52 protein-coding genes (1 of these 52 running past the window's edge) are annotated in these 57,671 nt (G+C 64.1%); 34 read left to right on the top strand and 18 right to left on the bottom strand.

The features are described 5' to 3' along the window. From SO140_RS01515 to SO140_RS01420, 20 genes are all read left to right on the top strand, one after another. Positions 1-336 carry the 3' portion of an ABC transporter substrate-binding protein gene (locus SO140_RS01515; RefSeq protein WP_449378341.1) on the top strand. Its footprint begins 915 nt before the window's first position, so only the last 336 of its 1,251 coding nucleotides appear in the window; the start codon falls outside the window, past its left edge; its stop codon occupies positions 334-336. Positions 337-463: 127 nt separating this feature from the next. Continuing rightward, entirely contained in the window at positions 464-1,291 is an 828-nt protein-coding gene (locus SO140_RS01510; protein ID WP_449378340.1) for a helix-turn-helix domain-containing protein, read from the top strand. A gap of 195 nt (positions 1,292-1,486) precedes the next feature. Beyond that, on the top strand, positions 1,487-2,497 hold the full coding sequence (locus SO140_RS01505; RefSeq protein ID WP_449378339.1) for a branched-chain amino acid ABC transporter permease: 1,011 nt from the start codon (positions 1,487-1,489) through the stop codon (positions 2,495-2,497). 1 nt (position 2,498) lies between these two features. After that, positions 2,499-3,602: a branched-chain amino acid ABC transporter permease gene (locus SO140_RS01500; RefSeq protein WP_449378338.1), complete on the top strand. Its 1,104-nt coding sequence runs from the start codon at positions 2,499-2,501 to the stop codon at positions 3,600-3,602. Further along, positions 3,595-4,377, top strand: a complete 783-nt coding sequence (locus SO140_RS01495; protein WP_449378337.1) for an ABC transporter ATP-binding protein — start codon at positions 3,595-3,597, stop codon at positions 4,375-4,377. The genes SO140_RS01500 and SO140_RS01495 overlap by 8 nt, the downstream gene beginning before the upstream one ends. Continuing rightward, complete coding sequence (locus SO140_RS01490; RefSeq protein WP_498542200.1) at positions 4,370-6,586, top strand: ABC transporter permease; 2,217 nt, start codon at positions 4,370-4,372, stop codon at positions 6,584-6,586. The genes SO140_RS01495 and SO140_RS01490 overlap by 8 nt, the downstream gene beginning before the upstream one ends. A gap of 3 nt (positions 6,587-6,589) precedes the next feature. Beyond that, positions 6,590-7,423 carry a phosphoenolpyruvate hydrolase family protein gene (locus tag SO140_RS01485; RefSeq protein ID WP_449378335.1) on the top strand — a complete coding sequence of 278 codons (834 nt, stop codon included), beginning with the start codon at positions 6,590-6,592 and terminating at the stop codon, positions 7,421-7,423. A gap of 26 nt (positions 7,424-7,449) precedes the next feature. Next, positions 7,450-10,359, top strand: a complete 2,910-nt coding sequence (locus tag SO140_RS01480; RefSeq protein ID WP_449378334.1) for a flotillin family protein — start codon at positions 7,450-7,452, stop codon at positions 10,357-10,359. A 9-nt stretch (positions 10,360-10,368) separates the two neighbouring features. Further along, a complete protein-coding gene (locus SO140_RS01475) occupies positions 10,369-10,806 on the top strand; it encodes an SRPBCC family protein (protein ID WP_449378333.1) in 438 nt (145 codons plus the stop codon). Between the two features lie 5 nt (positions 10,807-10,811). Continuing rightward, a complete protein-coding gene (locus SO140_RS01470) occupies positions 10,812-11,255 on the top strand; it encodes an SRPBCC family protein (protein ID WP_498542199.1) in 444 nt (147 codons plus the stop codon). Between the two features lie 2 nt (positions 11,256-11,257). Further along, entirely contained in the window at positions 11,258-12,076 is an 819-nt protein-coding gene (locus tag SO140_RS01465) for an FAD binding domain-containing protein (RefSeq protein ID WP_498542198.1), read from the top strand. A 6-nt stretch (positions 12,077-12,082) separates the two neighbouring features. Beyond that, on the top strand, positions 12,083-12,559 hold the full coding sequence (locus SO140_RS01460; RefSeq protein WP_449378330.1) for a (2Fe-2S)-binding protein: 477 nt from the start codon (positions 12,083-12,085) through the stop codon (positions 12,557-12,559). Between the two features lie 11 nt (positions 12,560-12,570). Next, complete coding sequence (locus SO140_RS01455; RefSeq protein ID WP_449378329.1) at positions 12,571-14,160, top strand: xanthine dehydrogenase family protein molybdopterin-binding subunit; 1,590 nt, start codon at positions 12,571-12,573, stop codon at positions 14,158-14,160. Then, complete coding sequence (locus tag SO140_RS01450) at positions 14,161-15,183, top strand: xanthine dehydrogenase family protein molybdopterin-binding subunit (RefSeq protein ID WP_449378328.1); 1,023 nt, start codon at positions 14,161-14,163, stop codon at positions 15,181-15,183. Between the two features lie 8 nt (positions 15,184-15,191). Continuing rightward, entirely contained in the window at positions 15,192-16,073 is an 882-nt protein-coding gene (locus SO140_RS01445) for an AAA family ATPase (RefSeq protein ID WP_449378327.1), read from the top strand. Beyond that, on the top strand, positions 16,070-17,191 hold the full coding sequence (locus SO140_RS01440) for a vWA domain-containing protein (protein ID WP_498542197.1): 1,122 nt from the start codon (positions 16,070-16,072) through the stop codon (positions 17,189-17,191). Before SO140_RS01445 ends, SO140_RS01440 begins: the two co-directional genes overlap by 4 nt. Next, the gene (locus SO140_RS01435) at positions 17,188-18,072 is read left to right on the top strand and encodes an amidohydrolase family protein (protein ID WP_474797106.1); all 885 of its coding nucleotides are present in this window, start codon (positions 17,188-17,190) and stop codon (positions 18,070-18,072) included. The genes SO140_RS01440 and SO140_RS01435 overlap by 4 nt, the downstream gene beginning before the upstream one ends. Before the next feature lie 40 nt (positions 18,073-18,112). Beyond that, positions 18,113-18,961: an MBL fold metallo-hydrolase gene (locus SO140_RS01430; protein ID WP_449378324.1), complete on the top strand. Its 849-nt coding sequence runs from the start codon at positions 18,113-18,115 to the stop codon at positions 18,959-18,961. Positions 18,962-19,034: 73 nt separating this feature from the next. Beyond that, positions 19,035-20,603, top strand: a complete 1,569-nt coding sequence (locus tag SO140_RS01425) for an isochorismatase family protein (protein ID WP_449378323.1) — start codon at positions 19,035-19,037, stop codon at positions 20,601-20,603. 3 nt (positions 20,604-20,606) lie between these two features. Then, positions 20,607-21,233: an FMN-dependent NADH-azoreductase gene (locus tag SO140_RS01420; protein WP_449378322.1), complete on the top strand. Its 627-nt coding sequence runs from the start codon at positions 20,607-20,609 to the stop codon at positions 21,231-21,233. A gap of 94 nt (positions 21,234-21,327) precedes the next feature. On the opposite strand, the gene SO140_RS01415 is transcribed toward SO140_RS01420, so the two are convergent. The 4 genes from SO140_RS01415 to SO140_RS01400 form a co-directional block, all read right to left on the bottom strand. Further along, positions 21,328-22,305, bottom strand: coding sequence for a HEAT repeat domain-containing protein (locus SO140_RS01415; protein WP_449378321.1), 978 nt, complete (start codon positions 22,303-22,305; stop codon positions 21,328-21,330). 2 nt (positions 22,306-22,307) lie between these two features. Beyond that, a complete protein-coding gene (locus SO140_RS01410; RefSeq protein ID WP_008141081.1) occupies positions 22,308-22,541 on the bottom strand; it encodes a 4Fe-4S dicluster domain-containing protein in 234 nt (77 codons plus the stop codon). 34 nt (positions 22,542-22,575) lie between these two features. Further along, on the bottom strand, positions 22,576-24,318 hold the full coding sequence (locus SO140_RS01405) for a fumarate reductase/succinate dehydrogenase flavoprotein subunit (protein ID WP_449378320.1): 1,743 nt from the start codon (positions 24,316-24,318) through the stop codon (positions 22,576-22,578). A 104-nt stretch (positions 24,319-24,422) separates the two neighbouring features. Next, positions 24,423-25,196, bottom strand: a complete 774-nt coding sequence (locus tag SO140_RS01400; RefSeq protein ID WP_449378319.1) for a ferredoxin--NADP reductase — start codon at positions 25,194-25,196, stop codon at positions 24,423-24,425. A gap of 219 nt (positions 25,197-25,415) precedes the next feature. On the opposite strand from SO140_RS01400, the gene SO140_RS01395 reads away from it, so the two are divergent. From SO140_RS01395 to SO140_RS01375, 5 genes are all read left to right on the top strand, one after another. Further along, positions 25,416-25,721, top strand: a complete 306-nt coding sequence (locus SO140_RS01395) for a gamma-butyrobetaine hydroxylase-like domain-containing protein (RefSeq protein WP_449378318.1) — start codon at positions 25,416-25,418, stop codon at positions 25,719-25,721. Positions 25,722-26,017: 296 nt separating this feature from the next. After that, on the top strand, positions 26,018-26,791 hold the full coding sequence (locus SO140_RS01390; RefSeq protein WP_449378317.1) for a Crp/Fnr family transcriptional regulator: 774 nt from the start codon (positions 26,018-26,020) through the stop codon (positions 26,789-26,791). Between the two features lie 165 nt (positions 26,792-26,956). After that, the gene (locus tag SO140_RS01385) at positions 26,957-28,378 is read left to right on the top strand and encodes an ABC transporter substrate-binding protein (protein WP_449378316.1); all 1,422 of its coding nucleotides are present in this window, start codon (positions 26,957-26,959) and stop codon (positions 28,376-28,378) included. A 38-nt stretch (positions 28,379-28,416) separates the two neighbouring features. Further along, positions 28,417-29,283, top strand: coding sequence for an ABC transporter permease (locus SO140_RS01380; RefSeq protein ID WP_449378396.1), 867 nt, complete (start codon positions 28,417-28,419; stop codon positions 29,281-29,283). Next, the gene (locus tag SO140_RS01375; RefSeq protein WP_449378315.1) at positions 29,280-30,152 is read left to right on the top strand and encodes an ABC transporter ATP-binding protein; all 873 of its coding nucleotides are present in this window, start codon (positions 29,280-29,282) and stop codon (positions 30,150-30,152) included. Before SO140_RS01380 ends, SO140_RS01375 begins: the two co-directional genes overlap by 4 nt. A 139-nt stretch (positions 30,153-30,291) precedes the next feature. Here SO140_RS01375 and SO140_RS01370 read toward each other — a convergent pair whose 3' ends face one another. Next, positions 30,292-31,350, bottom strand: a complete 1,059-nt coding sequence (locus SO140_RS01370) for a YeiH family protein (RefSeq protein ID WP_498542196.1) — start codon at positions 31,348-31,350, stop codon at positions 30,292-30,294. A 186-nt stretch (positions 31,351-31,536) separates the two neighbouring features. Further along, on the bottom strand, positions 31,537-31,755 hold the full coding sequence (locus tag SO140_RS01365) for a hypothetical protein (protein WP_449378313.1): 219 nt from the start codon (positions 31,753-31,755) through the stop codon (positions 31,537-31,539). A 223-nt stretch (positions 31,756-31,978) separates the two neighbouring features. On the opposite strand from SO140_RS01365, the gene SO140_RS01360 reads away from it, so the two are divergent. Next, on the top strand, positions 31,979-33,889 hold the full coding sequence (locus SO140_RS01360; RefSeq protein WP_498542195.1) for a flavin-containing monooxygenase: 1,911 nt from the start codon (positions 31,979-31,981) through the stop codon (positions 33,887-33,889). Here SO140_RS01360 and SO140_RS01355 read toward each other — a convergent pair. After that, a complete protein-coding gene (locus SO140_RS01355) occupies positions 33,868-34,170 on the bottom strand; it encodes a hypothetical protein (RefSeq protein ID WP_449378311.1) in 303 nt (100 codons plus the stop codon). The two genes, SO140_RS01360 and SO140_RS01355, sit on opposite strands and share 22 nt — an antisense overlap. Before the next feature lie 249 nt (positions 34,171-34,419). After that, on the bottom strand, positions 34,420-35,535 hold the full coding sequence (gene ald, locus SO140_RS01350) for an alanine dehydrogenase (protein WP_449378310.1): 1,116 nt from the start codon (positions 35,533-35,535) through the stop codon (positions 34,420-34,422). Positions 35,536-35,678: 143 nt separating this feature from the next. Between ald and SO140_RS01345 the strand changes: the two genes are divergently transcribed. The 3 genes from SO140_RS01345 to SO140_RS01335 all read left to right on the top strand — a co-directional run bounded on the left by SO140_RS01345 (position 35,679) and on the right by SO140_RS01335 (position 39,161). Then, a complete protein-coding gene (locus tag SO140_RS01345) occupies positions 35,679-36,158 on the top strand; it encodes an Lrp/AsnC family transcriptional regulator (protein ID WP_254096171.1) in 480 nt (159 codons plus the stop codon). A gap of 65 nt (positions 36,159-36,223) precedes the next feature. Next, positions 36,224-38,581 (top strand): Orn/Lys/Arg family decarboxylase, encoded by a 2,358-nt coding sequence (locus SO140_RS01340; protein WP_449378309.1) that lies wholly within the window; start codon positions 36,224-36,226, stop codon positions 38,579-38,581. A 1-nt stretch (position 38,582) separates the two neighbouring features. Next, positions 38,583-39,161 carry a GNAT family N-acetyltransferase gene (locus tag SO140_RS01335; RefSeq protein WP_498542194.1) on the top strand — a complete coding sequence of 193 codons (579 nt, stop codon included), beginning with the start codon at positions 38,583-38,585 and terminating at the stop codon, positions 39,159-39,161. An 18-nt stretch (positions 39,162-39,179) separates the two neighbouring features. On the opposite strand, the gene SO140_RS01330 is transcribed toward SO140_RS01335, so the two are convergent. Together SO140_RS01330 and SO140_RS01325 are read right to left on the bottom strand one after the other, a co-directional pair. Beyond that, complete coding sequence (locus tag SO140_RS01330; RefSeq protein ID WP_458146380.1) at positions 39,180-39,392, bottom strand: hypothetical protein; 213 nt, start codon at positions 39,390-39,392, stop codon at positions 39,180-39,182. A gap of 126 nt (positions 39,393-39,518) precedes the next feature. Continuing rightward, entirely contained in the window at positions 39,519-40,568 is a 1,050-nt protein-coding gene (locus tag SO140_RS01325) for a hydroxyacid dehydrogenase (protein WP_449378307.1), read from the bottom strand. 257 nt (positions 40,569-40,825) lie between these two features. On the opposite strand from SO140_RS01325, the gene SO140_RS01320 reads away from it, so the two are divergent. Together SO140_RS01320 and SO140_RS01315 are read left to right on the top strand one after the other, a co-directional pair. Then, positions 40,826-41,386, top strand: a complete 561-nt coding sequence (locus SO140_RS01320; protein WP_449378306.1) for a thiamine pyrophosphate-binding protein — start codon at positions 40,826-40,828, stop codon at positions 41,384-41,386. Positions 41,387-41,394: 8 nt separating this feature from the next. Then, positions 41,395-41,997, top strand: coding sequence for a thiamine pyrophosphate-dependent enzyme (locus SO140_RS01315; protein ID WP_449378305.1), 603 nt, complete (start codon positions 41,395-41,397; stop codon positions 41,995-41,997). 57 nt (positions 41,998-42,054) lie between these two features. Here the strand turns inward: SO140_RS01315 and SO140_RS01310 are convergent, their stop codons facing one another. From SO140_RS01310 to SO140_RS01280, 7 genes are all read right to left on the bottom strand, one after another. Continuing rightward, on the bottom strand, positions 42,055-42,441 hold the full coding sequence (locus SO140_RS01310; RefSeq protein WP_449378304.1) for a DUF1236 domain-containing protein: 387 nt from the start codon (positions 42,439-42,441) through the stop codon (positions 42,055-42,057). A 118-nt stretch (positions 42,442-42,559) separates the two neighbouring features. After that, positions 42,560-43,447, bottom strand: a complete 888-nt coding sequence (locus SO140_RS01305) for a 2-hydroxy-3-oxopropionate reductase (RefSeq protein ID WP_449378303.1) — start codon at positions 43,445-43,447, stop codon at positions 42,560-42,562. A 218-nt stretch (positions 43,448-43,665) separates the two neighbouring features. Further along, the gene (gene hyi / locus SO140_RS01300; RefSeq protein ID WP_449378302.1) at positions 43,666-44,451 is read right to left on the bottom strand and encodes a hydroxypyruvate isomerase; all 786 of its coding nucleotides are present in this window, start codon (positions 44,449-44,451) and stop codon (positions 43,666-43,668) included. A gap of 13 nt (positions 44,452-44,464) precedes the next feature. Beyond that, positions 44,465-46,255, bottom strand: coding sequence for a glyoxylate carboligase (gene gcl, locus SO140_RS01295; RefSeq protein WP_449378301.1), 1,791 nt, complete (start codon positions 46,253-46,255; stop codon positions 44,465-44,467). A gap of 152 nt (positions 46,256-46,407) precedes the next feature. After that, a complete protein-coding gene (locus SO140_RS01290) occupies positions 46,408-48,210 on the bottom strand; it encodes an adenine deaminase (protein ID WP_449378300.1) in 1,803 nt (600 codons plus the stop codon). Positions 48,211-48,329: 119 nt separating this feature from the next. Next, a complete protein-coding gene (locus tag SO140_RS01285; RefSeq protein WP_449378299.1) occupies positions 48,330-49,181 on the bottom strand; it encodes an IclR family transcriptional regulator in 852 nt (283 codons plus the stop codon). A gap of 167 nt (positions 49,182-49,348) precedes the next feature. Next, positions 49,349-51,478 carry an acetate--CoA ligase family protein gene (locus SO140_RS01280; protein WP_449378298.1) on the bottom strand — a complete coding sequence of 710 codons (2,130 nt, stop codon included), beginning with the start codon at positions 51,476-51,478 and terminating at the stop codon, positions 49,349-49,351. A 340-nt stretch (positions 51,479-51,818) separates the two neighbouring features. Here SO140_RS01280 and SO140_RS01275 point away from each other — a divergent pair, with 340 nt between their 5' ends. The 3 genes from SO140_RS01275 (at position 51,819) to frc (ending at position 55,754) form a co-directional block, all read left to right on the top strand. After that, positions 51,819-52,514: a GntR family transcriptional regulator gene (locus SO140_RS01275; protein ID WP_051389613.1), complete on the top strand. Its 696-nt coding sequence runs from the start codon at positions 51,819-51,821 to the stop codon at positions 52,512-52,514. 74 nt (positions 52,515-52,588) lie between these two features. After that, positions 52,589-54,322, top strand: a complete 1,734-nt coding sequence (gene oxc, locus SO140_RS01270; RefSeq protein ID WP_449378297.1) for an oxalyl-CoA decarboxylase — start codon at positions 52,589-52,591, stop codon at positions 54,320-54,322. Positions 54,323-54,476: 154 nt separating this feature from the next. Then, the gene (gene frc, locus SO140_RS01265) at positions 54,477-55,754 is read left to right on the top strand and encodes a formyl-CoA transferase (protein WP_449378296.1); all 1,278 of its coding nucleotides are present in this window, start codon (positions 54,477-54,479) and stop codon (positions 55,752-55,754) included. Between the two features lie 354 nt (positions 55,755-56,108). Here the strand turns inward: frc and SO140_RS01260 are convergent, their stop codons facing one another. Beyond that, positions 56,109-57,473, bottom strand: coding sequence for a metallophosphoesterase family protein (locus tag SO140_RS01260; protein ID WP_498542193.1), 1,365 nt, complete (start codon positions 57,471-57,473; stop codon positions 56,109-56,111). Positions 57,474-57,671: the final 198 nt, after the last annotated feature.

The raw sequence follows: 57,671 nt of genomic DNA, 5'->3' as shown, positions 1-57,671 counted from the left end.
TCGCTGCTCGCGACCAACTATTACGGCTCGACCATGGCGCTGATCCTCGCACTGCGCCAGGTCAACGGTGATCTCAGCGATAATCAGTCGAAGTACAAGGCTGCGCTGGCCAAGCTCGAGATCGACGCGCCGAACGGCAAGATCAAGCTCGACTCCAACCGCCAGGCGATCGGCACCAACTTCGTGACTGAGGTCGTCGATGACGGCAAGGGCGCGCTGTTCTCGAAGGTCGTGAAGGTGATTCCGAACGTGAACCAGACCCTCGGCTACGATCCGGCGGTGTTTGCCAAGATCGGGCTGCCGAGCCGTACAGTACCGGAATGTAAGAAGTACTGACGCAATCACGTTCGCAACTGCGGCGACCGGGGAGCGATTTGCGAGGCGCGGATCTCACCGCCCTTGCAATCTCTCCCCGGTTGTTGAACGCTAACGGCAAAACAACAGAACATCGGGAGGGGATGGCATGAGCCGGGCGCTCGCCGTCTTCCATGGCCGGTTTGGTCGGGCGACGGTCTACCAGTTGAACCGCCCTTTCAACATCCACGCGCATCGCGAGGGTCATCTGATCTTCCATGTCGGCGGCATGCCTGCGTGCATCGACGTTTGCGATGGGCGTTTCCAACTCAATGAAACCTCCGTTGTCGCCGTCAATCCCTGGGAACCGCACAATTTCCTGCCCTCCGATCTCGACGCCGGCGCGATCTTCTTCGTGCTCTACGTCAACGCCGAGTGGTTCGCGCCCGATGCGCCCGGCGCCGACCGGCTGCGTTTTGGCCGCACCCAATTCAAGCGCACGCCGGCGCTCGACAAGCACATCAGACGGACCGCCGCGCTGGTGTGCGGCGCCCCCTCGCTCTCGAGCCTCGACTCAGAGCTCAGGCGGCTGATCGATATCTGCTACGACGAAAGCTGGCAGCAGGCCGAGATCGCCCGCGATGCCCGGGCGGCCGGCGCCGTCACCGACTTCCGCGTGCGCAAATGCATCAAGCTGATGTCGGAAAGTCCGGGCGCCGAGATGGAGCTCGACACCATCGCGCGTGAATCCGGCCTGTCGCGCCCGCATTTCTACCGGCTGTTCCGGACCCAGACCGGCGTCACCCCGCATCTCTACCTCAACACGCTGATCATGGAGCAGGCGCTGGAGGCACTGGTCGCGAGCGAAGCGCCGATCGCCGATATCGGCTTTGATCTCGGCTTCTCCTCGCAGAGCGGATTCACCCGCTTCTTCGCTGCCAATGTCGGCATGGCCCCGACCGATTATCGCCGCGCCGCCAAGGTTTTGCGCGCGTAGCGCCGCGCGCGAAAAGATACTCTCGATCAAACGCCCTCCTTGTGTCCTCGCTAGGATGCGCGGAACGCGATCCCGCCAGAGGATCGCGAGCCCAGGGAGATGCACGTCCATGGCGTGGTACGCAGCCTGCTCAGGGCTGTCTGACCTGCATCGGAATGATCGTCGGCGCGGCGCGCCCGCGGTGGAGCGGCTGCCATGACCCGCTTTGTCGAACGCCATCCTGCATGGGCACTGATCGTCATCATCGCGATAGCGCTCGCGCTCTGGCTGATCTTCGCAGTCTGGCCGCCGGGGCTGGAAGAGGCGATCGGCCGCAAGCGGGTGTTCCTCAATGCCGTCTTCAACGGCATCACGCTCGGCGGCCTCTACTTTCTGGTTGCAAGCGGCTTCACGCTGATCTTCGGCCTGATGCGCAACGTCAACCTCGCGCACGGCTCGCTCTATCTGTTCGGTGGCTATGTCGGCTACGCCATCAGCGCCTCGACCGGCTCGTGGATCCTGAGTTTCATCGTCGCCTTCATCCTGACAGCGCTGGTCGGCATCCTGCTCCAGGTCATCGTCTTCCGCCGCATGGAGGGCCAGGATCTGCGCCAGACCATGGTGACGATCGGGCTCTCGATCGTGTTTGCCGACCTGATGCTGTGGGCCGCCGGCGGCGACTTCTACCAAATCCAGACCCCGAACTGGCTGATCGGCCCTGTCGAGCTGCCGCTGATCACAGCGCTCAAATCCTCGGGCGAGCCGGTCTATCTGCGCTATCCCCTGGTCCGGCTCGTCATCTTTGCCGCTTCCGTGGTGATCGGCATCGCGATGTGGCTGGCGCTCAACCGCACCAGGATCGGCATGATCATCCGCGCCGGGGTCGATGACCGAGACATCCTCGCCGCGACCGGCGTGCGCATCCAGGTCGTGTTCGTGCTCGTGTTTGCGCTGGGCGCCGGGCTTGCCGGCATCGCCGGCGTCGTCGGTGGCACGTTTCAATCGCTCTCGCCCGGCGAGGACATCCGCTTCCTGCTCGCCTCCCTCGTCGTCGTGATCGTTGGCGGCATGGGTTCGATCCCCGGCGCGGCGCTCGGCGCGTTGATCATCGGCCTCGCCGAGCAGCTCGGCTCGGTCTACATCCCGACCTATGCGATCGTCGTGACCTTCCTGATCATGGTGCTGGTGCTGGCGCTCCGGCCGCAAGGCCTGCTTGCGAGGCGCTGACATGTCCGTCACCCACGACGCACGCGTTTCCGTTCGCACCGCCTCCGGCGCGCACCGGCCCGCATTGCGTGGCTGGCCGGAGATCGACAATCCCGCCGCCTGGATCGTCGCGGTCATCCTTTTGATCATGCCGCTGATCGCCAACGGCTTCTTCCTGATCGAGATCTTTGCGACGACGCTGATCCTCGGCACCATCGCGCTGAGCCTGATGTTCCTCGCCGGCTATGGCGGCATGGTCAGCCTGATGCAGCTCACCGTCGCGGGCTTTGCCGCCTACATGGTCGCCGTGTTCGGCACCAGCGACAACGCCAATATCAGCCTGGGCTGGCCGTGGTGGCTTGCGGTGCCGATGGCGCTCGCGCTCGCCACCGCCTTCGGCACGCTCGGCGGCGCGCTCGCGGTGCGGACCGAGGGCATCTACACCATCATGATCACGCTGGCGATCGGTGCCGCCTTCTACTACTTCACCAACCAGAACTGGGCGATCTTCAACGGCCACACCGGCATCAACAACGTCGGCACGCCGCGCTTCTGGGGCATCAACTGGCGCGCCGATATTCCCTTCTACTACATCGTGCTCGGCGTTGCCGCGCTGTGCTATTTCGCGGTCGAATACATCTCGCGGGCGCCGTTCGGCCTTGCCTTGCAGGGCGTGCGCGACAATCCGCGCCGCATGGCGACGCTCGGCTTCAACGTCAATGCCCATCGCGTCGCGGCCTACGCCTTCGCATCCTTCGTCGCCGCGCTGGCCGGTGTGTTGCAGGTCTGGAACTACCGACAGATCTCGCCCGGCTCGGTCAGCGTCGGCGCCTGCATCGACATTCTCATCATTGCGATCGTCGGCGGCATAACGCGGCCCATCGGCCCTTACATCGGCGCGCTGATCTTCGTGCTGCTACGTACCTTCGCGCTCGACTTCCTGGTCAAGATCGGGCTCGACGGCAACCGTTTCCGGCTGCTGATCGGGCTCGGATTCCTCGCCATCGTGTTCTGGTCGTCGGATGGCGTCATCGGCCTGTGGCAGCGCTGGCGCCAGCGCACCACCCCGACGCGCCCGGGTGGGCGGAGTAGCCAAGGATCCAGTCGAGGATCCGGTCATGGATAGCGTCGCCCATCGCCTCTCGACCGTCGGCGCCGGAGCAGCGCTCGAGCTGCGCGGCGTGACGCGGCTGTTCGGTGCGCTCGCTGCGCTGACCGACGTCACCATCACCGTGCGGCCCGGCGAGCGGCGCGCCGTGCTCGGCTCCAACGGCGCCGGCAAGACCACGCTGTTCAACTGCATCACCGGCGATTTCCCGCCCTCCTCCGGCACCATCCGTTTCTTCGGCGAAGACATCACGCGCTTCCCACCGTATGAGCGCATCCGCCGCGGCCTACGGCGGACCTACCAGATCTCCGCGCTGTTCCCCGGCCTCACGGTGCAGGACAACGTCTACCTCGCCTGCCGCGGCGTCTCGCGCGGGCGCTTCTCGTTCCTGCGCCCGGGCCAAAATGACGCGCTGATGCATGCCGCTGACAATCTCGTGCAGGCGGTGCATCTGACGAACGTCAGGGATCAACGCGTCGCCGAGCTCGCACACGGCCAGCAACGTCAGCTCGAGATAGCGCTCGCGCTCGCCGGCGCCCCGCGCTTCGTGCTGTTCGACGAGCCGGCCGCGGGCCTGTCGCCGACCGAGCGGCTGGAGCTGATCGAGATCCTGACCTCGTTGCCCGCCCATATCGGCTACATCATCATCGAGCACGACATGGACGTGGCGCTGCGCGTCGTCGAGAGCGTCACGATGATGCACAACGGGCGCATCTTCAAGGAGGGCCTGCCGCAGGAGATCCAGTCCGACCCCGAGGTCCAGGAGCTCTATCTGGGAGGCGGCCATGAATGAGGTCCGCCGTTCCGCGCCGGCGCTCGAGGTGAAGGGCCTCGACGTCTATTACGGCCATTCGCACGCCCTGCAGGGCGTCGACCTCGCGCTCGATGCCGGCGTGTTTTCCGTTGTGGGGCGCAACGGCATGGGCAAGACCACGCTGTGCAAGGCGATCATGGGGCTGGTGCGGGTGAGCGGCGGCTCGATCCGTATTCGGGGCGAAGACATCACGCGGCGGCCGCCGGCGCATATCGCGCGCCTCGGCGTCGGCTATGTGCCGCAGGGACGCCGCCTCTGGCGGTCGCTCAGCGTCGACGAGCATTTGCGGCTTGCCGGCGGCATCCGCAGTGGTGCCTGGACCGTCGAACGCATCTACGACACGTTTCCGCGACTCGCCGAGCGCAAGGGCCACGGCGGCGGCCAGCTTTCCGGCGGTGAACAGCAGATGCTCGCGATCTCGCGCGCCCTCCTCACCAATCCGCAGCTCCTGATCATGGACGAGCCGACCGAGGGTCTTGCGCCCGTCATCGTCGCCCAGGTCGAGGAGATGCTGCTGCGGCTCGGCGAGGACGGCGACATGTCGGTGCTTGTGATTGAGCAGAACATCGGCGTTGCCACCGCGATCTCGCGCAACGTGGCGATCATGGTGAACGGCCGGATCAATCGGATCATCGATTCCGTTCGCCTTGCCGCCGACCGCGACTTGCAGCAGCGCCTGCTTGGTGTTGGGCTTCATGCCGGGCTCGAGGCGGACATCGATGTTCCCGCGGCCGGTTCTGAGGCAAAAGCTGCACCGCAGCCTACGCGTCCGAGCGGTCCGATCCGTATCTACATCTCCAATCCGACGCCGCCGACGCGCTGGTCGCAGCCAGTGCCGATCGCCCGCATCGAGGCCGCGGCGCGCACGCTCTCGACGCAAGTCGCGCGCCTCGACGAAACGGCGCGGCGCAAGCGTGAACCGGTCGCGGCGCAAACCTCCGGCCCGCCCGTCGTACTCGTCGTCGGCACGCTCGACACCAAAGCTACTGAACTGCGCTTCATCCGCGATATCATCGCGGAAAGCGGCCTGCGCACGCGCCTCGTCGACGTCTCCACCAGCGGCAGGCACACGAGCTGCGACGTCTCCGCCCAAGAGATCGCCTTGAATCACGGCCGCGGCGGATCGGCCGTGTTCGGATCCGACCGCGGCCTTGCCGTCACCGCGATGGCCGACGCTTTCGCAAGCTGGCTCCGCCGCCAGGGCAACGTCGCCGGCGTCATCTCGGCCGGTGGCTCGGGCGCGGCCTCGCTCGTTGCACCCGGCATGCGCGCCCTTCCCGTCGGCGTCCCGAAGCTGATCATCTCCTCGGTCGCTTCCGGCGACGTCGGCCCCTATGTCGGGCCGGCGGACATCACGATGATGTACTCAGTCACCGACGTGCAGGGCCTCAACTCGATCTCCCGCGCGGTGCTCGCCAACGGCGCCAATGCGCTCGGCGGCATGGTCAAGGCGCGTCTCGAGCAGGGCGAGGCGAACGAGCGCGCCGCAAGCGCAAGCCTGCCCGCTATCGGCATCACCATGTTCGGCGTGACCACTCCGGCGGTGCAGAAGATCGCAGCCGATCTGCGCGATGATTTCGAATGCCTCGTCTTCCACGCCACCGGCGTCGGCGGACGCTCGATGGAGAAGCTGGTCGAGTCCGGCCAGCTTGCGGGCGTTATCGATCTCACGACGACGGAGGTCTGCGACCTCCTGATGGGCGGCGTGTTTCCGGCCACCGAGGACCGGTTCGGCGCGATCATCCGCAGCCGCGTACCCTATGTCGGCTCTGCGGGCGCGCTCGACATGGTCAATTTCGGCGCGCCCGACACCATCCCCGAGCGCTATCGCGGCCGCAAATTCCACGTCCACAATCCGCAAATCACGTTGATGCGGACCACGGTCGAGGAGAACGAGCGCATGGGGCGATGGATCGGCGAGCGGCTCAACCAGATGGACGGGCCGGTGCGGTTCTTCATTCCCGAGGGAGGCGTCTCCGCGCTCGATGCGCAGGGACGGCCGTTCTGGGACCCCGAGGCCGATGCCGCGCTGTTCCGTGCGCTCGAACGCACGGTGCGACAGACGAGCAATCGTCAGCTCATCCGCGTCAAGAACAACATCAACGATCCCGAGTTCGCCTCCACGATTGTCAGTGCGTTCAAAACCCTGTTCGGACGCACCGGGGCGCGCCGGAGAATGGTGAGGTGACCGATGGCCAGGTTTGAACGGGCGGCACTGCTGAAGCGATTTCGCGAGATGGCAAAGCGCGGCGAGCCGATCGTCGGCGGCGGCGCCGGCACGGGCCTCTCCGCCAAGTGCGAAGAGGCCGGCGGTGTCGATCTCATCGTCATCTATAATTCCGGCCGCTATCGCATGGCCGGGCGCGGCTCGCTCGCCGGCCTCATGGCTTACGGCGATGCCAACGCCATCGTCTTGGAAATGGCCAGCGAAGTGCTGCCCGTCGTCAGCAACACACCGGTGCTCGCCGGCGTCAACGGCACTGATCCGTTCCGCGACATGGACGCCTTCCTGGACCAGCTCAAGGCACTCGGCTTTGCCGGCGTGCAAAACTTTCCGACGGTCGGGCTGATCGACGGGATTTTTCGCGCCAATCTGGAGGAGACCGGCATGTCCTACGCGCTGGAGATCGACATGATCGCGAAAGCGCGCGAGAAGGACATGCTGACGACGCCTTACGTCTTCAGCGAGAAGGAAGCCGCCGCGATGGCGATCGCGGGCGCCGATATCATCGTCTGTCACCTCGGTCTCACGACCGGCGGCACGATCGGGGCGCAGACCGCGCCAAAGCTTGCCGATTGCCCGGCGCATATCGACACCTGGGCCTCAGCCGCGCTCAGTATCAACCCGGACATTCTGGTGCTCGCCCATGGCGGTCCGATCGCGGATCCCGCGGATGCCGATTTCATCATGAAGAACACCCGTCGCTGCCACGGCTTCTACGGCGCGTCCTCGATGGAGCGCCTGCCCGTGGAGCGGGCGCTGACGGACCAGGTTCGCAGATTCAAGGCGATCGGCGCGCGCTGACGCCGACACGTTCGAGGGAGGGAAAGATGTCGGGGATTTTGGTCGGTGAATTGATCCTCTGGCTGATCGTCGCGATCGTCGTCATCGTGGTTGGCGTCTACATCGTGAACTGGCTGTACCACCGCTCGTCCAAGGAGGTGTCGTTCGTGAGGACCGGCTTCCTCGGCGAACGCGTGGTCATCAATGGCGGCGCTTTCGTGCTGCCTTTCATCCACGACTACACGCCGGTCAACATGAACGTGCTGCCAATGGGCATCATACGTTCCAGGCAGGACGCCGTGATCACTCGTGACCGCATGCGCGTCGACATCGAGGCCGACTTCTACGTCCGCGTGCAGCCGACCCGCGAAGCGGTCTCGATCGCGGCCGCCACGCTCGGCCGCCGCACCATGGAGCCGGAGCAGCTCCACGCCCTGCTGGCCGGCAAGTTCATCTCCGCCATCCGCTCGGTTGCTTCCGAGATGACCATGGAGGAGATGCATGAGCGGCGCGGCGACTACGTCGCGCGCGTCAAGACCAACGCCGCCGAAGCCCTCGCCCAGAACGGTCTCGAACTCGAATCGGTCGCGATCACCGATCTCGACCAGACTGACCTCGAATTCTTCAACCCCTCGAACCGCTTCGACGCCGAGGGCTTGACGCGGCTGATGGAGGACATCGAGGCCAAGCGCAAGCTGCGCAACGACATCGAGCAGGACTCGATGATCAAGATTCGCTCGCGCAATCTGGAAGCCGAGCGGCAGGCCCTCGAGATCGAGCGCGAAAGCGAGACCGCGCGCCTCGAGCAGGAACGCGACATCGAGATGCGCCGCGCGCTTCAGCGCACCGAGGTCGCCCGGGAGCGCGCACTACGCGAGACCGAGGCGGAGCAGGCGCAGATTTCCGCGCGCGAAGCCATTGAGAAGGCCCGCATCGCCAACGATCAGGCGATTGCCGAGGCCCGCATCGCCTCCGAGCGCGAGACCCGCCAGAAGGAGATCGAGCGGACCCGGACCATCGAAGAGAAGGAGCTGCTCGCCCGCGAGGAGGTCGAAAAGACCCGGATCGCCAACCAGCGCTCGATCGATACGACGCGCATCGCCTCCGAACGCGAGGTGCGCCAGCGCGAGATCGAACGGATGCGTACCGTCGAGGAAGCCGAGATCGCCGCGCGTGAAGCTATCGAGAAAGCCCGCATCCAGCAGGATCGCGTGGTGACCGACGCCCGCATTGCCAACGAGGAAGAGACGAGGCGCCGTGAGATCGAGCGTACCCGCGCCGTCGATGAGGCCGAGATCGCTGCACGCGAGGCTACTGAAAAGGCCCGCATCGCCCAGACCATGATTGTCAATGTCGAGCGTATCTCGTCCGACGAACGCACCCGCGCGCTGGAGATCCAGCAGGTGCGCACCATCCAGGAGGCCGAGATCGAGGCGCAGCGGGCAGTCGAGGCCGCGCGGATCGCACGCGAGCGCACACTTGCTGCGGAGCGGATCGCCGCCGAGCAGAATACGCGGCAGCTGGAGATCGACCGCAACCAGACCCTGGATATCGCCGGTGTCACTGCACGCGAAGCCACCGAAGCCGCCCGCATTGCCCAGGAAGAGAGGGTCCGCTCACTCGAGATTGCCCGCAACCGCGCTGTCGAGGAAGCCGACATTGCCTCCCGCGAGGCGATCGAGGCCGCGCGCATCGCGCAGGAGAAAGCGGTTGCCGCCGAGCGCATCCAGGCCGAGCGTGAGACCCGCGCGCTCGAAATCGAGCGAACCGGCGTATTGGAGGCGGCCGAGCTGAAGCGGCGCGACGCCATCGAGCGCCAGCGCATTGGCGTCGACCTCGCGCTCGAAGCCGAGCGGATCAACTCCTCCAAGAAGCGCGAAGTGCTCAACATCGAGCAGAAGAAGGCGATCGAGATCGCGGATGAGGATCGCGTCATCGCGCTATCGACCAAGAAGTCCGAGCGCATCGACGCCGACCGCCAGGTCAGGCAGGCCGAGATCGTCGCGCGCAAGGAGGTCGAAACCACGGACGTCTCGCGCGAGCAGGCGCTGGAAGCCGCCCGTATCGAGCGCCGCCGCGCGATCGAGCAGCTCGAGGTCGCGCGCGTCCAATCCTTGCAGGAAGCCGAGATTGCCTCACGCGAAGAAGTCGAGCGTGCCCGCATTGCCTCCGACCGGGGTCTGGACGAAGCCCGCATCGGCCGCGAGCGCGAGCTGCGGAAGCTGGAAGTGAACCGCGAGAAGGAGGTCGAGACGGTCCTGATGGAAAAGGCCATCGCCATCCATCAGAAGTCGCTGGAGGAGTCGGCTGCGCGCGCCGCGGCCGAGGAAGCCCGCATGCGGGCAACGGAAGCGGCCGAACGCGTCGTCACGGCGCGGGAGAGCGAGATCGCCAAGCGGCGCAAGACGGTCGAGGTGCTGCTCGCCGAGAAGCAGGCCGAGGAGACGCGCATTGCCGCCGAGGCCGAGCGTGTTCGCGCCGCGGTCGAGGCTGAAGCGCAGCGGATGCTGAACGAGGCCGAGAACGTGCTGACCGATCAAGCGCGCTACTCGCTGTTCCGCAGAAAGCTGCTCGATCGCATCGAAGGCATCGTGCGCGAGAGCGTCAAGCCGATGGAAAAGATCGAGGGCATCCGTATCCTCCAGGTCGACGGCCTCAACGGTAGCGGCCATGGCGGTGGCAATGGCGGCCGCAGTGCCACCGACGAGGTGATCGATTCGGCGTTGCGCTACCGCGTCCAGGCGCCCTTGATCGACTCCATCCTCTCCGACATCGGCGTCGAAGGCGGCAGCCTCGCCAAAATGCCGGGTCTGATCCGCGAGGCCCGCGACATGCAGGGCATCAAGGATTCCACACGCAAGAGCGGCGGAGGTGGAGGCGACAAGCCGGCCGCCGCGCCCGCGCCCTCCACCGAAGGTGGGCCGCCGGCCGAGCGTGGCCCACGGAAGAAGAGTTGAGGTCGCATCATGGCCCGCGTCTACGTCTCAACCGTCGTCAATGCGCGTAACGACCGCGTCTGGGCGCGGGTGCGCGACTTCAATGGCATGCCGAACTGGCACCCGGCAATCGCCGAGAGCCGCATCGAGGGCGGCGACCCCTCCGACAAAATTGGCTGCGTCAGGGATTTTCGCCTGCGCAACGGCGACCGCATCCGCGAGAAGCTGCTCGGCCTCTCCGACTACGACATGTTCTGCACCTATTCGATCCTGGAATCTCCCATGGGCGTCGAGAACTATGTCGCGACGCTGCGCCTCACTCCGGTCACCGACGGCGACCAGACCTTTATGGAGTGGACCGCCGAATTCGACTGCGCGCCGGAGCGGGAGACCGAGCTCGTCAACAATATCGGCGGCGGCGTATTCCAGGGCGGCTTCGACGCGCTCAAGCGGGTGTTCGGAGGGTGACGGCCGTGCCGCATATCGTCAAAAGCACGATCCTGGACGCGCCGAGCGACGCTGCATGGGCCGTGCTGCGCGATTTCAACGGCCATGACCGCTGGCATCCGGCGGTCGCGACCTCTTCGATCGAGCGCGCGCACCCCTCCGACAAGATCGGCTGCATCAGACGGTTCAAGCTGAAGGACGGCTCGGAGCTGCGCGAGCAGTTGCTGGCGCTCTCCGATCTCGAACAGACCTTCAGTTACTGCCTTCTCGATACACCCATTCCCATGTTCAACTACGTGGCCCATGTCCGCCTGCTGCCGGTCACCGACGGCGACCGCACCTTCTGGCACTGGGAATCGCGCTTCACGACGAAACCCGAGGACGCGGCCCGCATCACCCATAAGGTCGCGGAAGACATTTACCAGGCCGGCTTCGAGGCCATCCGCCGGCATCTGAAGGAGACCACGTAGCCATGTCTGTGACGGTGAAGACTTTTACGAATTCCAGCGAAGCGGCCGCAGCCCTGTCGTCGGACCGTAGCGCGCGCTACCTTGGCGGCGGCACGCTCGTGATGCGCGCACTGAATGAGGGCGATATCTCGATCTCGACCGTCGTGCGCGCCAACGATCAGGCGCTGTCCCGGATCGACGCATCTGGTCCGCGCGTCACGCTCGGCGCCGGCGTGACCTTTGCGAAGATTCTGGCCGAGCGCGATCTCGGTTTCCTGCACGCCCCTGCCCGTTCGATCGGCGGGCCTGCAGTGCGCAACATGGGAACGGTCGGCGGCAATCTGTTCGCACCCAATCCATATGGCGACTTCACGGTCGCCCTGCTTGCGCTCGATGCCACCGTCGCCATGCAAGGCGGTTTTGGCGCGCGCGATATCCCGATCGAGGAATTCCTGCAATCGCGCGAGCGTCAGGCCGGCACGCTGGTGTTGTCGGTTTCCTGTACACGACCGGCAAGTGCGGAGGCCTTCCGCTATCGCAAGATCGCCCGCATCAAGCCCAAGGGCGGCTCCGTCATCACCCTCGCGGCGCATCTGCCCATCAGCGGCGGCCGCATCGCCGGCGCGCGCATCGCGCTGGGATCGATGGCGCCGACGCAGATCCGCGCGCGCGCCGCCGAGCGCGCGCTGGAGGGCCGTTCGCTCGACGCCGCTACCATCGCCGCCGCAGCATCCGCCGCGGGCGAAGGGACATCACCATCCGACAATGCACTCGGCAGCGCCTGGTATCGCCGCGAGATCGTCGGTGTGCATTTGCGTCGCCTTCTCTCGGGTCAGGAATAGACCGTCATGTCGAAGACTCCCCTGCAATTTCGTCACAACGGCCGCGACGTCGCCATCTTCGTCGATGGCGGCACCAATCTGCTGGTGGCACTGCGCGAGCTGATTGGCGACATGACGCCGAAATTCGGCTGCGGCCAGGGCGGCTGCGGCACGTGCAGCGTGCTTGTGGATGGCGAGCTTTATCTCTCCTGCCTGACGCTGGCGGAGACCGTGGCCGGCCGTTCCGTTGAAACGCTCGACAGCTTGAAGCAAGGCCCGAGCCTACATCCTCTCCAGCGCGCCTTCGCCGACAATTTCGCGGCCCAATGCGGCTACTGCACGCCGGGCATGCTGATGGCTGCGAAGGCCCTGCTCGACCGTAATCCACAGCCGAGCCGCGCCGAGATCGTGGAAGCGATCTCCGGCAACATCTGCCGCTGCACCGGCTACGAACCGATCATCAACGCCATTTTCGCCGCCTCGGGCGGCCGGGCCAGCGCCTGAGGACATCTGCCATGCTGGAATTGCGCAAGGATATCTTCGCCGACGAGCGCGACGACAATCTCAAGGAGATCGGCAAGGGCACGCAGCGCCAGGACATGCTCGGCCACGTCACGGGCACCTCGACCTACTTTGGCGATCACAAGCTGCAAGGCATGCTGCATCTGAAAGTCGTCCGCTCGACCCACCCCCATGCGCGGCTGCGCCGCATCGACACGACTGAAGCCGAGCGCTCGACTGGCGTGCGCCGGATCATCCGCGGCGCCGACGTACCGCGCAATCTCAACACCCTGTTGAGCCTCATCAATTTTGGCAAGGACGACGAGCCGTCATTGGCCGTCGACAAGGTTCGCTATAAGGGCGAGCCGATTGTCGCCATCGTTGCCGACAGTGAGCGCGAGGCCTTTGAGGCCATCGCCAAGGTGCGGATCGACTACGAGCCGCTGCCGACCGTGTTCGATGTCGAGGACGCGCTGAAGCCCGGCGCGCCCGTGGTCAATGAGACCTATCCCAAGAACACCTTCACTTATCACGATGTCTACGATCATCAGAAGCTCCGCTTCGGCGATGCGGACGCGGCGCTCGCGACGGCCGATCACGTGCTGGAGCAGCGCTATCAGATGTCGCCGATCGAGCATGCGCCGACCGAGACCAACGGCGCGATCGCGGCGCCCGACACCAATGGCCGCTACGTCGTCTACACCTCGACCCAGGCGCTGTTCTTCTCGGTCGATACCTGCGCCAAGATCCTGGACGTGCCCTCCAACACCTTCCACTTCATCGGCGGCACCGTCGGCGGCGGCTTTGGCGGCAAGGTGGATACGCTGACCGAACCACTCGCCATCCTCGGGGCGATGCTGACAGGGCGCCCCGTGCGCTACGTGTTCGGGCGCGAGGAGGAGATGCAATATGGCCCGCCGCGGGGCGCCGAGCGCATCTACATCAAGGATGGCGTGATGCGCGATGGCCGCATCGTCGCCCGCAAGATCCGCGCCTATTTCGACAGCGGCGCCTATACGCGACTGTCGAGCTACGCAGCCGTCAAGTGCGCCGCGCATTTGCCCGGGCCCTACACCATCCCGAACGTCTATGGCGACGTCTATTGCGTCTTCACCAACCGCACGCCGGCGACCGCGATGCGCGGCTTCGGCGTCACCGCGATGGATTTTGCCATCGAATGCCAGATGGACAAGCTGGCGCATCTCGTCGGCATGGACCCGATGGAGTTCCGTATCCTCAACGCCTATCGCGACGGCGACATGAAGGCGCATCGGCGCGAGGCGAAGAACACGGCGCTGATCGAGTGCGTGCAGGTGGCAGCCGAAAAGGCCAAATGGCCGATCCGCGAAGAGTTCAGGCGAGCGTCCTCGCGCAAGGACGGCGGCGGCAGTCGTGCCGTCATTCCGCCGACGCCAACAGAATCTCGCGCGCGACCCGCCGCGACGGCGCAGCAGCGAACGACCTATGACCGACTGCCTCCCACCGTCACCCGCGAGCCGCCGCGTGAGCCGCCGCCACCTGCACCGCCGCCATCACCGCGGCCGACAGCCCCCTCGCACGGCGCAACCCGCTTCTCCTCCGTCTTCGGCACCAGGAGGCGCTAGATGACCCGGCATCGCGGACGCGGCATGGCGTCGATCAACTATCCCATCGGCATGAATCTCGGCGGTGATCCCAGCCAGGCGCTGGTGCATTCCAATCCCAGCGGCAAGTTCACGGTAGCGCTGTCCTCGATCGATCTCGGCCAGGGCATGAAATCCGTGACCCGCCAGATCTGCGCGGAGACGCTCGGCGTGCCCGTCGAGGACGTCTATGTCGACACGGCGGACTCCGACACCGGCCCGCATTGCATGGGCTCGTTCGCTTCGCGCGGCACGCATCGCGTCGGCAATGCCGTGATGGCTGCGGCTCGCGAAGCCCGCGGTGTGATGATGGAGGCCGCCGCCGAGGAGCTCGAGGTCAACGCCGCCGACCTCGAGACCGACGGGCGCGGCAATATCCACGTCAAGGGCGCGCCGCACCGTTCGATCTCGACCAAGGACGTCGCGATCGCAGCGCAGTTCAAGCAGGGCAAGACCATCTCGGGTCGCGGCATCTTCCTGGTGCCGCTGTCCGACGTCGACCCGGAGACCGGCGAGATGTCGCCGGCGACCTGCTATGCGCATGCCTGCCTCGTCGCCGAGGTCGAAGTTGATGATGAAACTGGCGAGGTCGCCATGGTGCGCATGGATTCGGCCTATGAGCTCGGCCGCGCGCTCAACCCGCGCCTCGTCGAGCAGCAGCTCGTCGGCGGCGCCTGGATGGGTGTCAGCCACGCGCTCTACGAGACGCCGGAACCTTATTATCCTGATCCCGTGCACGGCCCGCGCGACTTCGTTGAGTACCCGATGCCCGGGCCTGGTGACATCTGCCCGCACGACATCGCCGTGCTGGAGCGCCCTGCTCCCGATGGCCCGTTCGGCGCCAAAGGTCCCGGCGAGATGTGCGCCAATCCGGTGCTGCCCGCCGTTGCCAACGCGATCTTCAACGCTGTCGGCGTGCGCATCGACGATCTGCCGATCACGCCTGAAAAAGTGCTGCGCGCGATCAAGGCCCAGGGCGGCGCGCGGCCGCAGGCGCGGCGCTGAGGTTTGCAATGGCCGTTCGCAGCAACATCGTCGGCATCGATGGCCCGGAGGCGCTGGAGAAGGCATTGCGCGCGGCCTATTACCTCGCCGACGAGGGGCTCGCGACCGCGGCCTATCTGGGCCTCGCGCTCGGCAAGCCGCTGCTGCTCGAAGGCGCGCCGGGTGTCGGCAAGACCGAGGCGGCGAAGGCGATCGCCGCCGTGCTCGGCCGTCGGCTGATCCGCCTGCAATGCTACGAGGGCATCGACGCGTCCGCCGCGCTCTACGAGTGGAACTATCCGCGCCAGATGCTGGCGATCCGCCAGGCCGGCGACGAGAGCATCGACATCTATGGCGAGACGTTTTTGATCGAGCGTCCGATGCTCGCCGCGCTGCGCGCGCCGGATTCCACCGTGCTGCTGATCGACGAAATCGATCGTGCCGACCAGGAGTTCGAGGCGTTCCTGCTCGAATTCCTGTCCGACTTCCAAATCTCCATTCCCGAGCGCGGCACGGTGCGCGCGGCCGAGCGGCCCGTCGTGGTGCTGACCTCGAACCGCACACGCGACCTGCATGAAGCCTTGCGCCGACGCTGCGTCTACCACTGGATCGACTATCCCACCGCCGAGCGCGAGGCGCGCATCGTGATGATGCGGGCCTCCAGCGTCGCCGAGGCAACGGCCCGCGCGGTGGTTGCCGCTGTCGGCAAGCTCCGGCGCGAGCCGCTGAGCAAGGCGCCAGGGATCGCCGAGGCCGTCGACTGGGCCGAGGCCGCAACCCTCCTTCAAAAGGGCGGCGCGCGCTGGCCGGATGCATTCAAGCGCGCGATCGGCGTTGCGCTCAAGGACGAGGAAGACCTGCACTTCATCTCGCCACGACTTGACGCCTTGCTTGCGGAGGCTTCCGCATGAGCACCGAACTGCAGTTGCCGCGCGCGGTGCGCGTCTTCATCTCCTTCGTGGCGCTTCTGCGCGCCAACGGTTTCGCCGTCGCGCCGGAACAGACCACGTCCTTCCTCGCCGCGATCGAGCTGCTCGGCCCGCGCAGCCTCGGCGACATCCGGCAGGCTGCCCTCGCAACGCTGGCCCCGCCGCCTGAACGCCGCGCCACCTTCGACCGGCTGTTCGATTTGCACTTCCGCGGCAGCGAAGTGATCGAGCGGACCGACGTGGGTGAGGACGACGAGACCGTCCGGCTGCAAGAGGAAGGCCGCGGCGACGAGGACCCGCTGCTGTCTGATGAAGCCAGCGAATCCGGGCTGACAGCCACGCGCGCCGAGGCTCTGGTCGAACGACGGTTCGCCGTCACATCAAGCAGCGATGCACTGCGCCGCCTGGCGCGCGAGGCTCCGCGGCGCCTGCCCAAGCGGCGCGGCCATCGCCGCATGCGCGCGCGCCACGGTCCCTTCGCCGATTTGCGCCGAACCTTGCGCGACACCGTCCGCAGCGATGGCGAGATTTTGCGGCTCGGACACCTCAAGCGACGGCAGCGACCGCGAAAATTCTTGCTGCTGATCGACGTCTCCGGCTCGATGAAGGCCCGTACCGAGGAGAACATGAAGCTCGCGCACGCGCTGGTGCAGGCCGCGCCCACTATCGAGGTTTTTACCTTCGGCACGCGCCTCACCCGCGTTACCCGTGCGCTACGCGTCAAGCGCCGTGAGCAGGCGCTCAATGCCGCCGCGCATCTCGTGAGCGATTGGGACGGCGGCACCCGCATCGGCGACGCGCTGCAAGCCTTCCTTGGCGTGCCGCGCTTCGGCGGCTATGCGCGTGGTGCGGTGGTGGTCGTCGTTTCTGACGGCCTGGAGCGTGGCAAACCCGATAGCTTGCGCGACGCGGTCGCAAGATTGTCGCGGCGTGCCTGGCGGGTGAGCTGGCTGACGCCCCTCGCGACAAGCCCCGGCTTTCGCCCGCGGACCGAAGCACTGGTCGCCATCGAGCCCTTCGTCGATGATCTCGTGGACGGCGGATCGAGCGCGTCGATCGTCGCGCACGTGCTGGCGCTGGGACGAAGGAGAGTCGCGTGACCGATATCGTCGACGGCCATCATCACATCTGGCGCCAGGCCGATCTGCCCTGGCTGATCGGCCCCATGCAGCCCCGCATCTTCGGGCCGTACGAACCGATCCGGCGCGACTATCCGATTCACGAATATCTCGAGGATCTCAAAGGCACCGGCGTCACCCACTCGGTCTACGTTCAGACCAACTGGGCCAATGATCGTTTTGAGGACGAGACTGCCTGGGTGCAGCAGACCGCCGATGAGCACGGCTGGCCGCATGCCATCGTCGCCTATGCCAACTTCGCCGCCGACGACGTCCGCCCGCAGCTTGACCGCCTGAAGCGCTATCCGCTGGTGCGCGGCGTGCGCATGCAGCTGCACTGGCATGATAACCCGCTTTACCGCTTTGCGGTCCGGCCTGATCTCTGTCTCGACCCCACGATCCGCCGCAACATCGGATACCTCGCTGACTATGACTGGAGCTTCGATCTTCAGGTGTTCACGCCGCAAATGCCGGATGCAGCCAACCTCGTCGAGGTTTGCCCGAAGGTGACTTTCATCCTTCAGCACGCCGGCATGCTGGAGGATCTTTCGCCGGCGGGCCGCGCAGCCTGGCGCGCTGGAATGGCTCGCCTCGCCGCGTGTCCGAACGTGGTGACGAAGCTATCGGGGCTCGGCACCTTCATCCATCGCAATGATCCCGCGCACATCGCGGCGGTGCTGTCCGACACGGTTGCGGCTTTCGGCGCCGAGCGTTGCCTGTTCGGATCGAATTTCCCGATCGAGAAATTGTGGACCAGCTATAGCGAGTTGATCGACGCCTTCCGCACTGCCGCGGCACCGCTGAGCACCGCGCAACGCGAGGCAATCTTTGGAATGACCGCCATGCGCGTCTATCGGCTGTAGCGCAGGGGCAACACACGAACAGAGACAGGGAGGGGAAAGAATGCCGCTGGAGATCAAGATCCTGGACTATGGCGATATCGAGCTGGAATCGAGCTTTCTGGTTCTGGGCCGCGACTGCGGCCGCACCCGCCGCGTCCTCACCCTCGGCTTCCTGATCCTCGGCGGCCCCTACCCGGTCGTCGTCGACACCGGCTACCGCTCCAACCAGATCATGGAAACGCTGGGAATGCGTGGCTTGCAGTACCACGAGCACATGATCGAGAATCAGCTTGCCCGACATGGCGTGCGCATGGGCGACGTCCGCTTCGTCTGCCACACCCATCTGCACATCGATCACGCCGGCAAGGACGATTTGTTCCCTATGAACACGACGGTCGTCGTCAACCGCCGTGAGCTCGAATATTCGGTCTCCGGCCTGATGCACCCGCAATATCCCGCGCCCGACATCAAGCATCTGATCGACCGTCTGCACACCAAGAGCGCGCTGCGCTTCCTCGACCTCGAGATTACCGGTCCCATCGAGCTGATGCCCGGCGTCTATTGCGACGCTGCGAACGCGCACACGGAAGGCTCGATGAACATCATCGTCCACACAGCCGACGGCATCGCGACCATCTGCGGCGACGTGATCTACGATTTCAACGACCAGATCGTCACGCCTTTCCACGAAATCCACGACTGGGAGCCCCGCACGACCGGCAATCACGGCACGACCAAGCGCGCCGAGAAGGCGGCCATCAAGAAGCTGCTCAGCAATTCGCGCTACCTGCTGCCAGTGCACGACCGCCCCGCCAAGATCGAGGGCGGCAATGTCGTGGGACGGCTGCATGACCAAGTGCCCGGACCGATCGTGCAGTCGGTGCCGCAGCGTAACTGGTTCCCCGCCTGATGGTCTTAGTAGCGCATGATCTTTTCGGAAAACCGCTTCGCACTTTTCCGGATCATGCTTTGAGGATTGACCGATGACCCACGTCACCTTGCGAAGTGAATTCGAGAACCTGATCGACCCCTACGCGCCGGTGGCACAAGTCGGCACCGGCTTCGATTTCACGGAAGGACCGATCTGGCATCCGGCCGATCACTTCCTGCTGTTTTCGGACATGCCGGGCGACGTGCGCCGGCGCTGGGATGCGCGGCGCGGTGTCGTCGAGGTCAAGCGCCCCGCCAACAAATGCAACGGCATGACCTATGATGCCGAGCTGAACCTGATCGTTTGCGAGCACGCGACCTCGTCGCTGATCCGCGAACGAGCCGACGGACGGCGCGAGGTCCTGGCCTCCCATTTTCAGGGCCAGGAGCTCAACAGCCCCAACGACGTCTGCGTGCACTCCTCCGGAGCGATCTATTTCAGCGACCCCTGGTATGGACGTATGCCCGTCTATGGCGTCGAGCGGCCGCGGCAGCTCGGCTTCCAGGGCGTCTATCGTGTCATGCCGGGCGGCGAGCCGCAGCTCGTGGTCGAGCGCAATCTGTTCGATCAGCCGAATGGACTCTGCTTCTCACCTGACGAGAAGCTGCTCTACGTCAATGACACCGTGCAGGCCCTGATCCGCGTGTTCGATGTCAACGCAGACGGCCCCCTGTCGAACGCGCGCGTGTTCGCAGGCGGCATCAAGTCGGAGCTCGAGCCGGGCCTGCCCGATGGCATGAAGTGCGACCAGCACGGCAATGTCTGGGTCACCGCGCCCGGCGGCGTCTGGGTCTATTCGCCGCGCGGCGAGTTGCTCGGCAAGGTGCGGGTGCCCGAGCTCGTGGCCAATCTCGCCTGGGGCGGCCCGGATTTCCGCACGCTCTATCTCACCGCAACTCATTCGGTCTACGCGATCCCGACCCGAACGGGGCCGCGGCACGAGCCTTATATGAGCGGCAAGCCTGGCGGCGCGGGTGCCAGCTCTTCGGCAGCAGCACCGATCCTCACCAGCGGCGAGCTGCGGCTCGATCCGCAGCGCTGCGCCATGATCATCCAGGATCTTCAGAACGACGTCGTCATGGATGGTGGCGCCTTTGCCGAGTCCGGCGCCCCCGTGCACGCGCGTCAGCAGAACGTGATCGAAAACGTGCGCCGGCTGGCGGAAGCAGCACGCGGGCGCGGCGTTGCCATCATCCATATCTGGTTCGTGGTCGAGCCGGGTGCGCCCGGCGTCACGCTGAACGCGCCATTGTTCGAGGGGCTGGTCGACAGCAAAGCGATGGTGCGCGGGAGCTGGGGCGCGGCGCCCGTCTCCGGCCTCGAGCCGCGGCCCGGTGATTTCGTGGTCGAGAAGATGCGCATGAGTGCTTGGGAGGGCACCAAGCTCGAGACCATCCTCAAGGCGACAGGGCGTGACATGATCATCAACACCGGCGCCTGGACCAACATGTCCGTCGAGCACACCGCGCGAACCGGTGCCGACAAGGGCTATTTCATGATCGTGCCGGAGGACTGCTGCTCGACCATGAACGCCGACTGGCACAATGCTTCAGTCAACTTCGCCATGCAGAACGTGGCAGTCGTCACCAAGGCCGAGACCGTTATCAGAGCGCTGGGATGAGCAGTGGCAAAGCTCCTGCATCTGTCCTGCTCGCCGCGCGCCGACTCCGAGTCGAGCGCGGGGGCGCGCGTCTTCCTTGACGGGTTTCGTCAGGCGCACCCGGACTGGGACGTCGACGTAATGGATCTCTGGCGCGAGCGCATGCCGGAGTTCGTCGGCCCCATCGTCGAGGCGAAGTATGCGCGCATGAAGGCACAGGCCTTTAACGATGCACAGCGGGACAGCTTTGCCGAAGCCGAGCGGATGGCGTTACGCTTCTCGCTCGCCGACCGCGTACTGATCTCGACGCCGATGTGGAATTTCGGCATCCCCTACAAGCTGAAGCAATGGTTCGACGTCATCATCCAGCCGGGGCTGACGTTCCGCTTCGATCCGTTGCAGGGCTATTTTCCTCTGCTCAAGGACCGCCCGACTCTGGTCATCCTGGCGAGTGGCAGCGATTATGCGACCGGGATGAACCGCGGCCGCCTCGACATGGCAACGCCCTATTTGCGCGAGGCCTTGCGCTTCATCGGCGTGAACGACGTGCGCTTCGTGCCGATCGGCCCGACGGCCGGCCCCGCCGAGCCGATCCGCGCCGCCCGCGATGGCGCCCATCGCCGCCTCGCCGACCTGGCGAAGCGGTTTTGACGTCATTTCTAGCTGCAGCGCCGCGAGAATTGACTAAACCGGACACTGAGGTTCACCTCTCCCGTAGGGAGAGGTGAATCGAAGACGCCCATGCTTACGAGCCGGCTCTCGCCTTCTTCGCCGCGATCTGCTGGAGCGCCCAGCGCGCGTTCTTGCGTACGTCGGGATCGGGATCGTTGGCGATCACGGCGAGGTACGCCTCCCCTTCGGGATCGGCGATCTCGCCGAGTGCGGCCGCTGCTTCCTTGCGCAGATTCGCCTGCTCGTGGTTGACGCAATTGCCGATCGGACGCACGGCGCGCTCGATCTTCATCTTGCCGAGGCTGCGGATCGCTCTCAGCCGCACCTGCCAGAAATCGTCGGCAAGCGCGGCGATGAGCTGATCGGCGGCGAGTGAACCGTTGACGTTGAGACCCAGGGTGTCGGCAGCCATCTCGCGGACCATCCAGTCGGCGTCCTTCAGCGCGCGAATGATCGTCTCGGCCGCCGGTTTCATCTGCGAAAACGCCAGCGCACTTACCGCGGCGCGTCGTACATGGGCATCGGGATCGTGGATCAGCGCGGTCAGTGCCGGAATCGATTCTTCGAGCTTCAGGAAGCCGATGACGCCGATCGCCTGCACGCGCACGGCAGCATCAGCATCCTGGAGCGCTTCCAGCGCGGGCTTCAGCGTGTCCTTGCGACGCAACTCCTTCAGCGCACGCAGCGCGCCCATGCGGACGAAGGCGTGGGAATGCCTCACCAGCGGCAGGATGATGTCGGCGCAGGCCGGGTCCTTGAACTCGGCCATGCTGTCGGCCGCGGCCGACGCGACGATTCTTTCAGGGTCGACCAGTAGCTTGACGAGTGCACTCGCCGCCTCCGGCCCGTCGAATTCGCCGAGCGCCATCGCGACCTGCTGGCGTACGCCGGCATCGGGATCGGACACCATGTTGGCGAGATGGCCGACCGCGGCGGGATCCCCGGAATGACCGAGCGCGATGATGGCGACGCGGCGTTCCGCGGGGTCCGCGGCCTGAAGCCGCTCGTCGGCGTCGTCGAGGTCGTCGTAGGATTCGAACGGGCTCGACATGCTCACCTCAGGAGATAGGGAATATTGACGGTAACGGCGCCGGTCGGGCAATCCGCCTCGCAGGGCATGCAGTACCAGCACTCGTCATAGGCCATGTAGGCCTTGCCGGTCATGTCGCTGATACGCAGCACGTCGAGCGGGCAGACGTCGACGCACACCGTGCAGCCCTTGTCCGCAATGCATTTGGCGTCGTCGACCACCACCGGGACCGAGGTCTGATAGGAAGCGAGAGGCATCGTCAAATCTCCTGTTGCGTTGCTGTTCGGCGGCTCAGGCGCTCGCCCGGATGCGCTGCTTGTCGTAGAGGTCCTTCTCCTCGTCGGCGATCGGCACGACATAGGGCTCGACGGCACGCTTCTCGCTGGTCATCTTGCCGTTCTGCTTAGACAGTAGCGTGTGGCAGAACCAGTTCTCGTTGTCCTTCTCCGGGAAGTCCGTGCGCCAGTGGTACAGGCCCCAGCGGCTCTCCTCGCGGTAGAGCGAGGCGTGGGCCGCCATATCCGCGCAATCCATGATCGACTGCACCTCCAGCGCGCGGAGCAATTCATGCGCGTTGCGGGCGATCATGCGCTCCTGCATGTCCTCGCGTACCTCGGCGAGGCGGCGCATGCCGAGCTCGTATTTGCGGGTGACCTTGGGCGGCTGGAGATAGTCGTTCACGAGACGCCGCGTCTTGTACTCGATCTGGTTCGGCGGAATGCCGTCCTCGCGCGTGGTCGGCGCCATCACCCGCTCGCGCTCCTTCGCCACCTCGCTCGCATCGAACTCCGCAAAGTCGTGGCTGTCGGCGAACTCCATCGCGTCGATGCCGGCGACCGAACCGTTGGTGAATGCGCCCAGCATGTAGTTGTGCGGCACGCTCGCCATGTCGCCGGCGGCATAAAGCCCCGGCACGGTGGTGCGAGCATTGTCGTCGACGAACACGCCAGAGGCACTGTGGCCGGAGCAGAAGCCGATCTCGGAGATGTGCATCTCGATGGACTCGCTACGATAGTCGACGCCGCGTCCCTGCTGGAACAGGCCGCGCGTCGGCCGCTCCACCTTGTGCAGCGTGGATTCGATCTCCGAGATGGTGTCGGGATGGAGATGCTTGAGTTGGAGGAATACCGGACCTTTGCCGGACAGCAGCTCGTTGTAGAACTCCAGCATCATCTGGCCGGACCAGTAATCGCATTCGATGAAACGGGAGCCCTCATTGTTGGCTGTGTAGGCGCCGAACGGGCCGGCGACATAGGCGCAGGCCGGTCCGTTATAGTCCTTGATCAGCGGATTGATCTGGAAGCATTCGAGGTTCGCGAGCGCCGCGCCAGCGTGATAGGCCATGGCGTAGCCGTCGCCGGAATTAGCGGCGTTCTCGTAGGTGCCGAACAAGTAGCCTGATGTCGGAAGGCCGAGCCGACCGGCGGCGCCCATGCACAGGATCACCGCCTTGGCCTTGATCACGAGCATTTCGGCGGTGCGCGTGTTGACGCTTATCGCACCGGCAACGCGGCCGTCGGCGGACTTCAGCAATCGCGTCGCCATGTAGCGATTGGAAATCAGGATACGGGCACGGCGGAGCTGGCGGTACAGCGCCTTCTTCACGGTCTCGCCATTTGGCATCGGCAGCACGTAGGTGCCGATGTGGTGCACCTTCTTGACGGCGTAGTCGCCGTTCTCATTCTTCAGGAACCGGATGCCGAAACTGTCGAGCTCCTCGATGATTTTGTAACAGCTCTGCGCGTATTTATAGACCGCCTTCTGATCGACGATGCCGTCGTTCGCAATGGTGATCTCCTTGGTGTACTGCTCCGGCGTCGCATGGCCGGGGATGACGGCGTTGTTCAGCCCGTCCATGCCCATCGAGATTGCGCCGGAGCGCTTCACGTTGGCCTTTTCGAGCAGGACGACATTGGCCTTCGGATTCTTGAGCTTCGCCTTCAGCGCCGCCATCGGGCCGGCCGTGCCGCCGCCGATGACCAGCACATCGCAGGAAACCTCCGAAAGTCCGTCGACGATCTGATCTAGTGCCATCGCTTGCTCCTGGTTCGCCGGCAGGTCCGGCGCCTTTACATCAGATTGTTCAGATGGGGGTCCCGGCGATAGCAATTAGTTGTCGTCGGGGAGAGATTTGCCCCTCACCGCTCCACGAACGCCTTCTCGATCACGAAGTGGCCGGGCTGGTTGTGACTGCCTTCGGCAAAGCCGCGATCCCTGAACATCACGTGGAGCTCTTCCAGCATCGCCGGGCTGCCGCACAGCATGATGCGATCCGTGTCGCGATCGAGACCAGACTGGCCGATATCCTCAAAGAGTTGGTTCGACGCAATCAGGTCGGTGAGGCGACCGCGATTGCGGAACGGCTCGCGCGTGACAGTCGGGTAATAGATCAGCTTGTCCCTGATCAGGGGACCGAAGAATTCGCGGGCCTGCAGGCTGTCGACCAGGTGCTCGCCATAGGCGAGTTCGGAAACCTGGCGGCAGCCATGGGCGAGCACGATGGTCTCGTAATTCTCGTAGACTTCGGGGTCCTTGATCAGGCTTGCGAAGGGCGCAAGCCCGGTGCCGGTGGACAGCAGGAGCAGCCGCCTTCCCGGAATGAGATTGCCGGTGATCAGGGTACCCGTGGGCTTGCGACCGACCAGGATGATGTCGCCTTCCCTGATCCTCTGGAGCCGCGACGTGAGCGGACCGTCGGGCACCTTGATCGAGAAGAACTCGAGCGTCTCCTCGTGATTGGCGCTTGCCATACTGTAGGCGCGCATCAGCGGCCGACCGTCGACCTCGAGCCCAATCATGGCGAACTGGCCGTTCTGGAAGCGGAAGCCGGGATCGCGTGTCGCGGTGAAGCTGAACAGGGATTCGGTCCAGTGCCTGACCGAGAGGACCGTCTCCTTCTGAAAAGCGCTCATCGTTCGTCTCTCCTTGCTTGCCCGATGCTGCGGAAAGTTTCGGAGAGGAGCTATTCCCGCAACGGCGAACTGCCATTCCCGGTCGATTAGTTTCACATTTCGCGGACAATGACCGAGGAGGAGGCAGCCACGCTGTCCTCGGGACTGTCACGTCCGCTCGGCAATTAGTTGCTATCGCGACGCATTCTTTGCTGGCTAGAAGCAGACTGGAGACTTGCCATGACCATGACTGCACTGGCCGCGCCAACAGTGACCGACTACGCAATAAGCGCCGATCGTGCGACGCTCGTCGTGCGCACCACGCGCGACGGCGAGGTCACGCTCGCCGCCGAACTGCTGCGCCTCTCCTGCAAATGCGCCCATTGCACACGCGCCCGCTTCGACGGCCGCTTCCCCCAGGCCTTTCCGGGGATCGCCATCACCGAGATCGGCGACCTCGGTTACGGGCTGAACATCTCGTTCTCGGACGGCCACAACCGCGGGATTTACCCCAAGCCGTATTTGCTGAATTTGGCCGAGCGTTAATCACGCTCCGTCGAGGATGGGTGAACGCTGACCACATATTCCGCTGTCATTCCCCGCGAAAGCAGGGAATCCAGTACGCCGCGGCCCATCCGTACCCTTTGCTGCCTCAAGAATACTGGATCGCCCACCCAAGCTCCGTTCGCACGCGAAGCGCACGCCCCGGAACCGTCTCCCCAGGCTGCCGCGCTACTTTGCATGGGGTTGTTTTCGAGATTTTGTGGGAACGCCCCTTCCTCTCCCGTCTGGCACGGACATTGCTCCTCTTTAGAACGGTTTGAACAATCCGGAGGCAGGTGATGTTGCAGGCGGCCAATGCGGTTCGCGGGACCGTTCCCGCAACGGTCCGGCCTGCCGGAAGCTCCTCGCTGCTGCTCACCGAGAACCAGCAGTGGATCGGCGGACCGCCGCCGCTGATGGACAAGCTGAACCCGCGCGAGCGGGAACTGGTGCTGAAGCAGGGACGCCGCAAGGTGCTCAACCGCGGCCAGACGCTGTTCAGCCAGGGCGGCAAGCATGATGGCATCTGGCTGATCGAGAGCGGTCGCATCCGCGTCTTCTACACCTCGCCGCTCGGCCGCGAGATCACCCTCGCCTACTGGCATGTCGGCAATTTCGTCGGCGGGCCCGAAGTATTCGAAGGCACCGTGCATCAATGGTCGGGCGTTGCGTCCAGCAATTGCAGCGTCGTGCACCTTCCTGGAAAAGAGCTGCGAACGCTGGCCGCTGAAATCCCCAACCTCGCCATCGGCCTGATCGAAGGCCTGACCTTCAAGGGCAAATGCTATTCGGCGCTGGCGCAGATGCTGGGAACGCGCTCGATCACCCAGCGCCTTGCGCATCTCTTGCTTCACCTCGTCGAGCTCTATGGCGTGGAAGACGCCGACGGCCGGGTGATCGCGGCCGCGTTCACCCATGCCGACATCGCCCACATGGTCGGCGCGACCCGGCAATGGGTCACGATCAGCCTGAAGCGCATGCAGGAGAAGGGAATCGTTCAGACGAAGCGTTCGCAGATCGTGGTCTGTCGCCCCGACATCCTGGAGGACATGCGCGGGCAGACGTCCGATTAAGACCGATGCACATGCAATTGGCTTTCAACTGCAAAACTGCCCAAGGAGTATGCAACCGCTCTTTCCCGGCAACTAATCGACTGCGGCGCTAAATCCGGATTTGCCCTGCCCGCCCCCTCGCCCAATCATGGCAACCACAGCACATCCAACCGAATGAGGATGAGAATGGTCCGCCATCTTCCCAGGCTCTCGATCGCGATGTCGGTGACTTCGCTGGCGCTCCTGCTGGTGCAGCCCGCGAGGGCGGAGACAGTCACCCTCGGTATTGGCACGCAGGACACCACGACCAATACGGTCACCGCTGGCGTCGTCATCCGGCAGCTTCATCTCCTCGAAAAATATCTGCCGACCGACGGCAAATACGCCAACATCAAGTTCGAGCTGGAATGGCAGAATTTCACGTCCGGCCCGCCCGTCACCAACGCGATGATGGCGAACAAGCTTCAGATCGGCATGATGGGCGACTATCCACTGATCGTGAACGGCTTCACCTTCGAGAGCAATCCTGAAAGCAAGAGCCGGCTGATCGGCGTTGCCGCCTACAGCCTCTCCGGCTCCGGCAACGGCATCGTCGTTCACAAGGATTCGCCCTATTACGATCTCGCCGATCTCAAGGGCAAGCTCGTCAGCGTGCCCTTCGGATCCGCCGCGCACGGCATGGTGCTGAAGGCGATGCAGGACCGCGGCTATGCGCCCGACTTCTTCCAGCTCGTGAGTCAAAGCCCGGAGGTCGGCTCGACCAATCTCCAGGAAAAGAAGATCGACGCCCATGCCGACTTTGTTCCCTTCGCCGAGTTGCTGCCGTTCCGCGGCTTCGCGCGCAAGATCTTTGATGGCGTCGAGACCAATTTGCCGACCTTCCACGGCATCGTCGTCCGCACCGACTTCGCCGAGAAATATCCGGAGGTCGTCGTCGCCTACATGAAGGCGATCATCGCCGCCAACCAGTGGCTGCGCGACAATCCCAAGCTTGCGGCCGAGAAGATCCAGGAGTGGACCGGCATCAGCAGGGAAGTCGTCTACATCTTCTTGGGGCCGAGCGGCAACATGACCACCGATCCCACGATCAAGCCGGCGCTGATCGAGGCTGCGACCACAGATGTCAAGGTGCTGCAAAACCTTGGCCGCATGAAGGAGTTCGATCCGAAGAAGTGGGTCGACGATAGCTACATCCGCAAGGCCTATGCCGAGATGAAGCTCGATTATGACGCGCAACTCGCAAGCACCACGAACTACGAGATCTCCGGCGAGGACAGCTTCTGCAGGAAGCCGATCTTAGATCCGCGCAAGGCCGGCGAGGTCTGGGTGGATGAGGCCGGCATCCTGCCGTTCGCGAGCGCGGCCTGCACGCTCGGCGCCTATGCCGATTTCAAGGCCAAGGGCAAGAAAATCAACGTCGCCTATGTCTTCGACACCACCCGCGGCATCAAGCTGTTCGCCGACCAGGCTTTCTACGCGGTCGGTGACGGCGATGTGGCTCCGTTTCTCCTGAAGAAGGACGCGGAAGCCTATGCGGCCAAGATCAACGGCAAGGTGCTCGGCTTCGATGATGCCGTGAAATCGGCGGTCGCCGGAGGCAAGACGTGAGCAGCTGTCCCGCCATCCTGCGCCATCAGGAGGACGCCATGCCGGCAGCCGCAGCCGTCACCGAGCCCGCATCCGTCACGACGCCGCCCTCCGCGCCATCCTCATTCGGCGCCCTGGCAGGGCGCTGGTACCGGCTCAACCAGGACAGGTTGCGTGCGACCGCAATCGGCGTGATCTCGCTCGCCGCCTTCCTGCTCGTCTGGCATCTGCTCACGACCTACCGCGTCGTCTTCTTCGTGCGCTTCACCAACGTGCCCTCGCCGCTTGCGGTCTACGCGAGCTTCACCAAGGCAATCCACGATCCCAAATTCCTGTTGCACATCCTCTTGAGCTGCCGGCGCATCTTCTTCGGCTTCTCGCTGGCGGCCATCGTCGGCGTACCGCTCGGGCTGATCATGGGCCGTTTCAAGCTGGTCCATGAGGTGGTGTTCCCGGTTGCGGAAGTACTGCGGCCGATCCCGGCGATCGCTTGGGTGCCGATGGCGATCATGCTGTGGCCGACCAACGAGCAGAGCATCGTCTTCATCACCTTCCTCGGTTCGTTCTTCCCGATCCTGGTCAACACGCTGCACGGCATGTCGCTGGTTGATCCCGTGCTGGTGCGCGCGGCGCAATGCCTGGGCGCGCGCGAGCGCTCGATCTTCCGCGACGTGTACTTTCCGGCCTCGCTCCCGCATATCTTCACTGGTCTAACAATCGGCATGGGAGTCGCATGGGTGTCGCTAATTGCGGCCGAGATGATCTCGGGGCAATACGGCATCGGCTATTTCACCTGGGAAGCCTATTCGCTGGTGCAATATGCCGACATCGCGCTCGGCATGATCGCGATCGGCGTGCTCGGCCTCGGCTCGAGCCTTTTGATCCGCGGCGCCGGACAACTGGTGATGCCATGGAGGGCGAAATGAGCGAGATCGCGACCGCCGCCCCGCAGGGTCATATCGAGGTCAAGAATTTTTCGCTGAGCTACGAGACCATCGATGGATCGGTGGAGGCCGTCACCAATACGCATATCCATGTCGAGCCGGGCGAGTTCGTCTCGATCGTCGGGCCCTCCGGATGCGGCAAGTCGACCTTCCTGAACGCGGTGGCAGGATTTCTCAAGCCCACCACCGGCACCATCACGGTCGACGGCCAGCGCGTGAGCGGGCCGAGCGCCGAGCGTGGCATGGTGTTTCAGCAATATTCGCTGTTTCCCTGGAAGACGGTGCGCGAGAACGTCGAGTTCGGTCTGAAGATGCGCGGCATGCCGCGTTCGCAGCGTGAGCGCGCGGCGCGCACGTTGCTTGGGCTCGCGGGCCTCGAGGCTTTCGAGAAGCACTATCCGGAAAAGCTCTCCGGCGGCATGAAGCAGCGCGTCGGCATCGTGCGCGCGCTCGCGACGGGGCCGAAGGTGCTGTTGCTGGACGAGCCATTCGGCGCGCTCGATGCACAGACGCGCGTCATCATGCAGCAGATCCTCACCAACATGTGGCAGAGGCTGAAGATCTCGGTGCTGTTCGTCACTCACGACATCGACGAGGCGATCTTTCTCTCCGACCGCGTCTACTGCATGACTGCGCGGCCCGGCTCGATCAAGGCGGAGATTCCGATCCCGCTGGAGCGGCCGCGCCAGCAATCGATGATGATGTCCTCGGAGTTCCTGGCACTGCGCCGCGGCCTGATGTCCCTGATCCGCGAGGAGAGCCTGAAAGCGATGGGCGGCGAGATCAACGATCTGGGCATGCAAGGGCTTAACATCGAGCTGCACGGCCATTCGCTGGCGGACGTGATTTGATTCACCTCGCTCGAGCGGGGAAGGCAGTCTCGTAGGGCGGGCAAAGCGAAGCGTGCCCACCATCTTGGTCACATGCCGTACCGATTGGTGGGCACGACGCTTTCTCGCCTTTGCCCATTCTACGACAGTTTCGTGTCCCTCACTTGAACCAGTGTACCAGCGCGATGCTGATCCCGAGCAGCAGCATCAGCGACAGCGTCACCGCCGCCGTCACGCGTCCCCCGACGTTGGCCAGCACACGCACGTCGACGCCAAGGCCGAGCGCGGCCATGGAGACGACGGTGAGGAACGTGGTGATCTTCGTCACCGGACCGACTACGGTTGAGGGAACGATTTCGAGCGAACGGAGCGTGGCGAGCGCGAGGAAGCCGAGGATGAACCAGGGTACGAGCCGGAAGAAGCCGACGCTGGTCTTCTTGGCTCCGCCCTGCTGGCGCGAGGCAACGAGCGAGAGGCCGACGACGACGGGTCCCAACATCAACACGCGCATCAGCTTCACGAGCGTTCCGATCTGCGTGCTGACCAGCCCCGCCGGCACGGTGGCCGCGAGCACCTGCGGCACGGCGTAAACGGTCAGACCTGCGAGGATGCCATATTGCGTCGCCGTCAGTTGCAGGAGCGGGATGAGCAGTGGCAGGCCCAGCACCATCATCACGCCGAGGATCGCGGTGAAGGAGATCGAGGATGCGATCTCGTCATTGTTGGCCCCGATGATCGGTGCCACGGCGGCAATCGCCGAGTTGCCGCAGATGGAATTGCCGCAGGCGATCAGGATCGACAGCCGCGTGGACAGGCCGAGCATGCGGCTGAGGCCGAAGGACACGCAAAGCGCGACCACGACCACGGCGGCGATCGAAGCGAGCAGCGTCACGCCGGACGCGGCGATCGCGGCAAAGCTGATGGAGGCCCCGAGCAGCATCACCGCGACTTCGAGGAGCTGCTTGGCGCTGAACGCGACACCCGCCTGCCAGCGCTCGGAAGGTTTCCAGAAGCTGCGTACGGCCATGCCGAGCAGGATCGCCATCACCAGCGCCTCCACATAGGGATGTGCGAAGGCGTGCCGTTCCGTGGCTTCAAGAGCAGCCGAGATGCCGGCAATGCCAATGCAAAGGAGAATGCCTGGAATCAGCGCCACAATGCGGCCGGCAGTGGTTACCGGTCTTGCGCCGGCTGGAGAGGATGCTTTGTTCTGGGCCACTCAAATCTCCCGAAGGAGAAGATTTTATGCGCGAGAGGGCGCAAGAGGGCAATATATTTTCGATTCCGGCGAGCGGAAGCAAGTAATGTCCTTAAAGACGATTCTCCTGCGCGCGCAGTTAAGCTGCGGCCCAAAGGACGGCGTTCGAGCACCTTGCAGGCAGAAGGGAGCGGTTGCTCGGATGGACTAGAAAATCAGGCCCTTGGCGAGGGAGGCGACGCGGCTAAAGCCGTCAAAAACGCCCGGCTCGAAGAAGGCCGCGCGGGCGAGCACGATAGCCCCGACCAGCGACCAGAACACGCCGGTGCCGGCCCACAGCAGATATTTGGAGGCGCGCGACTGCGGCCGGTCGTCCCTTCCCGGGCCCAGTCGCTCGCCAAAAGGCTCGTAATTTGCGCGTTCCATCGCGAGGCCAATCCACTGAATTCTCACGAAATATCGTCGTTTCCGCCTCTTTCGGCAATGGAACTGATTGGCTTTTTTAGGCCTCGTGCGGGAAATTCCTTCCGTCAAGGCAGACTACGGCGATAGCTTTCTTCTTTGCGGCGTCTGGGCCCAAGCCCCCTGCCCGGTTCGACGGTAAAGTGCGACGATCGCATTGGTCGCTATGCCGGACTTGGGACTATTCATGAACATCGAACTGCCGGGGCAGCACCTCGACCTCGCTTCGGCAATCGCCGAGGGCGACATTCGCTGCCTCCTGATGGTGCTCGTTCACGCGACCGGCGACGAGCGCTGGCTCGCCCCTCCCTATTTGCCGAAGCGCGACATCCGTCTCATCCCGGATCCCGAGGCCGGCGTGCCGAGGGACGTGCAGGACGAAATCCGCGCGGCCGTGGTCCAACTCTTTGCCGATGGCCATCCAACGCCAGTGATCACCGATCCCGGCGAGGAGCTGCTTCTGAAGATGATGCGTGCCTGCCTCGGCGAGAATGTCGCGCCGGAATATGCGCCGCTGATGCGCGAGGAGATGGGCTTTGTGCCGCGCGAGGCGCGCTGGAGCAGACGTCCGTCCGACGCGCAATTGGCGCAGCAGCACGTGTTGATCGTCGGCGCCGGCGTCTGCGCCATTGCGCTTGGCGTGGCGCTCGGCCATCTCGGCATCCCCTACACCATCGTTGAGAAGAACGCCGAGCTCGGCGGCACCTGGTGGATCAACCGCTATCCCGGCTGCGGCGTCGATACGCCCAACCATTCCTATTCGTACTCCTTCGGCGCGCGTAATGAATGGACGCGCTATTTCTGCCAGCGCGAGGAGTTGCTCGATTACCTCAAGAAGGTCGCGGACGAATTTGGCCTGCGCAAGCATCTGCGGCTGAACACGCAACTGACCTCGTCGCGATGGGACGAGAGCAAGCGCCGCTGGATCTCGACGCTGAGAACGAGCAGCGGCGAAGAAACGTTCGAGTCCACGGCACTCGTCAGCGCAATAGGCCAGCTCAACGATCCCTCCCGCGCCTCCTTCAAAGGCGAGGAGGATTTCAAGGGCCGGATCCTCCATTCCGCGTTGTGGTCGAACGACATCAATATCGACCGCAAGCATGTCGCGGTGATCGGCACCGGCGCGACCGCGATGCAGCTCGTGCCGTCGATCGCGCCCCGCGTCGCCTCCGTCACCGTCTATCAGCGCTCCGCGCAATGGGCACGCCCGGTGAAGGGCTATTCCGATCCAATCACATCGGGCGCGCGCTGGCTGCTCGCGCACCTGCCGTTCTATGTGCAGTGGTACCGCTTCAACATGTTCTGGCGCTATGGCGACGGGCTGTTGCCGTTCCTGCGCAAGGATCCCGTCTGGCCGCATCCGGAGCGCGCGGTCAACAAGGGCAATGACCGGCATCGTCAGGAATTGACCGACTTCATCCTCTCCGAGCTGAAGGACCGCCCTGACCTGATCGCCAAATGCGTGCCGACCTACCCGCCTTACGGCAAGCGCATCCTGCTCGACAACGACTGGTTCAAGACGCTCACGCGCGGCAATGTCGAGCTGGTCACCGACGCAATCGATCATGTCGATCGCGATGGCATCGTGACATCCGACGGCGAGAGCCGCCCGGCCGACATCATGGTGGTCGCGACCGGCTTCAAGGTCACGGAGATGGCGGCCCGCCTGGACATCACCGGCCGCGACGGCAGGAATCTCCGCGACGCCTGGGCAGGCGACAATCCAACCGCGTTTCTCGGCCTCGCCGTCCCCGGCTTCCCGAACTTCTTCTGCATGCTGGGCCCGAACTCAGGCCCCGCGCATGGCGGCAGCGTGATCTTCCAGTCGGAATGCCAGAGCCGCTACATCTCGGCCTGTCTCGTCGAGATGATGGAGAACGGTGTCGCCGCCATCGACGTCCGCCAGGATGTGCACGACGATTACATCCGGAAGGTCGATGCCGAGCACGAGGCGATGATCTGGACCCACCCGGGCATGACCACCTACTACCGCAACACAAGTGGCCGGGTGTTCTCTGCGATGCCGTGGCGGTTCGTGGACTACTGGCGGATGACGCACGACCCCGATCTCGGCGACTACCGCCTGACGAAAGCATGAACCTGACGGCGCTCGGCGTCGGCTCGCGGCCGCGCGACGGGGGCTTGCGAGATGGGAGGCGGCGCCGAACCGGCGCCGTCGACCGCGCTGATGCGTGGTGCCTGAGTCTTCGGCGCGCGAACCAGAAACGCAGGCGGCTGCGCCGGCCGTTGGCTCGGTCGAACGTAAGGTTCCCATTTCAGATACCTGACGCGGCGCTTTCGCGAAATGCGATCGCGGGTGACATACCCCGCCGCAAACGAGATCGCGGCAACCAGGACGAGGATGAGAATGCCAAGCATTCGGGCTGTTCCGTACGAGGATTCGGATCCCGCCTACCAATGCCAGCAAGCTAACCCCGAGGTGACCATTTCGAGGAAATTTAGAGACGACGTGAACTAATCCGTGATCGCATGTTTTTTTTCTCGCGCGCGAGGAACATTTGCGCGGGACACGAAGCGAGCGCATTGTGAGATCTACTAACATCGAGTGACTGTTTAGAAGGCGCATTGTCCAATGCGCGATCATCGAGCCCGATATGACGGCACCGTTCACGCCGCCAGGCTGCTCTCGACCGGCGAGAATGGCAGACCGAGACTCTCCGCCACCGCCTCGTTGGTGATGCGGCCGCGGTAGACGTTGAGGCCGTTGCGCAAATGCGGATTCTCGAGCACGGCGGCAAAGCCCTTGGCCGCGAGCATCAGCCCGAACGGCAGCGTGGCATTGTTCAGCGCCTGGCTCGACGTTACTGGCACTGCGCCCGGCATGTTCGCGACACAGTAATGCACGACGCCGTCGACCTCGTAGGTCGGCTCGGCATGGGTCGTCGGACGCGAGGTCTCGAAGCAGCCGCCCTGGTCGATCGCAACGTCGACCAGCACGGCCCCCGGCCGCATCGACTTGAGCATCGCACGCGTAACCAGTTTCGGGGCGCTCGCACCCGGCACCAGCACCGCGCCGATCACGACATCGGTGGAAAACACCTCGTCCTCGACGGACTCGATCGTGGAGAAGCGCGTGCGCACGCGCCCGAGGAACATGTCGTCCAACTCACGCAGGCGCGGGATGGAACGATCGATGACGGTGACCTCCGCCCCGAGGCCCGCGGCCATGCGTGCCGCCTGAGTTCCCACGACCCCGCCGCCCAGCACGACGACCCGCGCCGGCTGCACGCCGGGCACACCGCCGAGCAGCACGCCGCGTCCGCCCGCCGAACGCTTGAGCGCGGCGCCGGCCGCCTCGATCGCGAGACGCCCGGCGACTTCGCTCATCGGCGCGAGCAGAGGGAGGTGGCCACCCGCGTCAGTGACGGTTTCATAGGCAATGGCCGTGCAGCCGGAGGCGAGCAGACCCTTGGTCTGTGCGGGATCCGGCGCGAGGTGAAGATAAGTGAAGAGGATCTGGTTCTCGCGAAGTTGTGTCCACTCGCTCTGCTGCGGCTCCTTCACCTTCACGATCATCTCGGACTTGGCGAAGATCTCCCGCGCGCTGTCCGCAATCGCGGCGCCCGCCTTGCGATAGACGTCGTCGGACGCACCTATGCCCTCGCCCGCACCGGCCTCAACCCAGACCTCATGGCCGGCCGCGACATATTCGCGAACTGCGCCCGGGGTGAGCCCGACGCGATATTCCTGCACCTTGATCTCCCTGGGAACACCAACGCGCATAGCGAGCTCCTTACCTAACGTCTTGATTCTCCACCTCATGTTAGCGGCCGTGCCGGTTTGGTTTCGTGCAAATATCAGCTAGTTTCGGCATCTGGACGCCGGTTTCCGGCGTCGATCGCCCCTTCCACGCTGGAAACGAAACCTTGGCCCTCGACCGAAAAGATCTCGCCATCCTGGCGGAACTCACTACCAATGCGCGAGCCAGTCACACCGAGCTCGCCAACAAGGTTGGCCTCTCGAGCACTGCGCTGGCGCGACGGCAGAAGGCGCTGGAGGATGACGGCTATATCCACGGCTACCAGGCCGCGCTCGATCTCGGGCAATTCGGCCTCACCACGACGGTGTTGGTACGGATCGCGCTGGAGAGCCAGAGCGAGGAGGCGCTGAAGGCCTTCGAGGCCGAGGTGGTGAAATGCCCCTCCGTCGTGCGCTGCTTCCTGATGTCGGGCACCGACGACTACATCCTGATCGTGCTCGCGCGCGACATCCAGGATTTCGAGCGCATTCACCGCACCGAGCTGTCGCGCCTGCCTCGCGTCGCCCGGGTGCAATCGAGCTTCGCACTGCGCGAAGTCGTCAACCGGGCCGTGCCGACGGTTGTGTTCGGCGAGATGAAGCGCTGAGCGCTGTCATCGAACTGTCATCGAATGTGCCGAGAGCTGTTGGCTTCGCATCTTCGGGACCCACCATGGACTATTTCAAGCGCTTCAACTTCCTGTTTGCCGCCCCAGTGTTCGATGCCGACGACCTCGAGGGCATCCGTTTCAACCAGATCATTGAGGAGATCCAGCGCTCCGGCTTCGAGGTCGTGAGGGCCCGCAAGCTGGAGGACGCCGAGATCGCGGTACAGACAGACGCTGCCATCGGCTGCATGGTGGTCGACTGGGGCAAGAAGGGGCTGGAGGGTAAGACCGCTGCCCTGATCAACCTGATGCGGCGGCGCGGCCTCGACTTCCCGATCATCCTCCTGATCCGTCGGAAGCGGTTCGAGGATCTGCCGGTCGAGGTACTCGACTTCATCGACGGCTACGTTTTCCTTTCCGAGGAGACGCCGCCCTTCATCGCAAAAAACCTGATCAGCCGGCTCAAGCAATATGCCGAGACGCTGAAGACGCCGTTCTTCGGAGCGCTGGTCGACTACGCCGAGGAAGGCAATCAGCTCTGGACCTGCCCCGGCCACAATGGCGGCATGTTCTACAGCCGCAGTCCGATCGGCCGCGTCTTCGTCGAGCATCTCGGCGAGTCCGTATTCCGCGACGACCTCGACAATTCCGTGCTCGATCTCGGCGATCTCCTTACCCACGAAGGACCGGCGCTGAGAGCGCAGAAGGAAGCAGCCCAGATCTTCGGCGCGGAAAAGACCTATTTCGTGCTTAACGGCACCTCGACCTCCAACAAGGTTGCGCTCGGCGCGCTCGTCACCGACGGCGATCTCGTGCTGTTCGACCGCAACAATCACAAGGCCGCGCATCACGGCGCACTGATGATCAATGGCGGCATACCGGTCTACGTGCCGACCATTCGCAATGCATGGGGCCTGATCGGACCGATGCGCTGGGAGGCGCTCGACGAGAAGGCGCTGCGCGAGGCGATCCGCAACCATCCGCTGGTCACGGATCGCGACGCCTGGCGCAAGGAGCGTCCGTTCCGCGTCGCGGTCGTCGAGCAGTGCACCTATGACGGCACCATCCACAGCGCCGAGATGATTTTGAAGCGCATCGGCCACCTCTGCGACTACATCCTGTTCGACGAGGCCTGGGCCGGCTTCATGAAATTCCACCCACTTTATGCCGGACGCTTCGCCATGGGCTTGTCGGAGCTGACACCGGACGCACCCGGAATCATCGCGACGCAGTCCACCCACAAGCAGCTCGCGAGCTTCTCGCAGGCGTCGCAGATCCACATCAGGGACCGCCATATCCGGGGCCAGAAGCGGCGCGTCGAGCACCGCCGCTTCAACGAGAGCTTTATGCAGCACGCATCGACCTCGCCATTCTATCCGCTGTTCGCTTCCCTCGACGTCGGCGCGCAGATGATGAAGGGCCGCTCGGGCGAAGTGCTGTGGGACGACACGATCCGCCTCGGCATCGAGCTGCGCAAGAAGATCCGCGCCATGCGCCGCGAGTTCGAGGAGAAGGAACAGAACGCCGAGCGGCGCTGGTTCTTCGAGCCGTTCGTTCCCGACCGCGTCGCCATTGCCGACGTGAGCCGGCCTGGTGCGGCGCACAACGTCGCATGGGAGACGCTGTCGACCGACGAGCTTGCAACCAATCCCGCGCTTTGGCAGCTCGGCGCCGACAGCGCCTGGCATGGTTTCCCCGGCATGACCGAGGGCTTTGCCATGACCGATCCGAACAAGCTGACGCTGCTGACGCCGGGCTTCGACCGTGCCACCGGCACCTATGCCGAGCATGGAATCCCCGCCCCCGTCGTCGCCCAGTACTTGCGTGAGAACCGCATCGTTGCCGAGAAGAACGACCTCAACTCGCTGCTCTTCCTGCTGACGCCGGGCGTCGAGGCGAGCAAGGCCGGCACGCTGATCTCGGGGCTGGTCGCGTTCAAGAAGCTGCACGACGACAATGCGCTGCTGGCGGACGCCATCCCCGAATTCTACCAGCGCCGGCAGGCGCGCTATGCCGGCGTGCGACTGCGCGATCTCTGCGCGGACATGCACCGGTTCTTCCGCAAGGCCGAGGTCAGCGCGCTCCAGGCGCGTCAATTCCTGCCTGAGCACCTTCCGGAGATCGCGCTGTCGCCGCGTGAAGCCGCACGCTGCCTGATCCGCAACGACGTCGACTATCTGCCGATCGAGGCCATCGCTGGCCGGGTCGCCACTACGCCTTTCGTGGTCTATCCGCCCGGCATCGCCACCATCGTGCCTGGCGAGCGGCTCACGGAACGCGCGAAACCCATGATCGATTATCTCAAGATGTTCGAGACCTGCTTCAACACGTTTCCGGGCTTCGACGTCGAGATCCAGGGCGTCTACAAGGAGGTCGACGCCGCCGGCCGGATCGGGCTCTATACTTACGTGGTGGCCGAGTAGCATGAACGAAACCAGCGCAATGTGCGCGGACGATGAGCCGGTCCTGGTCCGGCCCTCGCGCGACAGCGACGTCGAGGCGATGCTGGCGATCTATCGCCATCATGTCCGCCGCGGCGTGGCGAAGGACGTCGAGGGCACCGGCGCGCCCGAGACCGACGATCTACGCGACCGGCGCAAGAACCTGAGGCAGACGCGTCTCCCCCACCTCGTCGCGACCTGGCGCGGCGAAGTGATCGGCTATGCCTATGCCGTGCTGTTTCGCAAGCGGCCGGCCTATCGCTACACCGCCAAGCACTCGATCTATGTGCATCACGACCATCTCGGCCGCGGTGTCGGACGGCTATTGCTCCAGGACTTGATTGACGCCTGCGCCGCGGCGGGCTTCCGCCAGATGATCGGCTATATCGACGCCGACAATGCGCCTTCGCTGGCGCTGCACGAAAAATTCGGCTTTGCCCAGGTCGGGTTGTTGTGCGGGGTCGCCTACCGCTACGGCCGCTGGTCCGATACCGTCATGGTGCAGCGATCGCTTGGCGCAGGCGCGACCGCGGCGCCGCCTGCGTCGATTCTCAGCCGCTGAATGCGCCGGACCTCCGCCTCAAGACGGAAAATCGGCAGCCTTCACATGGATGCGATCCGCATGCAGGGACCAGTGATGCAACGCCTGGTCCTTGCAGAATCTCAGCTTGGCCTGCTCGGTCGCCTCGCTTTCACAGGAAGCGTCGATTTCCAGGGTTCCCTGGCAGACCTCACTCTGCCGGCCGTACTCACCGAGCACGTCCTTCATGAACCTGACGACATAGCGTGACATGGGACCTCCTGCTACCCCGGCAGCACTCTAATCCCATTTTGCATTTTCATGGGAAGGAGATTTTGAGGGGGATCAAACTGAGTGCCGGTCCGCCACATGCCGTCTCGATCCGTCAGTCGCCCCGCCCTATCCAGGTGTAATCCCAAATGTCTCGCGGAAGCGCTCGGCGTAATGCGACCAGACCTCGGGGTTGATGATGCGCGGCGGCCGCTTGCCGTCGAGCGCATCCAGGACCTGCTCGGCGGCGATGCGTCCCATGTTCTGGCGGGCCTCCAGGGTCACGCCTGCTGTGTGTGGGCTCGCCAACACGTTGTCGAACTGAAGGAGCGGATGCTCGGGCGGCGGCGGCTCCTTGGACCAGACGTCCAGACCTGCACCGGCGATGCGCTTGTCGCGCAGGGCCTGGAGCAGCGCGTCCTCATCGTGGACGAAACCGCGCGCGGTGGTGACGAAATAGGCGTGCGGCTGCATCAGCGAAAATTCGCGCACGCCGATCATGCCGCGGCTTTCCTTGGTGAGTGGACAGGAGATCGAGACGAAGTCGGACCGGCGCAGCAGCTCGTCGAGATCGACCTTCTCGCCGCCCCGCGCGGCCATCACGTCTGCCGAAAGATAGGGATCGTAAGCCAGGATCTTCATGCCCAGAAGCGTGTTGCAGAGCGCGGCGATGCGGCGGCCGACGTTGCCGAGCCCGACGATGCCGACGGTCTTGCCCCCAACCTCGTTGCCGATGAGATCGTTGCGGTTGACGTCGCGCTCGCGCCGCAGACGGCGGTCCGACTGGATGATGCGCTTCGACAGCGTGAGCATCATCGCGAGCGCGTGCTCGGCGACCGAATGGGCGTTGCCTCCGGATTGGTTGACGACGAGCACGCCGGCCGCCGTGCAGGCCTCGACGTCGACGGGATCGAAGCCGGCGCCGTTGGAGGAAACGATCAGGAGGTTCGGCGCGCGCTTCAACAGCCTGGCCTCGGCATGGAAATGCGGCGCGAGCTCGTCGCGCGCAGCGCCGATCTGATAAACGTGCGCGGCCTCCAGGATCGGCGCGTAGAATTCTTCGGGACTTTCATTCTCGATGCGATCGATCCGGACGTCGCTCCGCGCCTTCAGGACGTCGACGTAGATCGGATGTGCGAGATACTTGACGTAGAAGACGCGCTTGGTGTTGACGGGCATCGAAATGTTTCCGGCTCCTCACAAGGAGGCATCGCAGGAGTGGCGCGAACTGCGCCCCTTCCATGCTCCTCCCGTTGCTCTTGTTGTCGTTGCTTATGACACGGCAACGCCGGCCATGGCAGCGCAGCGAGCGCAGACCACCGTGCCGGTCCGGGCATGTTGACAATCCCGCCCACCGCGTCAAGTTCGGCACCAAGGCGCCTACGAAGCAGCACCGCTGCATAGAGCAAAGAAGATGTGGCGGAAGGGAGGACGAGATGACGATCGCGGAGCAGCAGCCCCCGCCCCAGATGTCACCGACCGAACGAAGCTGGCACGACATCGTGCTGCAAACCCTGAAGCGGAACGAGGTCAGCCTGGTGCCTTATGTGCCCGATCGGGTGCTGACGCCGCTGATCAAGGCCCTGCACGCCGATCCCTTCTTCATGACCTTTGCTACCGCGCGCGAGGAGGAAGCCGTCGGCATCGTCTCGGGCGCCTGGATGGGCGGACGGCGGGGCGCCGTGCTGATGCAGACCTCGGGCTTTGCGACGCTCGCGAACGTGCTGGCCTCGCTCGCCGTGCCCTATCAAATCCCGCTGATCATGTTCGTGTCCGAGCGCGGCACGCTCGGCGAGTTCAACTATGGCCAGGCGCTGGTCTGCCGCACCATGCGGCCGGTGCTGGACTCGCTAGCGCTCGAGCATCACACCATCACCCGGCTCGACGAGCTCGAATTCATCGCCGACCGCTCGATCAAGCAGGCGGTCACCACACAGGCGCCGGTGGCGCTGATCCTCAACCCGCTGCTCACCGGCGGCAAGGTTTTTGACAAGTGAGGTCAGTCATGAACGCGACCGCCCGCAACACCAAGGTGATGAACCGCTTCGACCTCACCTCGCGCCTGCTCGCGAAACTCAGGAATGAGGAGGCCGTGATCGGCGGCATCGGCAACACCAATTTCGACCTCTGGGCCGCCGGCCACCGCCCGCAAAACTTCTACATGCTCGGCAGCATGGGCCTCGCCTTCCCGATCGCGCTCGGGGTGGCGCTGGCGCAGCCCGAACGCCGCGTGGTTGGGCTCGAAGGCGATGGCTCGCTGCTGATGCAGCTCGGCGCGCTGACGACGATCGCAACTCTCAAGCCGAAAAACCTCACCATGATCGTGATGGACAACGGTATCTACCAGATCACCGGTTCGCAGCGGACGCCGGCCGCTGACGTGGCCGACGTTGTGGCAATCGCGACCGGTTCGGGTCTTGCCAACAGCGCCTGGGCCGCGGACGAGGAGGATTTCGAGCGGCTGGTCGAGGGGTCGTTGACGGCCGCGGAACCAAGCCTCATTGCGGTGCGGATCGACGACAAGCCGGGAGTCGGGACCACGCGCCGCGACCCCGTGCAGATCCGCGAGCGCTTCATGCACGGCCTCGGCGTGCGGCAGCCGCTTTAAACGCGTAAAGGCCCCGCGGAGAGCTGCCCGCGGGGCCTCGCCTTCCATTTGCGACGATCACTCGAGAATCCTGATGACCTTGCGGGTCCGCGGCTCGACGATGACACGGCGGTCGTTGATGACCGCATAGTCATATTCCCTGTAGTTCGGCACCGGGCGCAACACCACGGTCGGCGGCAGCGGCTCACCGACCACCACGCGTTCATGCACCACGACGGAAGGCTCGGAGCGCGGCACCGCACCAATCACCGCATTCGGAATTTCGAGACCGGCGCCAACGGCCGCGCCGACGGTGCCGCCCACCATCGCGCCGACCGGACCACCAATCTCGCCGCCGGCCCGCGCGCCGTTCGCAGCGCCCTCGGCGGTGGTCGACTGCGCGAAGGCTGCGCTCGACGCCAGCAGCGAAGCGGCAGCCAACGAAATCACAAGACTTGTCTTCATGTCCTCTCTCCAGATTGTTCGTCCGTGCGCGGTCAACCGCGGGACCCCGGGGATAGTTCCGGGTTCCCAAGTGACCGCGACGAGCCTCAATCCGAAAGAGTGTTACTGCGTAACAGTTTCACGCCGCGGCGATCTCGTGCCCCGCCATCAACTCGAGCGCACGCACCATCCCCGAATGATCCCATGCCTTGCCGCCATGCGCGGTGCAGGCCGAGAACAATTGCTGCGCCACTGCCGTGCTCGGCAGCGAAAGCCCGAGTGCGCGCGCCCCCTCGAGTGCGAGGTTGAGATCCTTCTGGTGCAACTCGATACGGAAGCCCGGATCGAAATTGCGCTTCACCATGCGCTCGCCATGGACCTCGAGAATCCGCGACGAGGCGAAGCCGCCCATCAACGCCTGCCGCACCAGCGCGGGATCCGCGCCGGCCTTCGAGGCGAACAGCAGGGCCTCGCTCACCGCCTCGATCGTCAACGCGACGATGATCTGGTTCGCGACCTTCGTGGTCTGGCCGTCGCCATTGGCGCCGACGCGGGTGACGTTTTTGCCCATCTTGTCGAAGACGGCCTTCATGGTGTTGAAAGCGCGCTCCGGACCGCCGATCATGATGGTGAGGCTCGCCGCCTTGGCGCCGACCTCGCCGCCCGACACCGGCGCGTCGAGATAATCGGCGCCGAGAGCCTCGATCTTCTTCGCGAACTCCTTGGTTGCCAATGGCGAGATCGAGCTCATGTCGACGACAATCTTGCCCTTGGAGATGCCGCTCGCGACACCGTCCTTGCCGAACAGCACGGCCTCCACATGCGGCGTATCCGGCACCATGATGATGACGGCATCCGCCTCTTCTGCGACCTCCTTCGCCGATTTGCAGGCGACGCCGCCGGCCGCGATCAGCGTGGGCGCAATCGGTGCGATGTCGTGCAGAAAGAGGCGATGGCCCGCCGCCAGGAGATGGCCGGCCATCGGCCGCCCCATGGTGCCAAGTCCGATGAAGCCGATATCGATCATGTCAGTCGTTTCCTTTCAATTTTGGGCGTCCGATCCACGGGCGGCGGCCTCACCTCTCCTGCTTACGGGAGAGGTTGGCACGCAGTGCCGGGTGAGGGTTCTCTTGCGTTTGGGATTACTGCAGCACGCATCAATGAACCCCGTCGTGGAGACACCCTCACCCCAGCCCTCTCCCGCAAGCAGGAGAGGGAGCGCACCGTGACCGTGCTTCGATATCCTCACGTCTCGAACGTTTGTGCCGCGTGCCAGGACATGCCTTCCAGCGTCGTGGTGCGCGGCTTGTATTCGCAGCCGATCCAACCGCGATAGCCGATCGCGTCGAGATGGCGGAACAGGAAGGGATAGTTGATCTCGCCCGTGCCCGGCTCGTGGCGGCCGGGATTGTCGGCAAGCTGGATATGCGAGATGCGGTCGAGATATTTCTGCATGGTCCGGGCGAGATCGCCCTCCATGATCTGCATGTGATAGATATCGTACTGGATGAACAAGTTGCTGGAGCGCACATCGGAGATGAGCTGCACCGCCTGCTCGGTGCGGTTGAGGAAGAAGCCGGGAATGTCGAAGGTGTTGATCGGTTCGATCAGCAGCTCGATGTTTTCACGCGCCAGCGCCGCGGCAGCGAAACGCAGGTTTCCGACCAGCGTCTCGTTCAACTCGCGTGGATCGGCATCATCAGGCGCGATGCCGACGAGACAATTGAGCCGGTCGCAGTCAAGCGCTTTGGCATAATCGATGGCGCGGAACACGCCGTCGCGGAATTCGGCGACGCGATCAGGCAGGATCGCAATGCCGCGCTCGCCGCCCGCCCAGTTACCGGCCGGGAGATTATGGAGCACCTGCGTGAGCCCGTGACTGTCGAGCTGTTCGCGCAACAGCGCCTTGTCGAAATCATACGGGAACAGATATTCGACCCCGCTGAATCCGGCCGACTTCGCCGCGGCAAAGCGGTCGACAAACGGCATCTCGTTGAAGAGCATGGTGAGATTGGCGGCGAATTTTGGCACGAGGCTGTCCTCCCTACTCTGCCGGCTGCAGCACGCCCGGGCGCGTGCTCCCGACCTCGTCGAGCGGCAGGTCAAGCACCTCCTCGAACTCGACAATGTTGTCGATCTCGGTGCCCATCGCGACGTTGGTGACGCGCTCGAGGATGAACTCGACCACCACCGGGACGCGGTGCTTGGACATCAACTCGCGCGCGGTCGCGAAGGCGGCCTGCGCGTCCCTGGGGTCGGTGACGCGGATCGCCTTGCAGCCAAGGCCTTCGGCGACCGCAACGTGGTCGACGCCGTAAACGCCGAGCTCGGGAGCATTGATATTCTCGAAGGAAAGCTGGACGTGATAGTCCATGTCGAAGCCGCGTTGCGCCTGACGGATGAGGCCGAGATAGGAATTGTTCACGACGACGTGGATGTAGGGCAGATTGAATTGCGCCCCGACCGCGAGCTCCTCGATCAGGAACTGGAAGTCGTAATCGCCCGAGAGCGCAACGATGTCGCGATCCGGACACGCAGCGCGCACCCCGAGGGCTGCGGGCAGCGTCCAGCCGAGGGGGCCGGCCTGCCCGGCATTGATCCAGTTGCGTGGCTTATAAACGCCCAAAAACTGCGCGCCGGCGATCTGCGACAGGCCGATGACGGTGACATAGCAGGTGTCGCGGCCAAAAGCCTTGGTCATCTCCTCGTAGACGCGCTGCGGCTTGATCGGCACGTTGTCGAAATGGCTTCTGCGCAGCATCGAACGCTTGCGATCGCGGCAGGCCGCGGGCCACGCCTGGCGCTCGCGCAACCTGCCTGTCCGGCGCCACTCCCTGGCGACGGTGACGAACAACTCCAGCGCGACCTTCGCGTCGGAGACGATGCCGAGATCGGGATTGAAGACGCGCCCGATCTGAGTCGGCTCGATGTCGACATGCACGAATTTGCGGCCCTTGGTGTAGGTCTCGATCGAGCCGGTATGCCGGTTGGCCCAGCGATTGCCGATGCCAAGCACGAAATCGGATTCGAGCATGGTGGCATTTCCGTAGCGATGGCTGGTCTGCAAGCCGACCATGCCGGCCATCAGCACGTGATCGTCAGGGATCGCGCCCCACCCCATGAGCGTCGGGACAACAGGCACGTTCACGGTCTCGGCGAACTCGACGAGCAGGTCGGAAGCATCGGCGTTGATGATACCGCCACCCGCGACGATCAGCGGCCGTTCGGCGGCGTTGAGCATCTCCAGCGCCTTCTCGACCTGCTTGCGCGTCGCGGTCGGCCGGTAGACCGGTAACGGCTCGTAGGTCTCATCGTCGAACTCGATCTCGGCGAGCTGCACATCGAGCGGCATGTCGATCAGGACCGGGCCGGGACGCCCCGAGCGCATCACGTGAAAGGCCTGGCTGAACACGCGCGGCACCAGCGCCGGCTCGCGCACGGTGACCGCCCATTTCGTCACCGGCTTTGCGATGGATTCGATATCGACCGCCTGAAAGTCCTCCTTGTAGAGCCGAGCCCGTGGCGCCTGTCCGGTGATGCAGAGGATCGGAATGGAATCGGCGATCGCCGAATAGAGCCCTGTGATCATGTCGGTGCCGGCCGGCCCTGATGTACCGATGCAGACGCCGATATTGCCGGCCTTCGCCCGCGTGTAGCCTTCCGCCATGTGGGAAGCGCCCTCGACATGGCGCGCCAGGATGTGGCGAATCGAGCCTCTCTTCTTCAACGCCGAGTAAAGCGGATTGATCGCGGCCCCGGGAACGCCGAAGGCGGTCGAGATGCCTTCCTTCTCCAGAATTCGCACGGCTGCATCGACGGCTCGCATCTTCGCCATATCGGACCTCGCTCGGTTGCCTCACTTCGAGCGTGATCATCGATTGCGCACGGGCCGCGCTCAACGAGATCGATTTTATTTTCCACGATGTGGCAGCCGCAGAAAAATCGCGGCGGTCTCAATCGGTTACATCAAGCGACGCATGAAAGCGGCTACTCGAACAAGGGCGCGAGCTCCATCTGCGGCACCAGCACGAGGCCCTTGTCGGTGATGCGAATTTCCGGAATGACCGATAGCGGAATCAAATTGAAGCCCATATAGGGGATGGTGCAGCCAGCTTGCGCCCATTCCGCCTTCAGGACCCGCACCTCCTCGGCCACCTCAGTGATACGCTTGTCCGAGAGCAGTCCTGCGATCGGCAGCGGAACCAGCGCCCTCACCTTGCCATCAGCGACGACGCAGACGCCGCCTTGTTGCTGCTTGATGGCCGATATCGCCAGTTGCATGTCAGCTTCGTTGGTTCCGGCGACGATGATGTTGTGGCTGTCGTGCCCGACGCTGGAGGCCACCGCGCCGCGCTTGAGGCCAAAATCCTTGAGGAGGCCGTAGGCGACGTTGCCAGCCGATTTGCCATGGCGCTCGACTACCGTCACGAAGCACAGGCCATGGCGCGCAAACAGGGTCGGCCAATCCTTCGCCGGTTCGATTCTGACCTTCTCGTGGATGAGCATGATGCCGGGAAGTGCGGTCTTGATCGCGTTGACGGTGCAAGCCTTCGCCGGAAGCTCCGGCACCAGCGTGAGCTGTTCCGGCAGCTTCACGGTCGCATAGGCCGACTTCGGATATTGATAGCGCTGCGACAGCGCCTGATCGAGAAGCTCTGTGATCTTGCCCTTCTCGACCACCAACTCGCCGCCATACCAGGTGCATTGCGGCTTCAGATTGTCGTCCATTAGCACGAGATCGGCGCGTCGACCGCCACCGAGCCCGCCGATTTCACCCTCCATGTTGAAGCGTGTCGCGCCATGCAGCGAGCCCATCGACCAGGCCTGCTCCGGCGACATCCCGGCCTTCACGGCTTCGCGCACCACCCAGTCCAGGCCAAACAGGAAGAGATCGTCGGCGTCGCGGTCATCGGTGCATACCGCGGTCCGCTTGTGGGAGGCCCCGAGCTCGGTGATGGTGCGGATCGCCTGCGGCAGCGAGTGCCACGGCGTGGTCGGCGGCCCGCCGCGGAGGAAGACCCAGACGCCGGCATCAAGGAGATCGTCGGCAATGTCGCGATCAATTGCTTCGTGGGTGTCAGTGACGCCGGATGCTGCATAGGCCGCGACGAATTCGCGGCCATAGACATGACCGGACACGGGACGCCCGCGCTTGAGCGCGGCGGCCAGGATCGCGTGGCTGCGCTCGTCGCCCATAGTCACCGGCACGAAATCCATCTTCTCGCCGAGCGCCACCGCTTCCGGCCAGCGGTCGAACAGGCCAGCGATCTTGTCCGGTGTGAGGTCTCCTCCAGCGGTTTCCAACTCGGCCGACGTCGCCGGTACGGTCGAAGGCACCGTCAAAAAGATCGACAGCGGCGCCTCGCGCGCGTCCTGAAGCATCGCCTCGACGCCGGCGACGTCCATGACGTTGCCGATCTCATGGCTGTCACAGAAGATCGTGGTGGTGCCGTTGAGCAGCGCCGCTTCCGCATAGGCGCAGGCCGTCACCATCGAGGATTCGATGTGGATATGCGGATCGACCAGCCCCGGAGCAATGATGCCACCGGCGGCGTCATAGAGCCTCACACTGCTCCAGACCTTCCTAGCCGCACCGGCCGGTTTCACCGCCGCGATCCGGCCGCCGGTGATCCAGACCTCGCGGTCCGGGTGGACGCGCTCCGAATAGGTCGACAGCACCCGCGCGCCCGTGACGACGAGATCAGGCACGACGCGAGAGGAGGCAACGTCGGCAAGGCGCCGCGTCATCTCATGCAGCGGTGCGACGGCAAAGCGGGTCAGTCGGGTCATCGGGACTCTCGCAAGGCGTGAATGACCCGGCGATGGTTGCGCCCTCAGCCACGAGGGGCAAGCTCAAATTAAACGGCACGCCTGCTTACGCATTGGGCACATCGAAAGTAGCCCGACCTTCAGTCCCCATCCTCGGCCCGAGGCACGACCCCGCCCATCGCTGCGGTAAGTTCCGCGGCCACCTCGCGCACCATGCGACCAATCTCGGGCAAGCGGGTGTCGGTCACGCGGCTGGTCATGCCCGAGACCGAGATCGCCGCGAGCGGCTCGGTCAGCGCGTTGTAGACCACGGCCGCTACGCAGCGCAGGCCGATCTCCGCCTCCTCGTCGTCGACCGCATATCCCTGCTTGCGAATCGTCGCGAGCTCCCTGAACAGGTCACTCGGCCGGACGATCGACTTCTCCGTGAGCCTCGGCATGCCGTGGTGCCGGATGACTGCGCCGACGTCCTCGTCCGAATAGGTCGCGAGCACCGCCTTGCCGACACCGGATGTCACCATCGCGACGCGGCCGCCGACCTTGGTCAGCGAGCGCATGATCTCGCGGCTCTCCATGCGAGTCAGCACGATGATGAACTCGTCGTCGACCACGGCGAGGTTGGCAGTCTCGCGGGTGAGATCGCGCAGCTTCCGAAGGTAGGGAATGGCCTGCGCCGTGAAGTTGCGCCGCCGCGCGAAGCTGGCGCCGACGGTAAAACTGCGCACGCCGACGTGCCATTTGGACTCGACGCGGTCGAACTGCACGAAGCGACGGCTTTCGAGCGTTGCGAGCAGCCGGTGCACGGTCGAGGCCGACAATCCGGTGCGGACGGCGAGATCACTCAGGCGATAGCCTTCGTCGTCCTCGGCCAACGTCTCGATGATCGACAGCGCGCGGTCGACGGACTGCACGCCGCCGTCGCGCGCGTCGTGGTCGCCCTCCGATGGTGATCGAGGCTCGAGCGATTTGCGCCGGATGACGTTCTTGCTCATCGCGACCTGCCGCTTTTGCGTTGGTCATTCCGGGATGGTGCGCCGAAACTGCGCGAAGCCCGGGCCTGGCGCACCAGACCCGGAATCTCGAGATCTCGGGTTCGACGCTCCGGGCCGCGCTTGCGCGGTTCCGTTACATCGCCCCGGGATGACAAGGGAGAGACCGCTCAGAGCAGCCCTGCCCCGCGCGCCCACTTGTACTTGGCGCCCAAAACCTCAACCGGCAGCTCAGTCGAATAGGCGTAGGCCGGGATGCCGTGCTGATAGAGATATTCGGCGGCTTCCTCGACCTCGACGTCGCCGGCAAGCGAGGCAACCATCGGCTTCACGAAGCCTTTGGCCTCCATCTCCTTCTTCACCTCGACCATGTTGCGTGCGAACACCATCGGCGGGGTGACGATCGTGTGCCAGTAGCCGAGGATCAGCGCGTGGATGCGATCGTCCGAGAGGCCGAGCTTCACCGTGTTGACGTAGGTGATCGGCGGCTCGCCGCCGGTGATATCCACAGGATTTCCGGCCGCGCCAAACGGCGGGATGAACTTGCGGAAGGCCGCATCGAGATCCGGCGGCATCGACATCAGCGACAAGCCGTTGTCGACGCAGGAGTCCGACAGCAGCACGCCCGAGCCGCCGGCGCCGGTGATGATCAGCACGTTCTCGCCCTTCGGCGTCGGCAGCACCGGCACGCCACGGGCGAACTCAAGCAGCTGCCGCAGCGAACGCGCGCGGATCACACCGGACTGCTTGAAGACGTCCTCATAGATCCTGTCGTTACCGGCAAGCGCGCCGGTGTGCGAGGACGCCGCCTTGGCCCCAGCCGAGGTGCGGCCGGCCTTGAGCACGACGACCGGTTTCTTCTTGGAGACGCGTTTTGCGGCTTCCGCAAAGGCACGGCCATCCTTGAGGTCTTCGCAGTGCTGCGCGATCAAATTGGTGTTCGGATCCTGCTCGAAGAAGGCGAGCAGATCGTCCTCGTCGATGTCGGACTTGTTGCCGAGGCCGACGATCGCGGAGACGCCCATCTTGGCCGAGCGCGAGAAGCCGATGATGGCCATGCCGATTCCGCCCGACTGCGACGACAGCGCCGCGTGGCCCTTCACGTCATAGGCCGTGCAGAATGTCGCGCAGAGATTGGCAGGCGTATAGTAGAAGCCGTAGATGTTCGGCCCCATCAGACGGATGTCGTACTTCTTGCCGACCTCGACGATCTCGGCCTGGAGCTCCGGCGCGCCAGCCTCCGCGAAGCCCGACGGAATCAGCACGGCGCCCGGAATCTTCTTCTCGCCGCATTCGGTCAGCGCGCCGGCGACGAATTTTGCGGGGATCGCGAACACCGCGACGTCGATCACGCCCGGCACGTCCTTGACGCTCTTATAAGCCTTGTAGCCGAGGATCTCGGGGGCCTTGGGATGGATCGGAATGATCTCGCCCTTGTAGCCGCCGTTGACGAGGTTCTTCATCACGGAGTTGCCGATCTTGCCGTCTTCGGCCGAGGCGCCGATCACGGCAACCGCCTTCGGCTGCATGATGCGGTTCATGGCCGCGACGATCTCTTCGGTCGGGCGCGGCTTCGGCTTTGGCTTGTAGGCGAAGTCGACGACGATGCGCACGTCGGCGGCGATCGCATCCTTTGGGGTCGCGAACACCGGGTTGAGGTCGAGCTCGATGATCTCCGGGAAGTCCGTGACGAGCTGCGAGACCTTGACGATGACGTCGGCAAGCGCCGTGCGGTTCACCGGCTCGCCACCGCGAACGCCCTTCAGAATCTCATGCGCCTGGATTCCGTCGAGCATCGACAGCGCATCCTCCCTGGTTGCGGGCGCGAGGCGGAAGGTGATGTCCTTCAACACTTCGACGAGCACGCCGCCGAGGCCGAAGGCGACCAGCTTGCCGAAGGAACCGTCGGTGATCGAGCCGACGATCACCTCGGTCCCGCCAGCCAGCATCTGCTGCACCTGGATGCCCTCGATCTTGGCGTCAGCCTTGTATTTCTTGGCATTGGAGAGAATGGTCTCGTAGGCCTTCTCGGCATCCTGCGCCGTCTTGAGGCCGACGATGACGCCACCGGCTTCAGTCTTGTGGAGAATGTCGGGCGAGACGATCTTCATCACGACCGGGAAGCCCATGGAGGAAGCCATCTTGCCGGCCTCACCGGCCGACTTCGCGACCCCCTCCTTCGGCACCGGAATGCCGTAGGCATCGCAGACGAGCTTGCCTTCGGGGGCCGTCAGGCTGGTGCGGTTGTCCGCCTTGACCTGGTCAAGCACCCTGCGGACGGCATCTTTGGAATTCGACATGTGGTTTCTCCCTTGACCTCAGATCTTGCTTTGCAAGGCGCGCACATTGCGGCTGCCCGTGATGCTTGCCATTCGCCGCGCCTTGTTCCATGCCGCGGAACGGAGGGGCAGAAAGCCCGAGTTTATTCCGCCGGTTTGGATCAAAAATGGCTGGCGATGGCATTTGGTATGCCAGAAGCCAACTTGTCAAGGCGGGGGATGGGTCCGAACGCCGCAAAAAATAGGCAGCTTGACATTCTGGCATGTGGTATGCCAAAAACATTTCGGTAAATATTCCTGTAAAAGACGACTCCCCCTGAGGAGGAGAATCGTCGTGAAGCAAATCAAGGCATCGCCCAACATGGCCGAGGCAGATCTCGCAATCGTCCGTATTGCCCCGGAGAGCAGCTTCAAGAACAAGGCGTATGACGCCTTGAAGGAAGCGATCCTCAAGATGGACATCTATTCGACGCCCGAGCCGGTGATGCTGGACGAGCGCGCGCTGTCCGAACGCCTTGGCGTGAGCCGCACGCCGATCCGCGAAGCGATCGCGATGCTCGAGCAGGACGGTTTTGTGAAGACCGTGCCGCGCCGGGGTATCATGGTGGTGCGTAGGACCAAGAGCGAGATCGTCGACATGATCCGCGCCTGGGCGGCGCTGGAGAGCATGGCGGCGCGCCTGATCACCACCACCGCGCGCAAGAAGGACATTTCGGCGCTGCGCGACTACTTCAAGGATTTCGGCAAGGATCGCCTACCCGAGGATCACATCGAGGAATATTCGCGCGCCAACATCGCCTTCCACCAGGCGCTGATCTCGCTGTCGGAATCGCCGATCCTGGTCGACCTCACCAACGACCTTCTGCTGCACGTGCGCGGCTACCGGCAACTGACGATCGGACGGAAGGACCGTACCGCGACCTCGCTGCCCGAGCATCTCGGCATCATCGAAGCGCTGGAAGCGCGCGACACCGAGCTCGCCGAGAAGCGCGCTCGCGATCACACCCTTGGCCTTGCGGCTTACGTCGAAGCGCATGGCCAGGAACTATTCACGTAGCTGTTGAGCCAGCAACTTCACCAGAAGGGCGAACAATTCGCCCCAACGACCTTGAGACCAGGGAGACAAGGCCCATGCTGAATACCGCGACCAAGTCCGAAGCACCGGGCACCGAGCAGGAATTGACGGATGGCTTTCATCTCGTCATCGACGCGCTCAAGCTGAACGGCATCAACACCATCTATAATGTGCCGGGCATCCCGATCACGGATTTGGGCCGCATGGCACAGGCCGCGGGCATCCGCGTGATCTCCTTCCGTCACGAGCAGAACGCCGGTTACGCGGCGGGAATCGCAGGTTTCCTCACCAAGAAGCCCGGCGTCTGTCTCACCGTCTCCGCGCCCGGCTTCCTCAATGGCCTCACTGCGCTGGCTCACGCCACCACCAATTGCTATCCGATGATCCTGATCTCGGGCTCTTCCGAGCGCGAGATCGTCGACCTCCAGCAGGGCGACTATGAGGAGATGGATCAGCTTGCGGTCGCAAAGCCGCTGTGCAAGGCGGCCTATCGCGTGCTGCACGCCCAGGACATCGGCATTGGTCTGGCTCGCGCCATCCGCGCCGCGGTCTCCGGCCGTCCCGGCGGCGTCTATCTCGACCTGCCGGCCAAGCTGTTCGGCCAGGTCATGAACGCCGATGCCGGCCAGAAGTCGCTGGTCAAGGTGATCGATGCTTCGCCCGCACAGATCCCCTCGCCTGCGTCGGTCAAGCGCGCGCTCGATGTTCTAAAGAGCGCGAAACGTCCCCTCATCATCCTCGGCAAGGGCGCTGCCTACGCGCAGGCCGACGAGGAGATCAAGAGCTTCGTCGAGAAGAGCGGCGTCCCCTTCCTGCCGATGAGCATGGCCAAGGGCCTCCTCCCCGACACCCATCCGCAGTGCGCTGGAGCCGCCCGCTCGACGGTGCTGAAAGAGTCCGACGTCGTCCTGCTGATCGGCGCGCGGCTCAATTGGCTGCTCTCGCACGGCAAGGGCAAGAGCTGGGGCGAAGCGCCCAAGAAATTCATCCAGGTCGACATCGAGCCGAAGGAGATGGACTCCAACGTCGAGATCGTCGCGCCGGTCGTCGGCGACATCGGCTCCGTCGTCTCCGCCTTCAACCAGGCGATGGCTGCGGGCTGGACCGTGCCGCCGTCCGAATGGACCAAGGCTGTTTCGACCAAGCGTGAAGAGAACGTCGCCAAGATGGCGCCGAAGCTCATGAACAACAAGTCGCCGATGGACTATCACGGCGCGCTCGGCGTGCTGAAGAACGTCATCAAGGAGCATCCGGACGCGATCCTCGTCAACGAGGGCGCCAACACGCTCGACCTCGCCCGCGGCGTCATCGACATGTACAAGCCGCGCAAGCGTCTCGACGTCGGCACCTGGGGGGTGATGGGGATCGGCATGGGCCAGGCGATTGCTGCCGCGCTCGAGACCGGCAACCCCGTGCTCGCGGTGGAAGGCGACAGCGCCTTCGGCTTCTCCGGCATGGAGGTCGAGACCATCTGCCGCTACAATTTGCCGATCTGCGTCGTCATCTTCAACAATGACGGCATCTATCGCGGCACCGACGTCAACAACGCCAACGCAGATCCCGCGACCACCGTGTTCGTCAAGGGCGCACGCTACGACAAGATGATGGAAGCCTTTGGCGGCGTCGGCGTGAACGCGACCTCGCCGGATGAGCTGAAGCGCGCAGTCAACGAGGCCATCAGCTCGGGCAAGCCGACGCTGATCAACGCGGTGATCGATCCGGCGGCAGGCTCGGAGAGCGGCCGCATCGGCAATCTCAATCCGCAGAGCGTCTTGCAGAAGAAGAAGTGAGCACCGACCGGGTCATTCCCCGCGCAGGCGGGGAACCCAGTAATCGCCGGACCATCCCTGATGGCGAACGCTGAGCCCGACTGAATTGACGGCGAATACTGGATGCCCGCCTTCGCGGGCATGACGGCAACAAATAGTAAAAGGAGCAGACACGATGACCAAGGCGCTCACGGGCGTTCGCATTCTCGATTTCACCCACGTCCAGTCGGGGCCGACCTGCACGCAGTTGCTGGCATGGTTCGGCGCCGACGTGATCAAGGTGGAGCGTCCGGGTGTCGGTGACATCACCCGCGGCCAGCTCCAGGACATCCCGAACGTGGACAGCCTGTATTTCACCATGCTGAACCACAACAAGCGCTCGATCACGCTCGACACCAAGAACCCCAAGGGCAAGGAGGTTCTCACCGAACTGATCAGGAAGTGCGACGTGCTGGTCGAGAACTTCGGCCCCGGCGTGCTCGACCGCATGGGCTTCCCCTGGGAGAAGATTCAGGCGATCAACCCGAAGATGATCGTCGCCTCGATCAAGGGCTTTGGTCCCGGGCCGTACGAGGACTGCAAGGTCTATGAGAACGTCGCGCAGTGCACCGGCGGCGCCGCCTCGACCACGGGCTTCCGCGACGGCCTGCCGCTCGTCACCGGCGCGCAGATCGGCGATAGCGGCACCGGCCTGCATCTCGCGCTCGGCATCGTCACCGCGCTCTATCAGCGCACGCATTCGGGCAAGGGCCAGCGCGTCACGGCCGCGATGCAGGACGGCGTGCTCAACCTCGCGCGCGTCAAGCTGCGCGACCAGCAGCGCCTCGCCCACGGTCCGCTCAAGGAGTACAGCCAGTTCGGCGAAGGCATTCCGTTCGGCGATGCCGTGCCGCGCGCCGGCAACGATTCCGGCGGCGGCCAGCCCGGCCGCATCCTGAAGTGCAAGGGCTGGGAGACCGATCCCAACGCCTACATCTACTTCATCACCCAGGCCCCGGTCTGGGAGAAGATCTGCGACGTGATCGGCGAGCCGACCTGGAAGACCGATCCGAACTACGCAAAGCCCGCAGCCCGCCTGCCGCGGCTCAACGAGATCTTCGCCCGCATCGAGCAGTGGACGATGACGAAGACGAAGTTCGAGGCGATGGAGATCCTCAACAAGGACGACATCCCCTGCGGCCCGATCCTGTCGATGAAGGAGATCGCCGAAGACCAGTCGCTGCGCGCGACCGGCACCGTGGTCGAAGTCGACCATCCGACGCGGGGCAAGTACATCTCGGTCGGCAACCCGATCAAGCTGTCGGACTCACCGAGCGACGTGCAGCGCTCGCCGCTGCTCGGCGAGCACACCGACGAGATCCTGCGCAGCGTGCTCGGCTTCTCGGATCACCAGGTCGCCGACATCCACAAGTCCGGCGCGCTCGATCCGCCGCAGAAGCAGGCCGCGGAGTAAGCGGAAGCGCTTGGACGAGAAACGAAAGGGCCGTCTGTTGAGGCGGCCCTTTTTTGTGTACCCGATTTCCCGCTTCGGGGCTTCCATCAAAATCTGAAAAACAACCCCATGCAAAGTAGCCGAGGATCGCCCGCACACGGCCTGCTGATTTTACGAAATCGCTTGACGCGTCGGGCAAATCAGTGGCAAAAGTTCACCATCGCAGAGTTTCCCCCGCCTGATGTCCGCAAACGTCACGACATCCGCACAAGGCGGACGCACCTTAGTGCGATTTGCACCACGTGCCCGGCCGCTGCTTGGCGCCACGCCCCTGCAAAAAGATCTGAATTTCATGTCGGCTCGGTTCGGCGCAGCTCATGAAGTCTCTGTCGGCACGATTTGGAGATTCAACGCTGTACCTCTAAACGGGCGGTCTTCACTGCCGCTCTGTCCCTGACCGATGGCCCAACGCTGAGGCCAAGAAAGCTGCTCTAATCCTCGCGCGGTCGCAGAGTCGAAGGACGACCAATACGGCGTGGTGTGGTGGCGGTACAGCAAGCCGCCAGGGCCCATATCCGGATAGATGAGGACGTGGATATCGAAACTTTCACCTCCTGCAAGATCAGGTCCAAACCAATAGGACGGACTGCGCCCCGGATCACGACCGACGATGGCTGTCAGGGTTTGCTTCGGCCCCCGAAGTCCCAACCAGAACGGCGCGATTGAGCTTGGCGCGAAAGCCGTGAAGATTGTCTGCGCCGATGCAACGTCGATCGTGGCGCTCTGCCCTGCCAGTCGCAGCTCAATCCTGGATCCGCTCGGCACACGTCCACTGAACATCGCTTCCACTTCTCCGAGCGGCAGTTGCCTCCACAGGGCGGGATCTGGATTGGGCAGCGGCCATTCCATCCTCTCCCTTACGGCGCCGCCGGTATCGAGCACCTGATAACGCAGGCCCTGCTCGTCAAGCGCGGCCTGGACGCAGTGCAGATATTCAACGCCTTCCGGCATTCTGTGAGCCGTTCCGGCGCCTGCGGTGCAGATTTGCAGGACGCCGCTGTGCGCCTGCACGTCGAAAGCAAGGATGTGGCTGCACAGGTAGGCAAGGACGTTTTCGTTCACAAGAACGTCCCAGAACGGACGAGCGTATTCGTGGCCGATCTCGCGCTGATAGGCGCCGGCAAAGCCATTGACGGGAAACACCGGATGATGACCAAGAACGAGCTTATGTCGGGCATCGCCATGAGCTCTCAGCGTTGCTTCGAGCCAGTCGATCTCGACATGGCCCTCACCTCCGAGCCCGCTCCAGAGCGTGTTGACGAATACCATCAAAAGCTCGCCGCGCCGTACGAAATAGGAGAGACCAGCTTGCCCTGGCGGTCCGTTATTCGGCAAATTAAGAAAGCTGCGGAACACCGCCTCGCTCATCAGGTCGTAGGTCGTATGATTTCCGGTTGTGTGCCAGATGGGGATAGCCGCACGGTCGAGCCACGCCATTTCCGTGTCGAACCAATGTCGCCACTGCGCGCGCAGAACGTCCGCATCCGGCGTTAGGCCGATGATCTCATCGCCTGGAAAGAGAATGAATTCGGGCTGCGGCTGCAGACGTTGAACAGCTGCGTTGACCGAGGCGAAGGTCTCTTCGTGCAATGCACCTGGGGCGCCCGAACAGGAGTCGCCATACAAGACAAACTGGTGCCCTTTGCCGCGCGGAAGAATCGCGGGAATGAAACTATTCACGGAATTGGTGACCCTCCAGTGCGGTGATTGGCTCGGAGCATGGCGACTTCCATTGAGGGCAGCAACGGCTCATTTCGAGAAATGTAGCGGCGGGTTTGGTTAGCCGATGTCCGCCTTGCCCGGCGGGTTCAACTCATCGCCGCAACACATTCTGCGAACTTCTCAGCTGGGGTTTGAAAGAGCAAGGTCTTTCGTGGC

Source organism: Bradyrhizobium sp. UFLA05-108, from assembly GCF_059803455.1.
This window is presented reverse-complemented; position numbering and strand designations above follow the sequence as displayed.

What these genes read in the sequence shown, in the direction of transcription:
- SO140_RS01455 (WP_449378329.1), top strand. Translation starts at nt 12,571, where the DNA reads ATGCTGGAATTGCGCAAGGATATCTTCGCCGACGAGCGCGACGACAAT.
- SO140_RS01440 (WP_498542197.1), top strand. Translation starts at nt 16,070, where the DNA reads ATGAGCACCGAACTGCAGTTGCCGCGCGCGGTGCGCGTCTTCATCTCC.
- oxc (WP_449378297.1), top strand. Translation starts at nt 52,589, where the DNA reads ATGCTGAATACCGCGACCAAGTCCGAAGCACCGGGCACCGAGCAGGAA.
- SO140_RS01405 (WP_449378320.1), bottom strand. Translation starts at nt 24,318, where the DNA reads ATGGCACTAGATCAGATCGTCGACGGACTTTCGGAGGTTTCCTGCGAT.
- SO140_RS01505 (WP_449378339.1), top strand. Translation starts at nt 1,487, where the DNA reads ATGACCCGCTTTGTCGAACGCCATCCTGCATGGGCACTGATCGTCATC.
- SO140_RS01410 (WP_008141081.1), bottom strand. Translation starts at nt 22,541, where the DNA reads ATGCCTCTCGCTTCCTATCAGACCTCGGTCCCGGTGGTGGTCGACGAC.
- SO140_RS01310 (WP_449378304.1), bottom strand. Translation starts at nt 42,441, where the DNA reads ATGAAGACAAGTCTTGTGATTTCGTTGGCTGCCGCTTCGCTGCTGGCG.
- gcl (WP_449378301.1), bottom strand. Translation starts at nt 46,255, where the DNA reads ATGGCGAAGATGCGAGCCGTCGATGCAGCCGTGCGAATTCTGGAGAAG.
- SO140_RS01335 (WP_498542194.1), top strand. Translation starts at nt 38,583, where the DNA reads ATGAACGAAACCAGCGCAATGTGCGCGGACGATGAGCCGGTCCTGGTC.
- SO140_RS01390 (WP_449378317.1), top strand. Translation starts at nt 26,018, where the DNA reads ATGTTGCAGGCGGCCAATGCGGTTCGCGGGACCGTTCCCGCAACGGTC.
- SO140_RS01400 (WP_449378319.1), bottom strand. Translation starts at nt 25,196, where the DNA reads ATGAGCGCTTTTCAGAAGGAGACGGTCCTCTCGGTCAGGCACTGGACC.
- SO140_RS01430 (WP_449378324.1), top strand. Translation starts at nt 18,113, where the DNA reads ATGCCGCTGGAGATCAAGATCCTGGACTATGGCGATATCGAGCTGGAA.
- SO140_RS01360 (WP_498542195.1), top strand. Translation starts at nt 31,979, where the DNA reads ATGAACATCGAACTGCCGGGGCAGCACCTCGACCTCGCTTCGGCAATC.
- SO140_RS01320 (WP_449378306.1), top strand. Translation starts at nt 40,826, where the DNA reads ATGACGATCGCGGAGCAGCAGCCCCCGCCCCAGATGTCACCGACCGAA.
- SO140_RS01340 (WP_449378309.1), top strand. Translation starts at nt 36,224, where the DNA reads ATGGACTATTTCAAGCGCTTCAACTTCCTGTTTGCCGCCCCAGTGTTC.
- SO140_RS01415 (WP_449378321.1), bottom strand. Translation starts at nt 22,305, where the DNA reads ATGTCGAGCCCGTTCGAATCCTACGACGACCTCGACGACGCCGACGAG.
- SO140_RS01325 (WP_449378307.1), bottom strand. Translation starts at nt 40,568, where the DNA reads ATGCCCGTCAACACCAAGCGCGTCTTCTACGTCAAGTATCTCGCACAT.
- SO140_RS01500 (WP_449378338.1), top strand. Translation starts at nt 2,499, where the DNA reads ATGTCCGTCACCCACGACGCACGCGTTTCCGTTCGCACCGCCTCCGGC.
- SO140_RS01495 (WP_449378337.1), top strand. Translation starts at nt 3,595, where the DNA reads ATGGATAGCGTCGCCCATCGCCTCTCGACCGTCGGCGCCGGAGCAGCG.
- SO140_RS01425 (WP_449378323.1), top strand. Translation starts at nt 19,035, where the DNA reads ATGACCCACGTCACCTTGCGAAGTGAATTCGAGAACCTGATCGACCCC.
- SO140_RS01330 (WP_458146380.1), bottom strand. Translation starts at nt 39,392, where the DNA reads ATGTCACGCTATGTCGTCAGGTTCATGAAGGACGTGCTCGGTGAGTAC.
- SO140_RS01380 (WP_449378396.1), top strand. Translation starts at nt 28,417, where the DNA reads ATGCCGGCAGCCGCAGCCGTCACCGAGCCCGCATCCGTCACGACGCCG.
- frc (WP_449378296.1), top strand. Translation starts at nt 54,477, where the DNA reads ATGACCAAGGCGCTCACGGGCGTTCGCATTCTCGATTTCACCCACGTC.
- SO140_RS01395 (WP_449378318.1), top strand. Translation starts at nt 25,416, where the DNA reads ATGACCATGACTGCACTGGCCGCGCCAACAGTGACCGACTACGCAATA.
- SO140_RS01375 (WP_449378315.1), top strand. Translation starts at nt 29,280, where the DNA reads ATGAGCGAGATCGCGACCGCCGCCCCGCAGGGTCATATCGAGGTCAAG.
- SO140_RS01355 (WP_449378311.1), bottom strand. Translation starts at nt 34,170, where the DNA reads ATGCTTGGCATTCTCATCCTCGTCCTGGTTGCCGCGATCTCGTTTGCG.
- SO140_RS01465 (WP_498542198.1), top strand. Translation starts at nt 11,258, where the DNA reads ATGTCTGTGACGGTGAAGACTTTTACGAATTCCAGCGAAGCGGCCGCA.
- SO140_RS01490 (WP_498542200.1), top strand. Translation starts at nt 4,370, where the DNA reads ATGAATGAGGTCCGCCGTTCCGCGCCGGCGCTCGAGGTGAAGGGCCTC.
- SO140_RS01315 (WP_449378305.1), top strand. Translation starts at nt 41,395, where the DNA reads ATGAACGCGACCGCCCGCAACACCAAGGTGATGAACCGCTTCGACCTC.
- SO140_RS01280 (WP_449378298.1), bottom strand. Translation starts at nt 51,478, where the DNA reads ATGTCGAATTCCAAAGATGCCGTCCGCAGGGTGCTTGACCAGGTCAAG.
- SO140_RS01305 (WP_449378303.1), bottom strand. Translation starts at nt 43,447, where the DNA reads ATGATCGATATCGGCTTCATCGGACTTGGCACCATGGGGCGGCCGATG.
- ald (WP_449378310.1), bottom strand. Translation starts at nt 35,535, where the DNA reads ATGCGCGTTGGTGTTCCCAGGGAGATCAAGGTGCAGGAATATCGCGTC.
- SO140_RS01365 (WP_449378313.1), bottom strand. Translation starts at nt 31,755, where the DNA reads ATGGAACGCGCAAATTACGAGCCTTTTGGCGAGCGACTGGGCCCGGGA.
- SO140_RS01510 (WP_449378340.1), top strand. Translation starts at nt 464, where the DNA reads ATGAGCCGGGCGCTCGCCGTCTTCCATGGCCGGTTTGGTCGGGCGACG.
- SO140_RS01285 (WP_449378299.1), bottom strand. Translation starts at nt 49,181, where the DNA reads ATGAGCAAGAACGTCATCCGGCGCAAATCGCTCGAGCCTCGATCACCA.
- SO140_RS01460 (WP_449378330.1), top strand. Translation starts at nt 12,083, where the DNA reads ATGTCGAAGACTCCCCTGCAATTTCGTCACAACGGCCGCGACGTCGCC.
- SO140_RS01480 (WP_449378334.1), top strand. Translation starts at nt 7,450, where the DNA reads ATGTCGGGGATTTTGGTCGGTGAATTGATCCTCTGGCTGATCGTCGCG.
- SO140_RS01450 (WP_449378328.1), top strand. Translation starts at nt 14,161, where the DNA reads ATGACCCGGCATCGCGGACGCGGCATGGCGTCGATCAACTATCCCATC.
- SO140_RS01275 (WP_051389613.1), top strand. Translation starts at nt 51,819, where the DNA reads ATGGCCGAGGCAGATCTCGCAATCGTCCGTATTGCCCCGGAGAGCAGC.
- SO140_RS01485 (WP_449378335.1), top strand. Translation starts at nt 6,590, where the DNA reads ATGGCCAGGTTTGAACGGGCGGCACTGCTGAAGCGATTTCGCGAGATG.
- SO140_RS01290 (WP_449378300.1), bottom strand. Translation starts at nt 48,210, where the DNA reads ATGACCCGACTGACCCGCTTTGCCGTCGCACCGCTGCATGAGATGACG.
- SO140_RS01475 (WP_449378333.1), top strand. Translation starts at nt 10,369, where the DNA reads ATGGCCCGCGTCTACGTCTCAACCGTCGTCAATGCGCGTAACGACCGC.
- SO140_RS01445 (WP_449378327.1), top strand. Translation starts at nt 15,192, where the DNA reads ATGGCCGTTCGCAGCAACATCGTCGGCATCGATGGCCCGGAGGCGCTG.
- SO140_RS01385 (WP_449378316.1), top strand. Translation starts at nt 26,957, where the DNA reads ATGGTCCGCCATCTTCCCAGGCTCTCGATCGCGATGTCGGTGACTTCG.